Here is a 57671-nt window from a genome sequence, read left to right on the forward strand (position 1 = left end):
GTTGAAATTCAAAACACTTTACAGTAAAGTGTTTTGAATTTCAATAAGAGTATTGAACTTTTATATATTCTTAGTTCAGCCTATTTTCACAGAAATAGACTGGAAAACTTCGCAATTATAGGGTATTCTATCCGCCAACGATTCAGAGGGTTGTTTGAGTAATGCCAAGCCCAAAATAAAAAATTGGGCTGTTCTAAATCCATGCCTAGGTTGAACCTCATCAAGCATAATAAGTTTGCCAGTATACAACTCAAAATAAGCTTCAGGATCGGTAAGTTTGGCTTAATCGCTTGGACTTTCGAGATCAAGATAAATAACCGCTAGACTGATACTCTCGGCAATTGCTTCGGCCAAAGTTATTTTCCCAACCTAACGAGCCCTCAAAATACTCTCTGCGATTTTCGTTTAATCTACAAAACAATATTAGATTTACAAGAATGTAATTAGGTTAAATCTAGGATATTGATTTGTATCTTTTTGAATGATGAGTCCACAAATTATGATCTAGAAATTAAAATTGTTACTATCGTCACTAATTTAGTATTCACTCACAACTTTGCTTATTTCAACTATCCAATCAACTATGAAAAAAAGTATTAACGTGGCTTTTTTATTGTGCTTATTTATCAATGCCTCTATTGTGATTGCACAAAAAACCTCGAAAAACACCGCACAAAGTCGTACTATTATTACTTCCGACGGAGAAATAGATGATGTTGATTCATTTATTCGAATGTTGCTCTATGCCAACGAGTTCAAAATAGAAGGGCTCGTATATAGTAGTTCGCAATGGCACTACAAAGGCGATGGCAAAGGCACCTTATTTACTTCCGAAATGGAATATACAGCCAAAAGGTATGGGCAACGCACCGATTTAAGATGGCCAGGCACTTCTTGGATGCAAGAATTATTGGATGAATATGAAAAAATACAGCCCAATTTGCTGCTGCACGACTCCAAATACCCTTCTGCCGATGCCCTACGAAAACTGATAAAAGTAGGAAATATTGATTTTGAAGGCGAAATGGAAAAGGATACAGAAGGAGCAGCATTCATAAAACAAAAATTACTAGACAACGACCTAACTCCGCTTTATTTGCAAGTTTGGGGAGGTACCAATACCATTGCCAAAGCCTTGAAATCTATTGAAGATGACTATAAAAATACCAAACAATGGCAAAAGATTTATGATAAAGTAGGTAGAAAAGCTATTATTTATGCTGTTTTAGACCAAGATGCCACCTACAAAAAATATGTAGCTCCTCATTGGCCCAATATCAAGGTATTTTATAACTCCGACCAATTTTGGTGTTTGGCTTATCCTTGGCCTAATGTTGTACCTAAAGAGTTACAACCATACTTGAGAGGCGAATTTATGGCCAACAATATCATCAAAAATCATGGGCCATTATTAGCAAAATACTATGCTTGGGGCGATGGCCAAAAGCAAGCTGGCGACGAAGAACATACACATGGTACTAAAGAAGACATGGAAAAATACAAAATGACTTCTTATGATTTTATTTCGGAAGGTGACTCGCCTGCTTATTTTCAGCTAATAGATGTTGGCCTGATGAGTAAAAATAACCCCGAATATGGTGGTTGGGGCGGTAGAATGGTACAGTCAAAAAATAACCCAAACCGTTGGGAAGACGGTAAAAGTATTACAGATTATAACCCTTTTACTCGCCAACAAGATGCCTCATTTCCTCAAACTCGTTGGATTGATGCCCTTCAGCTAGACTTTGCCGCCAGAGCCGACTGGTGTATTAAGCCTTATGCTCAAGCCAATCATGCTCCGTCTATTTCAATCAAAAATGGCAATGTCAGAATGGTAAAGGCGGGTGAAAAAATAACAATAGAAACCCAAACCTCTGACCCTGACCACAATACGGTATCACTAAAATTCTGGCAATATCAAGAAGCTGGCACTTGTTTAGGTTCTGTAAAAATAGAAAATAGTACTCCTGAAAAGGCTCAAATTACAATACCCGACAGTGTCTCTAAAGGACAAACCATTCATATTATTGTAGAAGGAAAAGATAATGGTGAGCCAGCTTTGATTCGTTATCAACGTGTTATTTTAAAAATTTCATAAACATAATGACTTATATCATTGATAATCAGACTCATAAAGCATAATATCGTCTATTGTTTTGATTATAAATAGTGTACTACACAGAATTATACCATATTTTTCAAGAAGATATACAAAGTATTTTTTCTATTTCACTTCAAAAAAATACTGGATAATTCTGTGTGCTTTTTCCTTTTTTTACAAATATATCTTTACACCAATAATTCGCTTGATTAATGAGACAAAACTGAATTCAAGAATGCGTTTGAACCAGTACATCTATTTTTTCACTATATTTGCCTACAAATATTATAGACTATATATTCTTTAGTGTAATAATGGTCAAACCAATAACACATTATAACAAAACTACTATGTTAGGCTCAGTCAACTTCATCAAACCCAATCTTAATAATTTTCAAGAATTCAGAAGCAAAGCTCTTTGTGCAGGATTAATTGCCCCCAACTTTTCTGTTCCGCAGCAAAATGGCTTATGGCAAAACCTTCCTGCCGATTTATTACTACATCAGCCTATTTCTTTAGCTTACTTATCGCAGGATAATCCTATTTTGTTAAGTTTTTATTCTCCTTTGTGGGACGACTACGGCGATATCCAAATAGTACTCATCCAAAAATCTTATAAAAAATTAATTGACCTTGGTATCGACATTTTAGTAGTTACGACGGTTCATCCCGACCAGTTACCAGATTTAGCCCGAAAATTTAAGCTAACCCTCAATATTTGTTTTGATGAAGGCAACCATATTGCCCAACAATTTGGTGTTATCCGTGACGACTACCCAACTTGGCAGCATTTCTCGGGTATTTCTGAAAATATTCCGCTACCTGCTTCGTATTTAATTTTACCCAATGGGCGAATTATCCATGATTTTTTTGATGAAAATCTCAACACATTTTTGTCTTTTAAAGAGATTGAGGCGTTTGTGAATAATTATCGGCTTCATAAAAAATAAATAAAATCAGAATAAAGTCTACAAAGTATATGGATTTTATATTCTTTTGTTATACCTTTGCATTACAAACTGACGTTTAACCTGTGGTAATCATAAAATTGACATTTGTTTTAGAAGTATCGACAGCTTGAACTAATGGTAGTCTATTTAATCAATCTAGTTTGGTAAGGGTGAAAGCGTTGCTTTCACTCTTATTTATTTTAAGGCAAAAATAAAACTCTATAAAAATGATAGGATATATAGTTTTATACTTTATATTTGTGCAATATTTTTAATAACACTTAATCAAAATCTTATCAAAGTGCAAGTAGTAGATACACAAAATAAGACCATCAGTATTGCTGAAAAGCCCATACCTAGCAACTGGATATGGTATGTTATTCCGACAGTCTTACTCTTAGGCTGTTTGATTACACTCTATTTTAATGGTAAAATACCCATTTCATTAGATACTATCCAAAATGGTTTCTCTGGCGATTTTTGGTTATATGTAATGGTTGGGCTAGGGGCACAACTGGTAGATGGTACTTTGGGTATGGCTTATGGTGTTACTTCAACCTCCTTTTTATTAGGCTTAGGTGTACCACCTGCTGTAAGTAGTACGAGTGTTCACGTTGCCGAAATGTTTACAACAGGAGCATCTGCAATCTCGCATTTCAAATTTAAGAATATCAATAAAAAGCTCTTCAAAAACCTACTTATTCCTGGGGTAATAGGCTCAGTTGTAGGGGCATATTTGCTATCAGATTTTATTAATGGCGATTTGATAAAGCCTTATATTTCTGTTTACATGGTATTTTTGGGAGTTATTATTATACGCAAAGGACTACAAAAAAATATTGTAAAACAAAGAACAAAACGCCTAGGTTTATTAGCTGTTTTTGGTGGATTTATGGATGCCATTGGCGGTGGTGGATGGGGCCCAATCGTGACTTCATCGTTGCTAGGCCGTGGCCGCGACCCCCGTTATACAATCGGCTCGGTAAATGCAGCCGAATTTGCTATCTCTTTTGCTAGTGGTATTACCTTTTTGATATTTCAGGGGGTAAACTCTTGGCAAGTTGTACTTGGCCTTGTCGTGGGTGGAGTAATTGCCTCTCCTTTGGGTGCAATTTTAGTAAATAAAGTAAAACGTAAGCCATTGATGGTTTTGGTAGGAACTCTCGTAATACTAATCAGTATCAGAACTATCCTGAAGAGTTTACATATATTGTAAAAAATAACAAGTGCAAAAGCTCAATTCTTGATTTCTTTTGTATTGAGAACAGACATTACAAATCGTTATTATTATTCCCTTGGAAGAGTTTCTTTCAAGGGATTTTTTCTTTAGTCCAAATTTTTATACGCAAATAAGTGTACCACCAAGATTAGATTACGAACAACTGAAATGTATTATACGTTTTAAAATAAAAATATGCAATAGATATTGTCTCAAAATGATATTTCCTTAATAAAAGAGCTATTACATTTTGTAAAAAGTATAATATATCTACAAATAATACTATTATTGATTTCTAAAAGCTTCTAACAAATCATATAATTAACCCAACAAACCGTTCAGGTTTTGGCTAAAATACCTACAAATAATGCCATTTATTTTTACTACTATCTCATAAACAGACTGTTATATTTTACCCTCAAAAAAGCCTCGTTGTCATGCTTTATCGGGAGTCCCCCAAAAAGAATTTCATGAAAATACTTGCTATTAATAAAATACAAATTTAATTTTGTCGACTTAATCTACAATTTATATAGATTATATAGATTGTATTTCAATTCTATTGAGTACATCAAATTCTATTAATTACACTTGTTAAAACGATTTACAATGAGTACTTAACTTATTGATAAACGATAAAAAAAGCCACCCTTGCTGGCACAAGGATGGCTGGTCAAAAAAGGTTCATCGCGAAATGATTTTAGGAGATTGCATAGCAATCGTCCCAAGGCCTTATTTTTTTTAATTTAACCATTACAAAGTAAATGAAAAAAAGAATTTTACTACTAATCTGGATGAGTATTTTGTTGATTCCCGCAGGAATTTTTGCTCAAAATACTGGTGCAACAATCAATTCCAATCTTTCAGGAAGGATTTTAGATGATAAAACCAAAGAACCGCTTATTGGAGCAAGCGTTCGGATTAAAGGCACAACCCATGGCGTAATTACTGATACCGAAGGTAAGTTTTATTTTGCTACAGGTCAGAAATTACCTTATACGCTCATTATCAACTACATTGGATATGAAAGCAAAGAAATCACTGCTTCAAAAAGCACTATAGAAATTACCCTTCGTGGCGATTCTAAAGAGCTTAATGAAATTGTAGTAGTGGGTTATGGCACACAAGAACGCAAAAACTTGATAGGCTCAATTACCAAAGTAAACCCTTCAGAAGTTAGCTCGATTCCCGTAGGAAGTATTGATGCCCAATTGCAAGGAAAAGTGTCGGGTGTTCAGATTTCATCGGCTACTGGTGTTCCTGGCGAAGCAGTTAATGTAAGAGTACGTGGTGCTACTTCTATCAATGCCGACAACGACCCTCTGTATGTTGTAGATGGTGTTTTTATCAATAGCAATAGCCTTCAAACTATTGGTACTGGGGGTAAAGCTACGTCACCAATTGCAGACTTAAACCCTACTGATATTCAGAGCATTGAGGTATTGAAAGATGCCGAAGCAACTGCATTGTATGGGTCAAGAGGTGCTAATGGCGTAATTTTAATTACGACAAAAAGAGGAAATTTTGAGCAAGCCCCAAAAATAAATGTTAATGCAAGCTTTGGTCAGGCAAAAGCAACTAAGCTTTGGGAACTGACAACTGGCCCAGAACATGCTCAGCTAGTAAACGAATGGTGGATTAATACAGGAAAAGATACGCCTTCACTCAACAGAACGGTAGCCAACAGACCATTCAGGCCAGTGTCGGAAGGTGGACGTGGTTTACCAGAAGAACAACAAACATACGACCGCCTTAGCGAGGCTTTCCGCACTGCTACCCTTCAGAGCTACGATGTGTCGTTGGCTGGTGGTACAAAAACTACTAAATATTATATCGGAGGTGGTTTTAACTCGCAAGAGGCTATTTTAAAACCTATCACATTTAACCGTGCTAGTTTTAAAGTAAACCTAGACCAAAAGGTAAGCGACAAAGTTCAGGTGGGCGTAAGCAACTCTTTCTCAAGAACATACAGAAACCAAGCTCGTGCTGGCGATGGCCCTCAAGGTGGTTTGTTACAAGCAGCTTTGCATACGCCAACCTACTTGTCACCTTATAATGAACAAGGTGTTTTGGTGGGGCGTGCTGGTTTTGATAACCTAACTTTATTGTTAGAAAACTACGATGTACATTCTACTAGCTTGAGGTATATCGGAAACCTTTATGTGGATGCGTATTTATTGCCAAACCTAAAACTACGTTCTAGCTGGGGTGTTGATTATAATAATTACAACGAATCAGAATACTGGAATACTTTCTTGTTATTGGGAGCTCAAGGTGGTTTGGCTACTTCTTCTATTTCTCAGTTTACTTCGTTATTGAATGAACAAACGCTTACTTATCGCCAAAAATTGGGAGACAAACACTCATTTGGTATTGTGGTAGGTAATACGCTTCAAAGTGATGTCTTGAACAGAACTTATGCTGAAGGACGAGGCTTTGCCAACAATTCATTCAAGATTATCTCTTCTGCTGCTACAACAATCAGTTCTCAAAACTGGAGTAAAAGTAATTTGGCTTCGTTTTTTGCCAAAGCAGATTATAATTTTGACGGAAAATATTTATTTAATGTAAGTCTGAGAGCCGATGGTTCTTCTCGATTTGGTACAGACCGTAAATGGGGGTATTTCCCAGCTGTAGGTGCAGCTTGGCGACTAAAACAAGAAGATTTCTTGAAAAATAATACGGTTATTTCAGACCTAAAATTAAAAACTAGCTACGGTATTGTAGGTAACCAAAATGGTATCGGAAATTTTGCTTCGCAAGGTTTATGGACAGGCGGTGCTTCTTACCAAGGAAGTGCAGGAACAGCTCCACAACAACTGGCAAACCCAGATTTGAGATGGGAAAAAACAAACCAATTTAATATAGGTATTGATGCAGCGTTATTGAACGGAAAAATCGCTTTTGAATTTAATTATTACACAAAATATACAAGAGACGGTTTGTTGCAATTAGCTTTACCAAGTACAACAGGCTTTGCTAATTATTGGAGCAACGCAGCCGAAATCAGCAACAAAGGTTTTGAGTTTAGTATTAATACAACCAATATTCAGCAAGGAGGTTTTACTTGGACTTCTAATTTGAATATTGCTCAAAACATCAATAATATCGAGAAATTAGAAAATCCGCTTCGTTATGGTAGCCGCGACTTGATTCTTCAACAGCAAGGCACTCCACTTTATTCTTTCTGGGTATATAAACAATTGTACGTAGACCCACAAACAGGTAATGTAGTGTATGAAGATGTAAATAAAGATGGACAAATAACCGTAGCCGACCGTCAAATTGTAGGAAGTATCTGGCCAAAATTCTTTGGAGGATTCACCAACAATTTCAGCTACAAAGGCTTTGAAGTATCTGCTTTCTTGGCATTCCAGTACGGAAACAAAATCTATAACCACAACAAGTTCTTTGGTGAAGGTGGTGGAGCTAGAGATGCCGCTCGTATTATTTTTGCTAGTAACTTGGCTCGTTGGCAAAAACCTGGCGATATTACCGATGTTCCTCGTCCAGACGGGGTAAACGTTAATAACTACCGTGATGGTGGTAGCCGCTGGCTAGAAGACGGTTCTTTCCTTCGCTTACGTTCATTGAATGTAGGATATAATTTGCCAAAATCTGTTGCCAAAAAACTCGGAGCAGAGGGTATTAAAGTATTTGTGAATGGAACAAACCTTTTCTTGATTACCAAATACACAGGACTTGACCCAGAATCTAGTGCTAGTAGTGACCAAAATGCACAAGGGATTGATTTGGGTACTCCACCACAGCCACGCAGTTTTCAAGCTGGTTTTAATTTGACATTCTAGTTACTGATTTGAATACTATCAAATTTCCCAATTCAGTACCCAAATTTTAAATTTTGAAATATGAGAGCTTTAAAACATATATATTCTATAGGACTAATAGCTTTACTTACATCATGTGCCAATTATTTGGATGTAAAGCCATTGGAATCTATTTCAGATACCCAAACCATTTACGACAAAACATCCTCTGAAACAGCTATCAGAGGGGTCTATTCAGCCCTTGCCAGTGGTAATTATTATGGTACTACCTTCCAATCTATTGGCTATTTATCGGGCGATAATATTCAGTGGACTGGCTCGCAGTCGCAAGTACAGGAGTTTATTAACAAAAAAGTAAACGCCGAAAACTCGACTATTTCAGGTGCATGGACAGCCATTTATGTTACTATCAACCGTGCCAACAATGTGTTGGCAAAAGTACCAACAGTAACAGACCCACTTTTGACTGATGCCTTAAAAAACCAAATTATTGGTGAGGCATATTTTATCAGAGCTTTAGCATATTTTGACTTGGCTCGTACTTGGGGAGGCGTACCCATTGTGACCAAACCAACGGCTAGCCCAACCGAAAATAGAGGTATCGGCAGAAGTACTCAAGCCGAAACCTATGCACAAGTATTAAAAGACTTAGAAGCTGCCGAGCCACTATTACCCGCTACAACCGACCGCTACCGAGCTACTCGCAAAACGGTTTGGGCTTTGCGTGCTCGTTATCATTTGTACCAAAAAGAATGGGCAAAAGCAGAAGAATACGCAACTAAGTTGTTGACAGATACCAACTACCGTTTATTAAAGCCATTCAATGCGTTTTTTGCGAATGATGCCAGAGGTACACAAGAATCAGTTTTTGAGATTTTCTATAGTGCCAACGAACCCAACGCTCACCGCAACCAATGGCAGCCTCAAACCAACGGTGGTACTCGCCAGTGGGCTCCTAACGATGCTATTGTAGCATTACTCAACGACCCAACGGTAGGTGGTACACGCAGTACTTTGGTAGCAAAAGATAACCAAAACCGTTGGTATGGCAATTTGTACTACCGTACACCTGCCACCGACCCAAGTTATGTAATTCGTATTGCAGAATTGTATTTGATTCGCTCGGAAGCTCGTGCTAATCAAGACAAAATAGCCGATGCCCTTGCCGACTTAAATGCAGTGCGTGACCGTGCTGGTATTGCCGCAAGTACCGCTTCGACAAAAGACAATGTACTCTTGGCCATTGAAAATGAAAGAAGAGTAGAGTTTGCATTAGAACCACATCGTTGGTATGATATTGTAAGAACAGGCCGTGCCGCACAAGTATTTAATGTCACCGATGCCAACAGATTGGTATTACCGATTCCAGCAGGAGAATTATTGATTGACAAATCTTTGGTACAAAATAAAGGATATTAATTTTTAGTCTACAGGCTAGGCAACTAGCCTGTGGCTTAAACCCAATACTCAAATGGCTAAATCTTTAGAAATTAACTCGCAAAGCGAATGGAGTAGCACCGAAAAACTCATTTTTAAGTTTTTTGGTATCTATTTCTTTTTGCAGGTGCTACCCCTCGACCTTAGGTTTTTCAAGCACCTTTTTTCTATCAATTGGTTGAATGTAGGCTATCGTGATATTTTTTATTTGTCAAAATACGCTCCAAGCTTTACAGGAAACGATAATTTTATCAATTGGTTTATTATTGCAGTTGTTGCAGGAATCGGAACATTTCTATGGGATAACATTTACAAAAAAACTATCGATTACGATAAACTCTATTATTGGGTACGAGTACTAGTACGTTATCGTTTAGCCATTGGCGTTATTGCTTATGGGTTTCTTAAATTCTTTCCAATTCAATCACCAATTCCTTCTATCAGTAACCTCAATACCGAATATGGCGATTTTACTGCTTGGAAACTTTTCTCGCTCGGCTTAGGGGTTGTTCCTAGTTACCAGTCTTTTTTAGGATTGGTAGAAATTGTTGGAGGTTTATTACTCCTCAATAGAAAAACCACAACGATTGCTACTTTAATTATTCTACCATTTGCGGGCAATGTGGCCATTTCCAACATTGCTTACGAAGGTGGCGAATATGTTTATGCTTTTTATCTGATAGCTTTAGCACTTTACCTTTTTGCCTTCGATGCCATCCGATTATTCAATGTATTATCTTTAGAAAAACCTACTTTACCGAATCGTTTTCAGCCTGTATTTGACAAAAAATGGAATCAATTTAGAATAGCCATCAAACTAGCCTACGTGATTTTCTTTATTGTATTTTATGGCGTAAAGACGTATGCAGGATACCAAAAAGGTAGTTATCATTTCCCAGCTCAAAAAGGCTTAGATAATACCGCTGGACTCTATAATGTAAGTGAGTTTAGATGGAATAACCAAAGTATTCCATATTCAAAAACAGATACTTTACGCTGGCAAAATGTGGTATTTGAAAAATGGAATACCATCAGTATCAAGTCTAACAAACCAGTGTTTATAGAAAATTTACCAAGCGAAGAAATTTTTAAAGAAGACACCGCTCGTATTTATGAATTGTCGGGTTCGCAAGGTCGCCATTATTATCAGTATAGTGTAGATAGTTCAAAATCAACACTTTTGCTAAAAAACAAGAATATTAACCATCAAAACGACAAGTTTACGTTATCGTTCAAAAAGCTAAATGATTCAACGATTGTTTTGTCGGGAGTAAATACCCAACACGATTCTGTTTATGCAGTTTTGAACAAAATCAACAAAAAGTACTTGACTTTTGAAGCCAAAAAACTAGGAAGAAGAAGTATCCTAAAGTTATAATTCATACCATAAATTCTAATAAAGATGTCTATTTCAAATCTAAACATAACACAAGAGAATTTGGGTACTGAATTGCCTGAAAACTCAGCGGAAACACCTCAGACCACAGCACCAAGGGTGTGGGCATCATGGGAAAAAATACTTTTTAGAATCGCTTTCGTATTCTTTATTGCTATGTCTTTTCCCAATAGTTGGGATTGGTATAAAGAAATATTTTCTTTCGACTGGCTACACCTACATTATCGTGATTTGTACGATATAGCTCGCTTTGGTTCAGGTCTCAATTTCTTTGGTAATAAAATTTTTGGGTCTTCGCTCAACGGTTATGCTGTATGGGTTATTACCTTAATTTTTTCTGTGGTGGTTGGTCTTATCTGGTCAGCAATTGTATATTTCACAAAAAAAGACAAAACAGAATACAACCTTTTGTATTACTGGTTACGAGTATTGGTACGTTATCGTGCAGGAATCGGCATTATTGGTTTTGGCTTTACCAAACTCACACCAACACAATTGCCATATCCTTCGTGGGGCATTCTCAATACCAACTTTGGTGATTTGACTTTACAGAAAATTTATTGGCTTTCAATTGGTATTGTGCCGTGGTACGAAGTATTTACGGGCGTGGTAGAAGTAGCGGCCGGAGCATTATTGTTTTTCAGAGCCACTACTTTTTGGGGTTCAGTATTACTTTTCGGAGCATTGGCCGATATTGTGTATGTAAACTTTGCCTATGATGGTGGTGTTCATGTGTATAGCTCTTATTTCGTATTGTTTTCAGCCTTCTTATTGATCGACTACATTCCAGATTTGTACAAGCTTTTGATTCAAGAAAAGTTGACAGTACCTTTTCATTATTACCCAAATTTTGACAAAACCTGGCAACGTATCACTCGCATTAGCCTAAAAACCCTTGTCATTATTTTATTTTTGCCCGTATTTACTTATTTGGCCGTTATCAATTTCTTGTACGACCCATACAAGCAACCAGCCCAAAAAGGTATTGCTTCGTTGCGTGGCAATTATAATGTTACCGAATTTAAAATTAATGGACAGGTTTTACCTTATAACCCTTTAGACACAACCCGTTGGCAACAAGCTACTTTTGAAAAATGGACAACCCTTACTTTTAAAGTTAATAAGCCTGTCGAGCTAGATTTATCAAATGGAGGTGGAGCACCAATGAGAGACATCAACCGAACCTTTGAGCTAACAGGTGTAGCAGGCGGTCAACGGGTATTTTACTACCAAGCCGATACTGTTCATAAAGTGTTGTATTTACAAGATAAAAATCGTGGGTCAAGAAATGCTGAAAATCGTGAATTTTTAGGAAATAGAGGAGACTTCAATCTGAAAGGAAACGCGCCAGAAGTATTGGCAAAAAAGAAAGAAAAAGCAGACAAAGAGGCCGAAAATTGGATTCCAAAAGAAGCTCTCGCAGTGATAGGTAACGAAGACAGTAAGATAGAACCCATTGCACGCTCTGCTCGTAGAACGAAGGGAATCAAGTCTGAAAGTAAACCTGTAGAACGTAATAAAATGATTTTGACATATACTGTTTTAGATGGTGGCAATAAGGTATTACTTTCGGGTATCAACGAAAACAAAGATTCTATTCATGTTACCTTAGAGCGATATACCAAAAAATATGCACTTTCAAGAAGCACCTTGGAGGCAGGAAAATACAATTAGACAATACCCTAAAAATCAAATAATTACATTATCATAAACTTTAGGACAAAGGTATATCTATCAGGTACAATTTACTAGCATAGCTACCTTGCCAATAGGCATCCTTTGTCCTTTTTGTCTTTTACCTTGTATTTATATTGAAGACATTGAAACCTATTGCAGGCTAGTATCTTCAATAGCTATTTTCTTATTTAGTTGGCTAATAAATTCGCCAGTTAGCTTTTTTTAACTTTTTCAATTACTTGGCTATTTCTCTGTCAGAAACCACAACAAAGAAAAGCTTTTCAATCAAATCGTTTCATTAAACAATGACGTTTATGCAAATTAGAAAATTACACATCATCACATTGTTATTTTTGAGCATATCCACCTCGATATTGGCTCAAATAAAAACAGTTACAGGAACAGTCAAAGACAAAGATACTGGAGAACCCCTTCCAGGAGTTACTGTTATTGTAAAGGGAACAAGCACAGGAACTGTTGCTGACCAAAAAGGGAATTACAAAATAAATGCTTCTGAAAAATCTATTCTGTCCTTTTCTTTTATTGGTTATAGTACAATTGAAAAACTTGTGGGCAATCAGTCTACTATATCTATAGATTTAGTATCAGACAACAAACAATTGGCCGAAGTACGCGTGGTAGGTTATGGAACACAAACGAAAGCCGAATTTACGGGTTCAGCGGTAAGGGTTTCGGGCGATGTTATCAAAGAGCAACCCATTCAGAGTTTTGACCAAGCTCTTTCGGGGCGTGCAGCTGGGGTAAATATTGCTCAGCCCAATGGAGTACTCAACAACCCTCCTGTTATTCGTATTCGTGGGGTCAATTCTATTTCATTGAGTTCGTATCCATTGGTAGTAGTAGACGGTATACCTATCAACACTGGTAACGTTTCGACAAGTACGGCTGTACCCAACAACCCCCTTGGCGACATCAACCCTGCCGATATTGAGTCGATAGATGTACTCAAAGATGCTGCATCTACTTCTATTTATGGGTCAAGAGCCGCAGCGGGTGTATTGCTTATTACAACCAAACGCGGAAAAGCAGGAAAAGCCCGCATCAGCTACGAAGCATGGACTGGTGTATCGGAGGTAACACGCTTGCCTAAATTATTGAATGCCGAACAATTTATTGCTATTAAGAACGAGGCTGTTTTAAACGCCAAAATTTTGGGTGGCAATGCCAACAACAGTAACGTAGCATCGGCATTATTTTTTCCAAATTACGATGCCAACAATAACCCTATTGATACTCGTTGGTACGACTATATTTACCAAACTGGTACATCCCAAAACCACAATATCAGTGTATCGGGAGGAACAAATGCTACATCCTATTACCTTTCGGCCAACTATACCGACCAAAAAGGCTTTTTGGTAACGAACGAATTCAAGAGAAAATCAATCCGTTTTAATATCGACCAAGAAGTAACCAGCTGGCTAAAACTTAAAGGAGGGCTTTCGTACAATAATAGCTTCAACCAGTCGCCTTACTCTGGTTCGTTGGCCAACTCCAACTTTTTCTTGGTAGGAGCAGCTCGTTTGGCCATTGCGTTACCTCCAAACGTACCTGCTTATAATGCCGACGGCTCTTACAATATCAACCCTAATAGCCCCAATACCATTGGCGTAGGCAACAACCAATTTGTAAGTAACTGGGGAAACCCCGTAGCCCTACTCAACGAAAACCGTTATACCTCTGAAAACGACCGTGTTATTGGGAGTATTTCGGCTGTAGCTAAGCTGTTAAAAAACTTAGATTTTACAACTACTTATGCTATTGACCGCCTCAGAACCGACACCTACAGCTATGATAGCCCTATTCAAGGCAACGGGTTTTCGAGCAGAGGTAACGCTACCAACGTAGCCGCCATTAGAGATAATTGGAACTGGACCAATACCCTTAATTATAGTACTGTTATTGCCGACAAACACAGTATTTCGGCCTTATTGGGTTATGATTTACAAAAGTTTAACTACAATTCTTGGGGTGCCTCAAGAACACAAAGCTCAGACCCTTTCTTTGAAAACTATCAAGGTAACTGGGGAGCTATTTCGGCCACTGGCAACGATATTAGCGAAAGAGCATTCTTGTCGTTTTTCTCACGCTTGAGCTACGACTGGAAAAAGAAATACTTCCTTACTTTCAACTTCCGTCGTGATGGTAACTCGGCTTTAGGATCGGGCAAAAAGTACGGTAATTTTGGAGGTGTGTCTGGTGGATGGTCTTTATCTGAGGAAGAATTTTACAAAACAACGCAATTAGCCACTATTTTAAACAATGTAAAATTAAGAGCTAGCTGGGGACGTGTAGGAAATGGTAACTTGAGCGATGCCTTCAGCTCGTTAGAGTTATACAGCGGCTCGTTGTATGGTAGTGCCTCAACATGGGCTATTTCACAAGCTGGTAATGCTAATTTGGGTTGGGAAACCAGTAACCAAACCAATATCGGTGCTGATTTAGGGCTTTGGAACGACCGTGTACAAGTAGAGCTTACCTATTTCAACAACGACGTAAACGGTTTGATTCTTAGTGCCCCACAGGCGGTATCAAAGGGTATTCCGGGCAATGCCATTTTGGGTAACGTAGGCTCTATGTACAACCGTGGTATTGAACTAGGTATTACTGCCAATGTAATTCGCAAAGGTAATTTCTCGTGGAATACCTCATTGAATTTCACAAAATTAGAAAATAAAGTAACGGCACTAGCAGAAGGTAACACCGATATTATTGGAACAACACACGTATCGTACGAAACTACCAATATTACGCGTGTGGGGCATTCGGTGGGTAGCCTCTATGGAGCCAAAACGGCAGGTGTTAACCCCGCCAATGGTCAACGTATTTTTATCAATGCCAAAGGCGAACAAGTACAATATAGCCAAGTGGTATTGCCAGGCCAAAGCCAATGGACTTACCTAAATGGCGAAAAAGCCCCAGCTATTACAGGTGCCGACTATTACCTTATTGGTAACGCTTTACCGACATGGTATGGTGGTTTGAGCAATAACTTCAAATATCAAAACTTTGATTTGGGAGTCAACTTGTCGTTTTCGGGTGGCAACTATATCATGAACGGTACACGTGCTACTTTGCTCGACCAACGGGCTTACAACAACTCTGTCGAAATTTTGAATCGCTGGCAAAAACCGGGAGATATTACTGATATTCCACGATTGGTCTACAACGACCAGTTATCTAGTGGTTCATCATTCCCTGTGTCTACTAATGCCGAAAAAGCAGATTTCTTACGTTTACAAAATCTATCATTGGGCTACCGTATTCCTACTGCTTTGTTTGGCAAAAGCGGTATTACATCGGCTCGTGTATATGTACAAGGATCAAACCTTTTCTTGATAACAAAATATACAGGTACTGACCCTGAATCGTCGGTAAATGGTAACTCAAACACCACCCCGGGTGTTGAGAAAAACTCGGTAGGACAAGCCCGTACATTCACTTTTGGTATCAATGTAGGATTTTAACCAAGCGACTTTATAGGCATCAAGAAACTTTAATTTAATTCAGCATGAAAAAATTCATAAAACATACTTCTATTTCTCGTATCAGCACTGCCATGTGCTTAGGACTACTTTTAGTGGCTTCGGGGTGTGACGAAGATAAATACCTCAATCCAAAGCCAGCAACTTCTATTTCTGGAGCAAACGCCTTTGACACGCCCGAAAGAGTATTGGGCTTGGTGAATGGCATTTATAAAGCAGTAAAAAGCGGTAACTTCTATGGAGGCAACTATTATACCTATTCGGAGGCTCGTGGCGAGGAGTTTATCAACCGTACCAGTAATACCTTTACAGCCTACGAAGCTTGGAACCAAACACTAAATTCTGGCTCAAACTTTGTGGCAGGTTTTTGGGCTGCTGGCTATGGAGCTATCAATAACGCCAATATTGTAATAAAAGGCTTAACCGACAATCCAACTGTTGTTAATGCAACTCTTAGCAAGCAGTATATTGCTGAAGCCAAATTTTTGAGAGCTCTCAGCTATTTTAGTCTTGTTACCTTGTATGCTCGTCCTTACAACGAAAACAAAGGGACATCGCCAGGTTTACCTTTGCGTTTACAGGCCGAAACTACTACAGCTAATAATGGGTTGAAAAGAAGCTCGGTAGCCGAAGTATATGCCCAAATTATCAAAGACTTGGACGAAGCTGAGGCCGACTTACCCAATAGCTATTCAAGCAACCTGTTGAATACTACCCGTGCTCACAAAAATACGGCTATTGCCCTCAAAACCAGGGTATATCTCAACGCTGGCAATTATGCCAAAGTAATAGATGAAGCCAAGAAAATTGTGTCTAATGCTGCTCCTTTTGCCGCAACAACGGGTGTAAACCACAAGCTTCAGAATATCATTGAAATTTTTACGACTAATTATACTTCTACCGAATCTATTCTGTCTGTACCTATGACCGAGCTCGACAACGTCACAGGGCAGTCGTCGTTTCCTTATGTATTCAATGCCAACTCAGAGTATAACCTCAATCCAAATGGTATTTGGGGCGATACAGAATGGAAATCTACCGACTTGAGAAGAACATTTGCTCGTACAGCATCTGGGGTGCAATTCCTAACCAAGTACAACAAACCTTCTCCATTCCTAGACTATCTGCCTATTATTAGGTATTCGGAGGTATTGCTCAACTACGCAGAAGCGGCTGCTCGTACAGGAGATTTAACCAAATCGCTCGAACTATTAAAGGCTGTACGCAACCGCTCTGATGCTAGCTATGTATTCCCAACAAGTAATGTTGCTACTCAAACGGCGTTGATCAATACTATCTTGAAAGAAAGACGTATCGAGCTCTTGGGTGAAGGTTTCCGTTCAAACGACCTTGTTCGCAACTTGCTACCACTACCAGCCAAAGCTAGCAGCTCGTTGAGTGCCCCTGCCGTTGAACCCTCACAAGCCAACTATGTTTTTCCATTACCAAACGTAGAAATTGTAAGCAATAAATTATTACTCGAATAAGCATTTCACTTGCCCCAATAGCAGTTTCAGCTATTGGGGCTTTATAAAATACCCTATCAATGAAGTATTTACCCTTATTGTTATGCCTACTATCTTTCGGAATAACGGCTCAACGAGTTCGTCAGCCCGAAAACCAACACGCTCAGCATAATAATACACAGCACGAAGTACACGATGGTGAAAGCCATGATAGCCATAGTCACCTCGAACATATTTTAGATTATCGAAAAGAAACCGTTTATGTTCCTAACCTACCTCCTGCCCAAATTTTGCAGGGGATTGGTCAGGTAGATTTCAAAATCACAACCAAATCTCCCAAAACACAAACTTTCTTCAATCAAGGAATTGCCTTATTACATTGCTTTTGGGACTTTGAAGCCTATCGGGCTTTCAAAGAAGCCATTCGTTATGACTCTACCGCTATTATGCCTTATTATGGCCTATACAGTGCGATTGGTGCAATTGAGGGCGATGAGTTTAAATACGACCAAAAATTAGCGGTTCAAAAGCTTAAACAACTTAAAGCTAAAGCCTCAGAACGAGAAAAAATTTATGCCGAAGCTATTTTGGCTCGCGACTCGGAAGCCGACGGGGGGAAAGCAGCGTATCAGAAAAAATTAGAAATCATTATCGATAAATATCCCGACGACCTCGATACAAAGCTATTTTTGGCACTTAGCAAAATGGGAGGATATGATTCAAAAATGGTGCCTCGTGAAGGACAACTCTATGCCGAATATTTACTAAAAGATATTCTCAGAACAAATCCTGATAACGCTGCTGCACACCATTATTGGATTCATCTAAAAGAGAATTGTTGCCCAGAACAAGCCTTAGAAAGTTCAGAAAAACTGCCCAAATTGGCTAATAACTCTGGCCACATGGTACACATGCCTGGGCACGTGTATTATAAATTGGGCAACTACAAAAAGGCTTTTGATGCCTTTGTAGCAGCTGTAAAGGTAGATTCTATTTACATGAAGCAATTCAACATGCCCGAAGTGGATACATGGAATTATATTCACAATATCAATTACTTACTTTCTAATTGTGCTGAAGATGGTCGTTATTCAACAGCTTTATATTATGCCGAAAAGCTAAAAAATATGCCTGCTACCAAGGAAAGAAAACGCAAATATGAAGGGCGTTTTTTCTATCAGGGCATTATTGCTCCTGCCAAAATGGAACTCTGCTTTGGTTTCTACAAAAAAGCAGCCGACCGCCTTGGAGCTATTCAGCTCGATAAAGACAGCCTTTTTACCCAAAAAGCCATTGCCTACAAAGACGGCCTTTATTACTTTGCCTTGGGAATGGATGCCGTAAAAAACAACAGAATAGAAGAAGCCAAACATTTTGTAGATGCTCTCGACGCTTCTTTATGGCGGAATGGTAATCAAAATAATCCTAGTGAGGCTATCTCGACACGCCGTTTAGCCGATTTGAATGTGGCTTCTTTAGAATTACAAGGGGTTATCAAAAGTGCCGAAAATAAACATAAAGAGGCTATTGCTTTATTGGAAAAAGCCCAACAAAAAGAGGAAGATTTGGGCTATAGCGAACCTCCAACATACGCCCGTCCGGTATTGATTAGTTTGGCTGAAGCTCAACTAAAAGCTGGAAATTATACCAAAGCTATAACGGCTTATCAGGAGCTATTGAAGCGTCATCCCAATACGGCCAATGCCTATTGGGGTTTATACAAAGTTTACAAACAAAAAGGCGATACCGCTAAGGCTCAAGAAAACGCCCAAAAATTAGCAGAAGTAGCACAATTTGCCGATAAATTTTTGTTTCCATTATAAAACACAGTGTATCAGCTATATACCTCTTAGCACTTTTATTTTTCTAATTTGATATTTTTCACATTTACACAAAACCTTTATATCACATGAAAAAATACGCAACATACATCGGAATACTTTTGCTAGCAGGGGTGATTTCGTCGTTTGAACTCGACCCCCAATATGAATCTGAGATAAAATCTTGGCACCAAAAACGTGTTGATGAACTCAAAAAAGAAGAAGGCTGGCTCAATTTAGCAGGGCTATTTTGGCTTAATGAAGGCGATAATACAATTGGTGGAAACGAAAAAAATACAATTGTTTTTCCAGCCGAGCATAGCGATGCTTCACTAGGAAAAGTTATTCTAAAAAATGGAAAGGTTTCTTTTGAAGCCGCCAAAAATTCGGCTGTATACAACGGAGACGAATTAATAACCAAAGCCGAGCTATTTCCTTATACAGGCAAGCCTACTGTGCTAAAACATCAATCGCTCAGGTGGTTTATTATTCAACGTGGCGACAAATACGCCATTCGTTTACGTGATTTGGAAGGCCCCTTTGTCAAAGCTTTCAAAGGCATCGAAACCTTTCCTATTAGTCAAGACTGGCGAATTAAAGCCAAGTTTATTCCTACTGTCGGTAAAAAATTAACCATTCTCGACATTACAGGCCGCTCATATCAACAAGACTCGCCAGGAAAATTAGTTTTTAATATCGACGGCAAAGAATATAGCCTCGAAGCTGTTGGCACAAAAGAAAGACTACATTTTGTATTCGGCGATTTAACCAATAAACACGAAAGCTATGGCGGTGGCAGGTTTTTGGATGTACCAGGTCCAGATGCCGAAGGTATTACTTATATAGATTTCAACAAATCGTACAATCCGCCTTGTGCATTTACGCCTTATGCTACTTGCCCTTTGCCTACCAAGGAAAACAAATTGGCTGTAGCCATTACTGCAGGTGAAAAACGCTATGGCGACCATTGATTTTTAACCAAAGCTTAGCTCTAAATCATGTCTATACTGTAAAATAGACATGATTTAGGCATATATTAACCTTCGATTCGTATGGCTAATGCTCTTTTTGAAATAAAGTCTTCAGGACTTGACTATAAAACCCTACACAATGTAGTCATTACGTTTGACGCTCATGCAGATGTTCGGGATAATTTTAATACCCAAGAGAATAATCCCAATCTGGACACAGCCGACCAAGTGGATTTGCCCAAACTCGAAAAGGGAAATCTTGATATTATCAATCTTACGCTTTATGCCAGAACCTTACCGCCAACCAAAGACAACTTTGCAGAAGCCGAAAGGATTGTTGACCAAAAACTAAAAGCGATTAAAAAATGGGTAAAAGACAATCCAGAAAAGCTGGAATTTGTCTATAATTCTCCTGATTTTGAAAGAGCTGGCTTTAGCAAACGTCATGGTATTCTTTTGAGTTTTCAAAATGCTTACTGGTTCAACGACCTGAAAGTGATTGATAAATTATACCAAGAAGGCGTAAGGATTTTTGCCTTTAACCATGTCGGAAACAATGCTTTTGCAGGTTCTTCTCGTCCTGTTCCTGCACATGGCGACAACCCCAACGAAGAACTTGGACTTACGCCACTTGGTTATGAAGCCGTAAAAAAACTCAATGATTTAGGGGTGATTATTGATGTTTCGCAATCTTCCAAGAAAGCAACTTTGCAAATCATAGAAGCCAGCCGCCACCCTGTGATTGCCTCCAATTCTGCCGTAAAAGGCAAAGTAAACAATAGCCGAAACCTGAGCGATGAAGAACTAAAAGCCATTGCCAATAAGGGCGGAATTGTACACATTGTGGCTTTTGCTGCTTATTTGAATAATAATCCTCAACAAAAAGAAGATTCGTATCAGCAAGTATATAAACCTTTTGGACTAAAACCAGAAGACGGCAATCCAATTGATAAACTCAGCAAAGAGGATTACCAGAAATTTAATGAAGCGTACCAAAAATTCTCGAAAAGTGCATGGAAATACGCCAGCCTCGACGATTATCTGGACGCAGTGGATTATGCTGTAAAACTCATAGGCATCGACCACGTTGGGCTAAGTTCCGACTTTAATCATGGTGGTGGAGTAGCAGGATATTCAAATGTAGGAGAAGCTGAAAACATTACCAGAGCATTGCTGAAACGTGGTTATTCAGAAGCTGACATCCGAAAACTATGGGGCAGAAATTTCTATTTCTTGCTGGATAAAGTAGAAAGAGATTCAAAAAATAGTCCTTGGGGAGTATCAAAATAAAAATCCAATGTGTTATGAAAAGAAGTGATTTTCTCAAAACCCTTTCGCTTTTGCCATTTGCAGGCTATGCCGCAGAGGCAAGTGTATTGAAAAAATTGAATAATGCTCCATCATCCGACCGCACGCCTTTGCTATTTCTGGGTCATGGTAGCCCAATGAATGGCATCAACGACAATGTTTACAGCAATGCTTGGAAAGAATTAGGACAACAATTAGAAGCACCCAAAGCGATTATTTGTGTGTCGGCTCACTGGCTTACCAAAGGAACTTTTGTAACAGCATTGGAAGAACAAAGAACGATTCATTCTTTCAGTAATTTTCCAAAAGAGCTTTTCGATGTACAGTATAATCCTAAAGGCAATGTACCATTAGCCAAAGAAACCCGTGATTTAATAAAAACTACGCAGGTAGGGTTGAGCCACGATTGGGGTTTAGACCACGGAGCTTGGACGGTCATCAGACGTTTGTATCCAGAAGCCAATATTCCTGTAATTCAGTTGAGTGTCGATTATTCAAAATCCGCAGAACACCATTATAATTTAGGGAAACAGCTTTCGGCTCTTAGAAAAAAAGGCGTATTGATTTTGAGCAGTGGCAACATTATTCACAACCTATACACCACCACAGCCAATGGAAAACCGTATGATTGGGCCTTGGAAGCAAAGGAAAAATTCAACCAATTTATCGTTGATAAGAATCATAAACCCTTGTTGAAATATCAGTCTTTGGGCGAATATGCCAACAATGCCATTCCAACGCCCGACCATTTTTTCCCTTTACTCTATGTTTTAGGATTACAAGAAAAAGATGAAAATGTAAGAATTTTCAACGACGATATATTGTCGGGTAGCCTTTCTATGACTTCGCTTCATATTCAAAAGTAGCTGTAAGGCTAGCATTTTTGATGTAGGGGCAACTCTTGCGGTTGTCATTCCAAACATAACAAACCCATATCATTGCCATTCCGAACACAATAAACTCATACCATTGCTATTCTGAATATGGCAACTGCAAGAGTTGCCCCTACATCAATTTTATATTTAAGACAATTTTAAACCTGCATACACTACCAATTCCGAATTTTAGAATATTTTTGAATCCTATTTCATAACAAGGAGTTCGCACAATTAACATTTTTTGTAGGGGCAACCCTTGCGGTTGCTATTTTGAATACAACAAACCCATATCATTGCCATTCTGAATACGGCAACTGCAAGAGTTGCCACTACATCAATTTTATATTTAAAGGAATGATTATAAATATATAAATTCTAGTTTTGGAGGAAATTGCATTTCAATAACTTCCAAAAGAAACATTTAACCCATAACTCTGTCATCAAATAGCAAGCAGTAATTAACAGCCACAAACATATTTAATCTATAGATTTGATATATTTATAAATTTATCAATTATATTTGTCCCATCAAAACTTTACGAATAAACAGCGGCTGATAAGTAATGTTGATTCGTAGAACCTTATTAAACGACAAAAGCCAATTTGGCTGCAACCAAATTGGCAAAAGTCTAAATAAAAACGTTCATCGCTAAATGACTCCGGCAGGTAAAGTTTTACCTGTCCAGATTTCCTATTTTACATTAAACCATTACAAAGTAATGAAAAAAAACAACTACCTGTTTATTTGGATATGTATTTTGTTATTCCCGCTGGCTCTTTACGCCCAAAGTACACAACCAACCATCAATGCCAAACTGAATGGTAGAATACTCGACCAACGAACCAAAGATCCTCTTATAGGTGCATCGGTTCAGATAAAGGGAACTACCAATGGCTCAACAACTAATCAAGAAGGGGCTTTTTATATTCAAACGGGTCAGAGATTTCCTTTTATTCTGGTGGTAAGTTCTATTGGGTTTAAGCCCAAAGAAATAACCGTAGAGTCTAGTCCTATTGTAATTGACCTTGAAGAAGATACCAAACAATTATCAGAAATAGTGGTAACTGGCTATGGTAGCGAAAGCAAAAAAGCCTTTACGGGTTCGGCCGTAAAAGTTTCGGCCTCGCAATTAGAAAATCGTCCAGCACAGAGTTTGGACCAACTATTGGGCGGACAAGCCGCTGGTGTAAATATTGTTCAGCCAAGTGGGGCATTGAACAACACGCCTGTTTTCCGAATTCGAGGAATCAACTCTATCACTTCGTCGGTATATCCACTTATTATTGTAGACGGCATTACAGTATTTACGGGTTCGGCGGGGGGCTCGGTCGGAAACAACCCCCTTTCTGACATCAACCCTAGTGATATAGAATCAATAGATGTACTAAAAGATGCCTCAGCAGCAGCCATTTATGGTTCAAGAGCCGCCAATGGTGTTGTGGTAATTACAACGAAAAAAGGTAAAAAGGGCAAAACAAAAGTAAATTATGATACTTGGGTAAGCTGGAGCAAACCGTTCAATTTGCCTGAAATATTGAGTGCTCAAGATTATGTAGCTATCAAAAACGAAGCCCGTGCCAATGCTGGTTTATCACAAGGTTTTGTTTTAGGAAAAAATGCCGACGGTTCAAATATAGAAACCAATTGGTACGATGTGGCTTATCAAACTGGTGTTTCTCAAAACCACACTTTGAATATTTCGGGAGCAAATGATGCTACAAATTATTACGTCTCGGTCAACTATTCAAAACAAAATGGTATTCTAAAAACCAATACCTTCGACCGTAAAACCGCTCGTTTAAATATTGAACATAAGCTTCACCGTTCTATTTCAATCGGAACAAACTTCTCGTTTAGTAACTCTCTCAACGCAGGGCCTAACTCAGGAGCTATTGGGCCCAACTCGGTTGGTGCGTCGTCGGGGAATAGTGTCAATACCCAATACATTGGTTTACAACCTTTGGCTCGTATGACCTACATTTTACCTCCTAACGTACCTGTATACAATACCGATGGCACATACAATATCAACCTTGCCAATGGCAATATTGGCTATGGCCCCAACAGTTCGGCCTTAGGGGTTTTTAATGCGTATAACTTACAAACGGTATTAGACCTTGACAAAAATACCTCAGAAAATAATACTTTATTGAGTAGTGTTTTTGGAGAAATTGAACTTATAAAAGGATTAAAGTTCAAAACCGTATATGGTATCAACAACTTTATTGTTGAAAATAAGGAATTTAGAAATTTACAAAGTGGTGACGGCTTTGCAACTAAAGGAACAGCTACTAACTCTAATACTACATATTTCCGTTCAAGCTGGACAAATACGCTTACTTTTAATACAACTTTTTCGGATGTACATAACTTAAAAGTATTGTTAGGACACGAAGAAATCTATCGGAAAGTAGATGGCTGGGGAGCAAGCCGCACGGGGTTATCCGACCCATTCTTTACCAGTTATCAAGGAGGTTTTACCAATATTACACCTTCTTCTACTGTTCAGTCTGAAAACGGCTTACTTTCATTTTTCAGTAGCGTTAGCTATGATTTTAACCGCAAATATTTAGTAAGCTTTAATTTCCGTCGTGATGGACTTTCTGCTTTAGCCGCAGGAAACAAATGGGGTAATTTTGGCGGTGGCTCGGCAGGTTGGAATATTTCGGAAGAATCATTTTTCCAACAATCTTCTTTATATAAATACATCAACGCTCTCAAAATCAAGGCAAGTTATGGTGTTGTAGGTAATAGCAGCTTGAGCGACTACGCTGCACTATCACAATATAGCTCAAGTACTTATGCTGGTGTTCCTACGCTATATTTTGGTCAGGCAGGCAACGCTGCTTTGCGTTGGGAATCGAGCAAGAAAACAGATATCGGCCTCAGTGTTGGAATACTCAACAACCGCTTTACCCTTGAAGCCGATTATTATAAAAACACCATTGACGACTTGATTTTGTCGGCACCACAATCGCTTTCACAGGGTATTCCAGGCAATTCCATTGCAGCAAACGTTGGCTCGTTGTACAACGAAGGTATCGAATTGGGCTTAACTGCCAATATTATCAATACCCAAAAGTTTCAATGGAATGCTAATTTCAACATCGCAACCCTCAAAAACCGTGTAACATCACTGGGTACTGGAGGCGATATTTACCCTACTGTATTAAGTACTTTTGGTATTCAGAACATTACACGTGAAGGGTATTCTGTGGGTTCTATTTTTGCTGTGCCTACATTAGGCATCAATCCTGCCAACGGGAATAGAATTTATCTCAACGCCAACAACCAGCAAGTACAATATGATGCCCTGAAAAGAACCTTTACAACACTCGATGGAGCTACAGCACCAGCTATCGACAACTATCGTGATGGACGTATCCAGGGGCCGTCGTTACCTACTTACTATGGTGGTTTGAACAATAACTTTACTTATGGCAATTTTGACCTTGCTATTGGGTTTATCTTCTCGGGTGGCAACAAATTGTACAACGGTACAAAAGGTACACTTTCTGACCAACGCTATTTCAACAACGGTACATTTATCAAAGACCGCTGGACAACCCCAGGACAAATTACAGATGTACCAAAACTTGTTTGGGGCGATAGCTTTAGTGGTGGCTTTTCTTCAACCAATACCGCTTTTGTGGAAGATGGCTCTTTTATTAAGCTAAAAAACATTGCTTTGAGCTACAATATTCCCATTAAAAAAGGTGGATTATCACAATATATTTCGTCGGCCAAAATTTATGCACAAGCCTCTAATATCCTGACATTCACCAAGTATACAGGTGCCGACCCAGAGATTTCAATCAACGGTAACTCTGTCAATTCGGGGAAAGACCAAAACGTACCAGCCAATGCTTCGGTATTTACTTTGGGCTTAAATGTGGGGTTCTAAAAAAATAATCAGCTAAAAATGGAAAATATCTTTAATCATAAAAATAGCTTTCGCCGTTCATTGCTTGTTTCGGTAAGCCTTCTTGGTTTGCTTTCAAGCTGTCGAGATAATATTCTGGACACAGTGCCTATCACAAGTATTTCGACAGAAGCGGCCTATAGTACGCCTGCCAAAATACTGGCACAAGTCAACGGACTTTATTCTCAATTTGGTAGTCAAGCCTATTTTGGCGGTCGTCATATTATTTTTAATGAACAACGTGGCGACGAATTTAGCCAAAACGATGGTAATAACTCTACAGGTGCAAACGTCTGGAATCAGTCGATTACTTCATCGGGCGATTTTGTCAATGCCGTTTGGGGAGCAGCTTATACCACCATCAACTCGGCCAATATTCTCATTGACAATTTGAGTACATCTACAGTTTTATCCGATGAATTACGCAAAAATTATATTGCCGAAGCTAAGTTTTTAAGAGCCTTTGCTTATTTCAGTTTGGTACAAACGTATGCAAAACCTTATCAACAAAATAGTGCTGCACCAGCGTTGCCATTGAGGCTAAAACCTGAAACATCGGGCGGAAACAATGACTTTGCTTTCAGCACAGTAGCCGAGGTTTATACCCAGATTTTGAAAGATTTGAACGAAGCAGAAATAGATTTACCTGTCACTTACGCAAGTTCCTTATTGGTAGCTTCAAGAGCTCATAAGGCAACCGCTATTGCCCTCAAAACAAGAGTGAATTTGGTAAAAGGCGACTATGCTGCCGTTGTCACTGAAGCCAAAAAAATAGTTTCTGATACGGCTCCATTTCAGTATGTATCAGGTACATTGACACATAAATTAGAGGCCAATATTGCTACTGTTTTTGGTGGGTCTTATGTCGGAAATGAACTTTTGCTTACTATTCCTTATATCAATGCCACCGAAGCTCCGGGCCTGCAAAGTGCCTTGGCTGCTAATTATTTAACGCCTGTTGTTTACCTTAATCCATCAGGAATTGTTGCCGACCCAGCTTTGGATGCGGCTACTTCAAACGATGCACGCAAAGGCTTAATTACTACCAATACCACAGGGCAGAAATTACTGAGAAAGTTCCCTAAAAATTCTGCTCCATTTAGCGACTATGTACCTATTATTCGCTACGCAGAAGTGTTGTTGAACTATGCAGAAGCGGCTGCTCAAAACAATGACTTGACTACTGCTACAGCCTTATTAAAGGCCGTTCGCAATCGCTCAGATGCTAATTATGTATTCTCGCAAGGGCTTGCATCAAAAGCTGAATTGGTAGAAACCATTCTCAATGAACGTAGAATAGAATTATTGGGCGAAGGTTTAAGAACCCCAGATTTATTGAGAAGAGTACAAAAGCTTCCTTCCAAAATAGGTAATGCAGGTGTTGCACCAGAGGTTTTACCAACAGCCAGCAACTATGTTTGGGCAATACCAAGTAATGAATTGGCTTATAATAAACTTGCTCCAAAATAACATCGTATTCTATCTAATTTATCATGAAAAAAACACTTTTGATATTATCATTACTTTGTGCAGAAACAACTGTTTTTGCACAAAGTAATAAGCAAGCCGATAAGATTTTTATCAATGGAAAAATCATTACGGTCGATGCCAAAAATACCATTGCTCAGGCTGTAGCCGTACAAAATGGCAAAATTTTGGCGGTTGGCAATAACAAACAAATCGAAAAGCTCAAAGGCAAAAATACCCAAATAGTAGATTTGGGAGGAAAAACGGTAACACCTGGGTTTATAGATGGGCATAGCCATTTTATGAGCTTCGGAAGAGCCAATTTGGCCAACCTCAACCCACCTCCAGTCGGAAATATTCGTAAAATAGCTGATATAGTAGCAGAATTACAAAAATTTAAAGCTCAGAAAGGATTCAAAGATGGCGATTGGATTAGCGGTTTTGGCTACGATGTCGACCAGTTGGAGGAAAAACGCCACCCTCGCAAAGAGGATTTCGACGCAGCTTTTCCCAATAACCCTGTAGTAATTACCCACGTGTCTGGACACATGTCGGTAGCTAATTCTGCTGCTTTAAAAGTAGCAGGTGTAACCGCCAATACGCCAGACCCCGAAGGAGGTATTATTGAACGCAAGGACAATTCAAATGAGCCTACGGGTTTATTCCAAGAAAGAGCCCAAGGGTTGGTACGGGTTAATCTGAGCGGAGCAAGCAAAGGAACATTGGACGAACGTTTGGCACAACTGAAAGAGCAACAGGCGTATTATGCCAGCTTTGGCGTAACTACAGCTCAGGATGGTAGTAGTAGCTTTGAGTCGTTGGAGCTACTTCGAGAAGCCTCAAAACGTGGTGAATTATTCATCGATATTGAATCATTACCAGCATATCCTATTGTAGATAAAGTATTAAACAACCCTGATTATGAGTATGGTGTATTAAAAAACCATTTTAAAATCAATGGTTTTAAGTTCTTTTCTGATGGATCGCCACAAGGTAAAACTGCATTTTTTGGCAAAGCGTATCTAACTAAAGTGCCGGGCTGTAACGATGCCATCTGTCGAGGGTTTCCTGTGGTTACACAAACCGAATTCAATGAGGCTATTATTAAAGCTTTCAAAAACAATATCCAACCCTATGTACACTGTAATGGCGATGCTGCTATTGACATGTATATCACAGCCGTTGAAAATGCCAATAAACTACTGGAAGCCAGTAGTTTAAATCGTCGCCCTGTGGTAATTCACTCACAGTTTGTTCGCCCAGACCAACTGGATAAATACAAAGAATTAGGTTTTTTACCATCATTATTTAGTAATCACGCTTTCTTTTGGGGCGATGTTCACGAAACAAACTTGGGTTACGAGCGTGCCAAGTTTTTAAGTCCTTTAAAATCTTCAATCAAAAAAGGGATTATCGCTACCAACCATACCGACTTTGGGGTAACACCAATCAATCAATTGTTTTTATTGTGGACATCGGTAGAACGCAAATCTCGTTCGGGCAAAGTGATTGGCCCCGAAGAACGCCTAACACCTTTGGAAGGACTTAAAGCTATTACTATCAACGGTGCTTATGAGTACTTTGAAGAAAAAACAAAGGGTTCTATCGAAAATGGTAAACTGGCTGATTTGGTAATACTCTCCGACGATATTCTCACGATTGAACCTTCAAAAATCAAAGAAGTAGAAGTATTAGAGACTATCAAAGAAGGAAAAACAGTGTATAAAAAGCTCTAAATAGCATTAAAAATGTCGAACGAATCTGTTCATATACCAGAAAATAGGATACGTTTACAACGTATCCTACTAAGGGGGGGCTCTTTATTTGCATTGATTACCACAGTCCCTTTTTTACCCGATTTTTACCTGAGAGATTATAGCGAAAGTTTCCAAACTAAATCGCATCCGTTCAGGATTATAGATGTAGTTAGCCAAAATAGTCCTTGGTTTTTCAATAATGCTGGCGGTAAAAACTACCTTGGTTGGTTAATTACGCTATTGGTAAGTTTGGTTATTGGCTTCATTTGGAACGTATTAGACAAAAAGAACCGAAATGACAGTACGCTATCTTATTGGTTTTATGTGATAGTACGTTATGGGTTGGCTTTGCGGATGTCGTGGTTTGCTATTGCCAAAGTATTTCCTGTACAAATGCCTTTCCCAACCATTAGCCAACTCAATACCAATTTGGGAGAGTTTACACCTGGAAAGCTCTATTGGCTTACCACGGGCGTATCGCCCTTATTTGAGGTGTTTGCAGGAGTGTTTGAGCTAATCGCAACGGTATTGATTCTTTTTAGAAGAACTACCACGCTTGGGGCATTGATGATGGTGGCAATTTTAGTACCAATCTGGTTTGTCAATATTGGTTACGATGCTGGCGTAGAACTCACCAGTTTGCATATTCTTACTTTTGCCCTCATCTTGTTGGCAAAAGATGTAACCCATTTTTGGGATTTGCTGATTTTGCATAAGCCTTCGGTGATTCCTACTTTTTCGGCACCCACCTTTTCGGCAAAGTGGTTGACATCAACTCGTATCGTTCTAAAGTCGGCTTTTATTTTGGTTTTCTTGGTTTATCGTGGCGTTGAATATGGCAAAGTGTATGCAGCAGAAAAAACCTTCAAACTACCGTTAACCGATGGTATTGAAGAGTTTAAGGGCTTGTATGATGTAGCAGAATTTAAGGTAAATAATCAGCTTATTCCTTACAGTCCTATCGACACTACTCGTTGGCAAAATGTGGTTTTTGAAAAATTCAATACATTCAGTATCAAAGTAGCCAGCGAAACCAACCTGAATACCGACAATAAAGTAAGAACAACCGAATATTACGGAAACGTTGGACGCTTGTATTATGGCTATGAAGCCGATACCGTAAAACATACCCTTTTGCTCAAAAACCGAGCTGATACTACCCGAAAAATTCGGCTGAATTATGAACATCCAAATGCCCAAACTTTTGTATTAAAAGGTGTACTCGAAAATAAGGATTCTGTGTATGTGGTTCTCAAAAAAATCGAAAAGAAGTATCCATTAGTAGAGAAAAAAGTAAGTTTTTTCGGTAAAATAGATAGGTAATCAAGCAAATTTAATTTTGATTAAACTTAATCATAAGTTACTGAAAATCAAAATACTAATTCGCAATTGACAATTAGAACTGTACGAAGGATTAGTTTTATCTTTCAAATAAAATTGCAGTAGTGGCAACCCTTGCGGTTGCCATGTTGAGTGTGGCAACTGCAAGAGTTGCCGCTACACCAAAAAATGCGAATAATAAGAACGCTTTTGAACAAAAGAAAATCCTTCGTACAGTAATAATTTACAACTTTGTATTGACACTTAATAATAAATGACTATTAAACGCATCAAAACAGCCGACATCCGAACCACCCAGCGTGTCGCTGAAATATCATGGTTCAATGATATTATTGGTGGTGATACCGAATATTTAGGTATTTTAGATAATACTCGTAGAAGTAATTTTGAGCATTGTCGTGACATTACCCTCGAAGCCGAAAAGCTCGGCTTTAGCAACATTTTATACCCAACGGCCTATACCGTTGGGCAAGATGTTTGGACAATCACTTCGGCACTTGCCCCTTTAACAGAGAAAATAACGTTTTTGGCGGCAGTCAGAACAGGCGAGGTGCATCCACCAATGTTGGCAAGAGCGATTGCTTCGCTCGACCACGCTTTAAAAGGTCGATTGATTCTTAATATTATCAATTCCGACTTGCCGGGTACTCGTGAAAACCCAGATTTTCGTTATCAGCGATGTACCGAAGTGATTGAAATTTTGAAACAAGGCTGGACACAAGACCGAATCCAACATAGAGGCGAAATTTATCAATTCGATATGCCTTCCGACCCCGTAAAACCCTACCAAAACGGTGGCCCGCTTTTATATTTTGGCGGAACGTCCGACGGTTCACGAGAGGTTTGTGCCAAACATTGCGATGTGTTTTTGATGTGGCCAGAATCGGAAGAAGCCATGTACGCAACCATGCAAGACATGACCGCCAGAGCAGCAAAATATGGAAGAAAAATTGATTTTGGACTAAGAATACACGTAGTAGCCAGAGAAACGCAAGCAGAAGCAAGGGCTTATGCCAAAAAACTTATTTCAAAATTTGATGAAAAACGAGCAGCCGAAATCAGAGCAAGAGGCGAAGATTCACGCTCTTTGGGTGTGATTCGTCAAGATGAATTTAGAAAAACCTCGGATGATGAAGGCTATGCAGAAGAAATTCTCTGGACTACCATCGGCAAAGTATTTTCTGGTTGTGGAAGTGGATTGGTTGGTAGTGCCGACCAAATCGTAGCCAAGCTTAATCGCTATATGGATATGGGTTTTCGAGCTTTTGTCTTTTCGGGTTTTCCCTTGATTGAAGAAGCGAACTATTTTGCCAAATTGGTATTACCGCATTTACCCAATGTTTCGATGCCAAGATTGAATAATCGAATTCCTGAAGAAACACCTGTAACACCCCTAACAACAGCCGAATTGGTGTAATAATGACCATTTCAATTCATTGAAATACAATATATTACCTTACAAAGGTATATCCAAAACCAATTACGAGACAGCTCAAAAAGGGATATATTTTAGGACAAAAACACATTAAGAATGTCTGAACACGAACAACCGACAGAGTTTAAAAGAGAATTAGGGTTAATTGATGCCGCTTTGCTTGCTGCAAGCGGCATGATTGGCTCAGGAATATTTATTGTTAGTGCCGATGTTGCCCGCAATGTTGGTTCGGCAGGCTGGCTCATTGTGGTGTGGGTAATTGGTGGTTTTATGACCCTAACTGCTGCCGTAAGTTACGGCGAACTCAGCGGAATGTATCCTAAAGCTGGCGGACAATACGTTTACCTCAAAGAAGCTTATGGAAGTTTGGTAGCTTTTGTCTATGGTTGGAGCCTTTTTACAGTTATCCAAACAGGCACTATTGCAGCCGTTTGCGTGTCATTTTTTAAGTTTTTGGCTTACTTTTTCCCAATTTTCAGCGAAGATTTAGTGGCATTTAGCATCGGCGACTCCTTCAAGGTATCCCCAGCACAATTATCGTCGATAGTACTACTTTTTATTTTGACATATCTTAATACACAAGGCGTTAAATTAGGAAAAATCGTTCAGAATATCTTCACAAGTACCAAACTCCTTAGTTTATTAGGACTAATACTTTTTGGATTTATTTACCTCAAACCCGAAATCTGGCAAGCCAACTGGACTAATCCTTTTCATTTACAAAAATTGACTAAAACAGGCGAATTTATACAATATGCCGATACACCAGCACTTGGGGGAGCTATTGCTTCGGCTTTGGTAGGCACAGTTATTAGCTACGACGCATGGAATAATGTCACTTTTGTAGCTGGCGAAATCAAAAATCCCAAACGAAATATTGGCCTTAGTTTACTACTCGGCACAGCCGTTGTAACATTTATTTATGTTGCCCTCAATATCATGTTTACGGCCGTTTTGCCTATCGAAGCACTCGGCACTCCCGAAAAAGACCGTGTAGGTATTGTAGCAGCACAGGCAATTTTTGGAGCAAACGGCACAGCCGTCATAGCCATATTGATTCTAATCGCTTCTTTTGGTTGTGCCAATGGAATGATTTTGGCGGGTGCAAGGGTTTATTATAGTATGGCCAAAGATGGTCTATTTTTCAAAAAAACAGGCAACTTAAACAAAAATTCTGTACCCGAATATGCCCTTTGGTTTCAGTTTGTAGTGGCAGTTATATTAAGTTTGAGCGGTCGTTATGGCGATTTGTTAGATATGATTTCATTTGTTGTCGTTATATTTTATGTATTAACTATTGCGGCTATCTATATTCTAAGAATCAAACAGCCCAATCAGGAACGCCCTTATAAAGCATTTGGCTATCCTTTTCTTCCTGCCATCTACATTATCATGGGTTTGGCATTTTGTGTATTGTTGATTATTTACAAACCTACTTACACTTGGCCAGGGCTAATCATCGCAGGCTTAGGTATTCCAGTGTATTTCTTAACCAAGAATATCAATAAAGTATAGTAATCAAAAGCATTGTACTTTTCATAAAAACGGCAATAAATTACCTATTTCCGTTTTTATGAAATATTTAGCATATAAAATTTATAGATTATATAGATTTAAAATCTATTTTTGCAATTCCAAATCATTCTCAAACTTATGCTTGAATAAGTCCTTGAGATAAAACAACGATTATACAGTTAAGCAAAAAGAAGTATTTAAAGGCAGCAAGTCATGAAACCTTATCATTTCAATGATTCCTTTTTAAGCCTAAATCACTAAATATTAGACCATTAAAACTAATAATTCATTGCTATTGTGTAAAATATTTGTTCAACAGAACAATACAGACTATTCATCCACATATTAAAACACTATGAAAAAGAAACATCTCTTCCTTACTTTTTTTACCTTATTAAGTATTCACTTAGCCTTGGGCCAAATACCAATTAAAGTCAATGAAAAGTCACCAACCCGTCATGGGCCCGAAAAAGGCACATTGATTATTATAGGTGGCGGAACGGTTACACCCGAAATATGGAACAAGTTTGTAGAATTAGCTGGCGGAAAAGAAAAGGCTAAATTGGTAGTAGTAACAGCCGCAGCTGGCGATTCGGCAGCATTAAGTCTATCGGCAGTAGAGTCATTAAAGAAAAATACTGGAGTAACCAAGGTAACTTTATTACATACCAAAAACCTAAAAGAAGCCAATAGCGAAGCATTTATAGCTCCACTTCGTGAAGCTACTGGCGTATATTTTATCGGAGGTCGCCAATGGCGAATTGCTGATTCGTACTTGAACACCCTTACTCATCAAGCTTTTCAGGAGGTGCTAGAACGAGGGGGAGTTATTGCAGGGTCGTCGGCAGGAGCAAGTATTCAAGGGTCATTTCTTTGGCGTGGCGATACAAAAGGCCCTCATATTCTGGTAGGAGACCATACTCAGGGCTTGGGCTTCTTAAAAAATTCGGCAATCGACCAGCATCTGCTTCGCCGAAATCGTCAATTTGATTTGGTAGATTTTATCAAACACTCTCCAGAATTAATTGGTATTGGCTTAGATGAATCGACCGCAGTAATTGTTCAGAAAGATATTCTGGAAGTTCTGGGTAAATCATACGTAGCCATTTATGACTATAATACCATTATTGGCAATGGAGAAAAACATACCGTAAACCAACAGGAAGTAAATACCGCCTCAAATGGTTCGTTCTTTTTTTTGAGCAATGGCCAAAAGTACGATTTACAAAACCGAAAAGTAATAAAAACCAATGAGTGAGCTGTGAAGTAGTGAATGAAATTTTGGTTCCTCAAATATTTACTTGAACTAATAGCCCAATACAAAAGTTTTTGGTAGCAATCTATAAACAAGAACACTCCATTAACCCACAACTCACTAAATCACTCAATTATTAGACAAAAATGTACAAAAAGCAATACATATTAGGTTTAGGCAGCTTATTTATTGCTATAACCACCTTACAAGCTTGTTATCAGGCAGTTAGTAAAGAACAAGGTATTTCAGTTGGCCCTAATATTCGTATCTCGAAAAAACAAAGTCTTTTATCAGATACCCTTCCACCCTCATTTGGGTTTGGTAGACAAGCTACCCAAGCCGAAATCGCCCGATTAGATATAGATGTCCGTCCTGATGGAAAAGGATTACCAGCAGGAAATGGTATTGCTTCAAAAGGAAAAGTCATTTTTGAAACCAAATGCGTGGCGTGTCATGGTGTTGGAGGCATTGGAGGAATCAACGGTTCTTTGGTAACCAACAAAAAAGCTACAGATAAAAGAAAAGAAAAAACCATTGGCAATTATTGGCCTTATGCTACTACGGTTTTTGATTATATCCGTCGAGCCATGCCCTTCAATCAGCCTGGTTCATTGAGCAACGAAGAAGTGTATAACTTAACCGCTTATTTATTGCACGCCAACGAAATTATTGATGACAAAACCGTAATCAATGCCCAAACACTACCCAAAGTAGAAATGCCAGCAAAAAATTTATTTGTACCTGATGACCGCAAAGGAGGGCCAGAAATCAAATGAAAATTCATAAAATCATAGAAATAACACAGCAGTTTCCTCAAAAATTATCTCGCCGCAAACTGCTAGGCGGAGCAGCCACTGCCGCCGTTGCAATTGTTCAAACTACCAATGGACAAGCCGTTCAGAAGGGTATTTCTCAAAATGCAATTGACGACGACCCAACCAAGAAATTTGGTACACCTGCGGGCGAAATCGGAACTCGGTCTCCTTTTGTGAAGTCTGTAAAAAAACCTTCTGATATTTCTTCGAGGTCGCCTTTACAAGATTTTTACGGCATAATCACTCCCTCAGACCTCCATTTTGAACGCCATCATGCAGGTGTTCCCGAAATAAACCCTACCAAACACGAATTACTGATTCATGGCTTAGTAGAAAAACCGATGGTTTTTACCTTGGCCGATTTAAAGCGTTTTCCCTCGGTTTCTCGTATTACATTTCTAGAATGTTCAGGAAATTTTAGAGGTGGAAAAGAAAACCTTACACCTCAAGAAATCTGTGGACTAACTAGCCAAAGTGAATGGACGGGGGTAAAACTTTCAACCTTGTTTAGAGAAGTGGGCGTAAAACCCAATGCCTCATGGTTTTTGGCAGAAGGTGGCGATGCCGCCGTCATGACCCGCAGTATTCCTGTACAAAAAGGCTGGGACGATGCCATTATCGCTTATGCCCAAAATGGCGAACCTCTTCGGCCAGAACAAGGCTTTCCGATTAGGCTATTTAATCCTGGTTGGGAAGGCAATACCAGTGTAAAGTGGCTTCGTAGGTTAGAATTATCAGATGCTCCTTATTATACCCGAGAAGAAACCTCTAAATACACTGAGCCTATCAAAGATGGAAAATTTAGAATTTTCAGTTTTGATATTGATGCTCGTTCTATCATTACTTTTCCTTCTTTTCCACAGCAAGTAGAAAAAGGTTGGATAGAAATTCGTGGTTTGGCGTGGTCTGGACGAGGTAAGGTTGTAAAAGTAGAAGTTAGTACCGATGCAGGAAAAAGCTGGCAAATTGCCCAACTCAACGAACCGATTTTGGATAAAGCTCATGTACAATTTAGGTATTTGTGGCAATGGCGAGGCGATGAAACCGAAATCATGAGTCGAGTAACTGACGAAACAGGCTATACGCAACCAACACTCAAACAGCTATTTGATGCTCGTGGCAGCGAAGGAGGCTACCACATGAACCCTATTACGGCTTGGCAAATCAAAAAAGATGGACGAGTATTATTCAAACCCGAAACTCCTCGATAGGTCGCCAAACAAATGTATCAACGATTATTCCCTTGTAATTAGGTTACTTAACCACAAAATTATGGGGTATTGCTAAGACTCCATAAGCAGATAAATCTATCCTTAAATATTACTTGACAAAACTCTTTTATAGCTTAATCGCTTAAAATAGTTGGCAAATTTGAAATAATATGGCAAAACATGAATACGATGCAATTGTTGTGGGTTCTGGCCCCAACGGATTGGCGGCAGCCATTTTTTTACAACAAAAAGGGCTTTCTGTACTCATTGTTGAAGGGAAAAAAACAATTGGAGGGGGCCTCCGAACAGCCGAATTAACGTTATCAGGTTTCAAACATGATATTTGTTCGGCTATTCACCCATTAGCAGCGGCATCGCCCTTTTTCCAGTCTTTGCCTCTCGAAAAATATGGCCTAAATTTCATCAAACCCAATATTGCAGCCGCCCACCCGCTCGACGATGGTACGTCGGTTATTTTGTCGGAGTCGATTGAGCAAACTGCTAGCTACTTGGGTATAGACCAACAGCATTATCTCAAGCTCATAGCTCCTATTGTACAGCAATGGGATAGCCTTTTGCCCGAACTACTAGCTCCTTTGCATTTTCCTAAAAACCCATTTCAATTAGCCAATTTTGGCATAAATGCCTTATTGCCAGCCAATTTACTAGCCAACAAATTTGATACCCAAGAAGCAAAAGCCCTGTGGGCAGGTATGGCAGCTCATTCGATTCAGCCCCTGAGCAACCTTACTACCTCTGCAATAGGACTTGTACTCATGACAGCAGGACATAAAAATGGATGGCCTATTCCTCAAGGTGGTTCGCAGTCGTTGGCTGATGCTCTGGCTGCTTATTTTATTGCTATTGGAGGGCGTATCGAAACCGATTTTTGGGTAAATTCTCTTCAGCAATTGCCTTCGGCCAAAGCTATTTTATTTGATATTACGCCAAAGCAAATTTTACAAATTGCAGGACATACTTTTTCTAATTTGTATAAATGGCAACTTGAAAAATATCGTTATGGTATGGGTGTATTTAAGCTCGATTGGGCATTAGACAGCCCTATTCCGTTTACTTCCTATAAAGCTCGTGAAGCTGGAACGGTACATATAGGCAATACACTTGCCGAAATAGCCGCCTCAGAGCTATCGACCTCGCAGGGGATTCATCCCGAAAAACCCTTTGTTTTATTGGCCCAACAAAGTGTTTTTGACAACACCCGTGCCCCCAAAGGCAAGCATGTAGCTTGGGGGTACTGTCATGTACCTAATGGCTCGACCAAAGACATGACCAATGCTATTGAAAAACAAGTAGAGCGGTTTGCCCCTGGCTTTCGTGATACCATTCTAGCAAGACATACCTTTAATACAATAGAGCTAGAGGAATATAACCCCAATTATATTGGGGGCGATATCAACGGAGGAATTATTGATTTAGGCCAGTTGTTTACCCGACCAGCCCTCAGGTATTCTCCTTATCGAACCTCTACCAAAGGCTTATATATATGCTCGTCGTCGACTCCTCCTGGTGGCGGGGTACATGGTATGTGTGGTTATCATGCAGCACAACGAGCTTGGAAAGATATATTTGAAAAATAGAAACGTGCTTATTTAAGTATCAATGTAAAATTGTGAATTGTTAATTAGAATACTAATTTTCAGCAACTTACAATACACTTTGATTGAGTTTAATTACTTATGAAATATCATTTACAAAAATATATTCCACTTATTCTTGGCCCTCTTTGCTTTGTTGGTTTGGTCTATTTGCCTATCATTCATTTAGACGAAAAGATCGTTAAAGTTATTGGTATTACTTCGTGGATGCTTATTTGGTGGATTTCGGAAGTTGTGGCTTTGCCCGTAACGGCTTTTTTACCTGTAGTACTTTTTCCTGCATTAGGTATTTTAGATTTGCCCACTACTTCTGCCAATTACACCAATCCTACGGTATTACTTTTTTTATCTGGATTTGTCTTTGCTTTGAGCATAGAAAAACACCGTTTGCACGAACGAATCGCCTTGCATATTATTCATTGGGTAGGTACGTCTATCCAGAAAATTGTATTGGGCTTTATGCTTGCCACGGCTTTTATCAGTATGTGGGTCAATAATACCGCCACTACGCTACTGATGTTTCCGATTGCCAACTCGGTATTGAGTTTGCTGCAAGAAAGTTTTGTAGCACAAAAACAGCAGGAGGCATTCAACAAATTATCGAAAAGCCTTTTGCTTGGATTAGCCTTTGGTGCTTGTATTGGAGGCATAGCTACACCTATTGGAACGCCCACCAATGCTGTGTTGATTGCCTATTTTAAAGATAATTTTCAAACAGACATTGCTTTTTTAGCATGGTTTGCCATTGGTTTTCCTTTAGCTATTGTAATGCTTTCGTTTGCCTATTTTGTACTTGTCAAATGGCTTTTTGTTATAGAAATTGACGATTTACCTTCAGCAAAGCAAATTGTAGAAGGTAAAATAGCTCATTTAGGAGCAATTACATATCAGGAATATGCTGTTAGTGGTGTCTTTTTGCTTACTACATTTACATGGATTTTTAGGGTATTTCTTATCAAAATACCTGCTCTTGCTTTCCTAAACGACACCATTATTGGCATGGCAGGAGCTTTGCTTTTGTTTATTATTCCTAATCCTACTGAAAAAGACTCCTTTATTTTTGAATGGAAAAATATGGAAAAACTTCCTTGGGGAATTTTATTTATGATTGGCGGTGGGCTAGCCTTAGCCAAAACACTCGAAACCTCTGGCTTGGTACAGTTGATTGGAAGCAGTATCAAAAATCTGGGTATTAGCCACTTTGCTTTGCTTTTAGCCATTGTTGTTTTAGTAACGCTATTATTAAAAATTATGATTGCCAATACCGCTTTGGCCACAATACTTGTGCCAATGGTAGCTGGTATTGCAGTAGCTTCGGGTATTGAACCTATTTTGTTGGCTGCACCTACCACTTTTGCGGCAAGTTTTGCCTTTATCTTACCGATGTCCACACCGCCCAATGCCATTGTTTTAAGTACTGGATTTGTACATGTAAAAGACATGATAAAGGCTGGTTCATGGATTGCTATTTTCGGCTTTTTGCTTCTGATAAGTGTATACAAATGCTATATTTTTATGATATAGCCTTGATCGAAACAACTACATTGCTGTATTTACGAAAAGTAAATAATTGTATAAAATGATTGCAAAAATCTACTTTGGGTAATAGCAAAGAGTACTGAAAAAATAAAAAGCTCTCTTACTAAGCTGAAATAATATTAAAGAGTAAGGAAAATTCAACACAACAATCAAAATTTTCGGATTTGTTTAACAAAAACCGCTTTATGCTTTCTTGATTGCTCAACTGTTTAAAATTTTCATTACTTTATTGATAGCATATTTGTTATTTGATAAATAAACGATGGGCTTGGGATGTCATTTGTGCAAGTGTTTTATTGATAAAGGCACAAAGTAATAATAAAATAGGACTGAAAGCCTAAATCTGATAATCAGCAACTTAACTTCAGTATCGGCACTATTCCTTATCACTTTGTGCCTGCCATAAAAAACGCTATCAATTTCCAATGGCTTAAAATAGGCTTTATTTGATATTTTCGACAATCCAATCTTTATAACATATTTCGCCAATAAATACAGCGTTATCGCCAGTTACCAGAGTGTCGTCTGTAATAGCATAGCCAGAATACAAGGCATTAGAATCGCCAACAATATCAAGTTTTTGATTGGTACTTTTTGCATATTGAGCAATCCAATCATTCATTCTAAATTTCTCAGGCCCTCCGATTTCGATGGCAGCATTAGCAGGCTCTGCTAAAACCGTTTTTGCTAAAAAGCCTGCCACTTCTTTACTGGCAATAGGTTGTATATATGCTGTTGGTAAATATACTTTCTCATTGAGTGTACTCATATAGGCAATGCCACCTGCAAATTCAAAAAATTGAGTTGCCTGTACAATTGTAAAACCAATTCCTGAATTACGTATTAGGTCTTCTTGAACTTGTTTTGCTTTGAAGTAGCCACTTCCATGCAATTTTTGTGTACCCACTATCGATAAGGCAATCAGATGCTGGACACCTGCTTTTTGAGCCGCCGCAACAATATGTTCTGTCGAGGTTTTGAAGAAATTCAAAACATAATCACTCTCAAAAGAAGGCGAATTCGTAACATCTACGACCACCTGTGCATCTTGAAAAACCTCATCTAATCCTTTTCCTGTAATGGTATCAACTCCTGTTGAGGGAGAAGCTGCTATTACTTGATGTTGGGTTGGGTCTAAAAAACTTATAAGCTGACTGCCAATTAGGCCAGTACCTCCAATAACTACAATTTTCATGGTTGTTTTTGTTTAATGTTAAATGATATGTCAAAGTTCCGACTTTCATTTCTCAAAAAACTTCAACCAGTTTAAGAAAGCATTTAACCCTCCTTAAATGGTACAGTTTATACTATTATATATATATGGTATTTTGGGGCAAAATATTTGTACCAATTTATTATACCTTTTTCAAAATACCTTTTATTAAAAATAATTGAGTAAATGGTAATATTATTGTATCTGTTTATGCAATAGCTTATCTAAACTGTTGGGGTAACTGTCCTTGACTAGCCTGCTGTACTATTTCGGTAATTCTTCCTTGTCGGGTTTCTGGCTTTTTGGCTAAGACAAGCCATTGCAAAATACTTTTTCTAAGGGATGTACTTAAATTTATAAAATACTCTCTTGAATAGGGATAACTGTCAAAAGCATTTGATAAGTCTTCGGGGATGACCAGTGCTTCTGCTTGATCCAGCATTGTCCAAGATCCATTTTGTTTGGCAATGGCTATGCTTCTGTGGCCTGCTTCAGACATGAGTCCTTTTTCGATAAGTTGTTCTACCTTTTCTTTATTTATCTTCGACCACATACTTTTAGCTTTTCGTTTGCTAAAAAATTGGATAAACCTTTCATGGTCGATGGTTTTTCGAGTACTATCAATCCAACCAAAACACAGTGCCTCTTCTACAGCCACTTCCCAGCTAATGGTTGGTTTATTAGATTGTTTTTTATACAGAACAAGCCAAATGGATGATTCTGATATATGATTTTCTTGCAACCATTGCCGCCAAGCTGTTCTACTTATGGGATAAAAGGTTGTTATCTCTTTTTGCTGCATAACCAATTTATTTCATCGTTACAAGAATAATACTCACTATCAGAATACCTACTAAATGGTATCCGCCACTAATAATACCATAATAAATAGGATGTGGAATATTGGGATTAATGGCAATATTAAGGGTATTGGCAACCAACAACCCTACACCAATTAGCCATGTAAATTCTACGATTTCGCCCAAAGTAGAAATATGCAAGGTATTAATCAATATGGCACATGTTAGTGTAATCACAAGCGAACAAACTGCTGGGCCTATTATAAAAATAGGCTTTGAGGCTAGCGTTTCATTTTCTCGACCCAATGAAACCCGGTAAGGCTTACTAAAGAATACCGTAAACCACAATGCTCCGAGTACAAAGTATCCTACAAAGGCCAGTAATACACTCATCCAATTCAGATGGACTATTTGATTTATCATATAAATTTGTGTTTAAAATTTGATACAACAAATCTAAATACCATCAATGACAGCCTTATGTCAGTAGCAAAACATCAGCTTATAATTCTTGTCTAAACGTTTCTATTTCCTTATAAAAATCTATGGCTTCCATAACAGACTTGCCCCCAGAACCAGCAATGAGGCGTTGATACCATTTTTTGTCCAGATTTTCGAGGGTTTGATTTTTATAAAGCCAATAAGCCAAATAGGTAAATGCTCCTGTCAAAACCACTTGAAATATTATATAGGCTAGCCCTACATCTTGCGGAAACCAGCGATTACTCAAATAAAAGGTTGTCCAAAAAGGAAACTGCAATACCATAACTTTGGTATGTTTGATTATCGACAACTGAAGACGAGATAGTTGTTGTTGAGTTGCGATGATATTACCATCATAATTAATGCTATTAGCCCAAACAAGATGTCGGATATAATCAGAAAAGCCTTTGAGATTGATAAGTGTAATAGCCAACATCGACCCAATAAAGTAATTCGCCGCTGAAGTATAGTTTGAAATGGCGTAATACAACAGGTTACCCAAAATAATTAGATAGACAACAAAGGCAATAATACCTATTATTTTTATTCGCTTCAACGACCCCAATGACGTTTGGGCTTTTTGATTGATGGCTTCAATCAATAGTCTTTTATTGATTGAAAGCGATTGCTCAATTTTCTCATTTTGAGCTTTCCACAAATTAATAATTTCTATATCTTCCATATTATTGGCTTTTAAAATTTTCCATTTTTTCTTTTAAAATCTTTTTGATTCGTCCAATTTTAGTAGCAACATTACTTTCCGAAATACCCATAATTTGAGCGATTTCTTTATGACTTTTTTCTTCTAAATACAACAATATTAGTGCTTTATCTAAGTCTGCTAGTTGTAAAATCATTCTTTGTAATATGCCCAAGTTCGTTTCCTTATCGTCGTATCCATCATCTGTAAACTCAATAATACTTTCGGTGAGTGGACTGGCGATTTGTTTTCTAGTATTTTCTTTTCGGTAAAAAGAAATAGCTACATTCAAGGCAATCTGATACATCCATGTTGAATATTTGACTTCCTTATTATACTTATCAAATGATTTCCACAGCTGAATGATAATCTCTTGAACAAGGTCTTCACGGTCTTCAATGCTTTTGCAATAAGAATTTACCACCTTATAAATGATACCTTTATTGGCCTGAACAACAGAGAGGAATATGTCGGTTTTATCGTTCATACTTGGAATTATTCAGCATGTCAGTTAAATAATATTGTTCATTTTGTTGGTTACAGCCTAGGTTGGGCTGATTACGTCGGTAGCTGTAGTCATTATACCGATGATTAATGAACGCTTTTGCATATTCTATTGCCAGTAATAACATTGGGACAAACAAAATAGCCCAGATTGAATTGTTTCTCATTTTATGAAATAATTAAGTATTGATTTTTTGTTTTCCTAATTATTCGCACGAAGGGAGAAAATATCACAGCCTAACAGATTTTTTTTACAAAATAATGGCACACTATCTAATAGAACAGGAAATTATATAGTGTAAAAGATTGAAAATTAGATACATAGACAACAAGGACAGGGCAATTGAAGATTGTTTATAGCTAAATATAATTAGCTATAAACAATAATATATTTTGGGATAACTATAGCTTTTGTATTTGAACGCTGCCTTGATACTGCTTGTCGACAATAAGCAATACAAATGGCCGAATAATATACGTTTGTTTTTGGGCTTCTGCCAAATGATAAGCTAGCGTTATGGTATTACCTATTTTTTTCAAGCTTTTTATCTCAATATTAGCATCTCTGTCGTTTTTTTGTTCGATAAGTGCAATTACATATTGTTTAGAAAAGTCGATTGGAGTAGGTTTTCCATTTTCGCCCATGGTTGTAGCCATTCCAAAAATCATATCAAAATCAGCTTGGGTTGTAATTTTTGGATTCGATAGCCCCCCATCTTCATAGGTATTGTTTACAAAATAATTTTTGGCTTCCAAAAATGGCACATCACTCTCGGTTGATTTCATGGTTTGGGATAAAGATTCTTGTTTTTTTTCGTCTGTAGTTTTACTTGAACTATAGGCATTGAAAAATAGTAATACAGTAATTGTGAGTGGTAGGATTGTTTTTGTCATCGTTTAAATGTTCTTAGGTAATATTGTATTGCCGTACAATGTAGCAAAGTGTTGTGGATATTAGAACAAAAAGTAGTTTTTTATGACAAAAAAATCAAAAATAAAGTTATCATTATAGATAGTTAGGTAAGCACCAATAGGCCATTTATCAACGGCTTATGGATATAATTTGATGGGAGAAAAGACTAAATCTAATTGTTTAGTCTCTTAAACCCTTTTATTTCATGTATTAGCTTTTATAGAACACTTATTTATATCCTTCCCAAAACGAGCTAAAAGTATCGTTAAATTCAAAGCGAAGTTTTAGTAGTTCGGCTTTGAGAGCTTCCTTTTTAGCTTTAAAAGCGGGTTTATCAGCCAAATTATTGATTTCCCAAGGGTCTTCTTTTAGGTTAAATAGTTGCGTATGTCGCTCGCCATTTACGTGATACTCCAACAACTTGAAACCGTCTTTTTTTACACCTCTTTGAAAATGTTTAAAAGCAAAATACAAGGCTGGCCTCAAAGGTGCTTTAGGGTTTTGGAAAGCTTTTACCAAACTAATGCCTTGTACCGAAGCAGGATTTCTTACACCAGATTTTTCTGTTAAAGTAGCATAAATATCTGAAAGATAACAATAGCCTTCAACCTTTTGGTTTTTAGGAATACCCGGCCCAGCAAATACCAATGGTACTCGGTTGCTGTGTTCATAAATACTTTGCTTGCCAAACAAACCATGCTGACCAATGGCCAAACCGTTGTCGCCTGCAAAAACAATCAGAGTGTTTTCTGCCAAGCCATTGTCTTGAACGGCCTTCACAATACGTCCAACTTGTGCGTCTAAATGGGAAATTGTTGCATAATATTCTTTTAGCTGACGAATGGTATCTTCTTCTGTTCTTGGGAATGGAGCTAGTAATTCATCTCTAACATTCAATTCACCATTATCGAAAGGATGTTTGGGTAAAAAATTGGGAGGCAAACTTATTTTTTTGTCAGAATACCAAGCTTTGTATTCGTCTGGAGCTATTCTTGGGTCGTGTGGTGTTGTAAAGGCTGTGTAAATCAAAAAGGGTTCTTTTTGGTACTTCTCAATAAAGAGAATTGTTTCGTCTGCAAAGATTTCAGAACTATGTTTGCCTTTTGTGATGGCTTTGTCGGGCGAATAACTATTGTCTTTTGCTCCCCCGTAGTTGTTGTCGCTTCTGTAATCTTGCACAGGAATATTATACTGATCGCCCATGCCGCCAAAAAACACTTTCGCTCCGTCCGAAAATGCACGATTGTAAATCGTAGTGCCATTGTGCTGTTTGCCAATGCCTACCGTGACATAATTGTTTTTTCTTAACAACTCAGGAAAAGTGACGAAATTATTAAAAATGTCAAAGCTAAATTCTTGGTTGTCTCTGGCTTGTCGGTCGATATTAAACAAAGTTCTGCCAGTAAGCAACATAGCTCTGCTGGGCTGACAAATCGCTCCTGACAATCCACCAAAAACGTGAGCTTGTGTGAAAGCCGTTCCATTTTTGACCAATGCGTCTAAATTGGGCGTAATAATATCTTTGTTACCCAAAGCCGCAATGGTATCATGGCGTTGGTCGTCTGATAATAAAACGATGATATTGAGTTTTTTCTCTTCGGCAAATGCTTTTAAGAAAGGATGCAATGCCAGAGATGCTCCGAACAAGGAGCTATTTTGGATGAAATTTCTACGGTTCATGAGTAAGATTTATGAATTTTGAATAAAAAACATTGTAAATCAATTGTAGGGGCATCCGACATGGTTGCCGTTTTGGATGTAACAATCCTTTTAGATATGGCAACAACCCTCGCGCTTGCCATTTTAGATTAGGTACATCAACCCACCCATTATCGTTTTAGATGTAGGGGCAACCGCAAGGGTTGCCCCTACAATAAATCAACATAGATTATTTCAATAATCATTTTGTCTTTAACATATCCTACTTAATTTTATTCCAATCTTGAACACCTACTTTTTTCGACCAGACTTCGTGTTCTGTGATGAGTTTTTGTAATATTTCGGGATGATTGTTTGCCAAATTTTTGGTTTCTGTTCTGTCATCTGCCAGATTGTATAATTCCCAGACTTGGTTATTTTCGGCAACGGCTTTCCAATTTCCTTTTCTAATGGCTCGACTGCCTTCGTGTTCCCAAAAGAGTGCTTGGTGGGGTTTACTTTGTTTGCCTTCTAATTCATTTTTCAAACTGATTCCCTCTAATGGCGTAAGTTTTTTGTCATTAAAAGTATGAGGATATTGAACACCTGCATAATCTAACAGCGTTGGAAAAATATCAATCAAATGGCTCGGGCGATTACTTTTGCTTCCTGCCTTAATATGGTTTGGAAAATAAGCGATAAAAGGGGAAGCAATACCACCTTCATGAGTATTCTTTTTAAATAACCTAAAAGGTGTGTTACTGGCATTTCCCCAAGGACTTTCATAACTGTCTATCGACTCAACCGAACCTGCTTTGCCATTTTTCTGGGTTACATAATTCCAGTTTTTTACATCATCGGCACTTCCTCCGTTGTCCGAAAGGAAAAAGATAAGGGTATTGCTTTCTTCACCAAGTGCTTTGATTTTCTCTAAAACTTCACCAATTCCAGCATCCATGCGGTCAATCATTGCGGCATAAATTGCCATGCGAGTATCCCATTTTTCTTTTTCTTCTGTACTGAGTTTGTTCCAGTCGGGTACATTTTCAAAGCGATTAGATAGCTCCCAATTTTTATCAATAATACCTGAGGCTCGTAGTTTTTTCAAGCGATTGGCTCTTAAATCATCCCAACCTTTCAAGTATTTTCCTTTGTATTTGGCAATATCTTCGGGCAAAGCTTGAATAGGCCAATGAGGAGCATTATAAGCCAAATACAGAAAAAAGGGCTTTTGGTTTTTATGTTGTTTGTCTAAAGCATTGATTGCAAAATCGGTAATGGCTTGCGTAAGGTATTTAGAAGTATCGCTCCGAATGATTTCTTTATTTCCTTCCAAAAAAGTAACCGTTCTGCCATCGTTGTACAAAGGCTGTGAATTAAAATAACTACTTCCGTTGTTTTGTAAAGTAAAAGATTCGTCAAAACCACGATTCACCGCCCAAGCAGAAGGCACTAAACCAACGTGCCATTTGCCCGAAACAATGGTAGAATAACCAGCTTGTTTGAGAGCTTGTCCGATGGTAATACAGTTTTCGTTGAGATAACCTTGATAAGCAGGAAAACCTTTGTCTTGTACCATATCGCCAATACCAGCTTGGTGCGAATACAAACCCGTAAGCAAAGAAGCACGTGAAGGACAGCAACGACCTGCATTATAAAACTGTTTGATAATGAGTCCGTTCTGAGCTAATTTATCCAAATTGGGCGTTTTGATTTCAGAGCCAAAAGCTCCAATATCCGAAAATCCCAAATCATCAGCCAAGATAACAACAATATTGGGTTGCTTTCTTTGTGCCAAAACTGGCTGAAAAGTAAAGGCTAACACAAGCCCTACGCTTAGTATTTTCTTGAGCATTTTATTGGTCTGCTGGTAATCCTTTTGTGAGAAGACTGTCTAAACCTCCGATATTATAGCCCAACTGATAGCCAAATGTTTGTAAAGTATCAGCCGCTTTGCCGCTTCTATTGCCTGAGCGACAGTACAAATAGATTTTTTTAGAAGGGTCTAATTTCTTAATTTCTTCTGCAAATTTTTCAGAACGAATATTGATGTTTTGGGCATATTTCAAATGCTTTGTGCCGTACTCTTCGGGCGTGCGGACATCTACTAAATAAGCTTTTCCTTTCTGAATTTCTTTCAGAATTTTCTTGCTCAATTTTGTATCAATAGCAATTTTGTTGGCTGTTTTTTGCGTATAAGCTTGATGACTTGCCGCTTGTGCATTGGCAAAAATAGCAGAAAACATAAGGACAAAAGTGAAGAGGTATTTTTTCATGTTGATTATTGGTTTACTTTATTTTAACAATTTTACTAGCACTATAGCCAATCCTATGGGCAACTACGTACAAAGAATCGCCTTGTTGGATAGAGAACGGCTTGGTATATACTTGCCATTCTTTCTCTTTTTCGTGTTTTTTATAAGCAATGGAAGCTCCTTTGGTAGCTGAAATAATGTGTGCTTTTCCATCTTTTAGCGTAATTTCTGGTGAAGCCGTTTCTGGAGCTTTATCTTTTCCTTGCCACCACGAAGTCACTAATTCTTTTTCAGGGATTGCCCCCAAATCACCAAATTGCTTCATCCATTCCAAATGCTTTTGGCGTAATTCTATAAGTTTTGCTTTGTAAGCAGGATTATCAGCCAAATTTTTAAACTCATAAGGGTCGCTTTGGGTATCAAAAAGCTCTTCTTCTGGTTTTGAATTTCTGAACCAATACGCTTGTTGCTCGTTGAGTTGCCCTGCTTCTTTCAAGCGAAGGATTTCTTGCATACTCTTTTGGCTCAATCGGTATTTAATATCCTGATAATAAGGCTTTTCAGGTTGATAATTTTTCAAATACTTAAATCTACCATCACTTACAGCACGCACTCGGTCGTATTCGCTATCCATTCTGTCACGAGCGGCATAAATGTATTTTCGAGTAGTTTTACTTTTTTGTTTTCCCAGAAAAGCCTGTCCTTGAATATATTTCGGAATAGGTATATTCGCCAAAGACAAAACCGTTAGAGCAAAATCAACAAAGCTAAGCAATTGATTATCAACTACTCCTGCATTCTGAGCATTCGGAAAACGAATAAGCATCGGTACTTTTAAACCTCTGTCGTACAATTCTCTTTTCACAAAAGGCAATCCGTCGCCGTGGTCGCTATAAAAGAAAATTATGGTATTGTCGTACAACTCATCGTCTTTGAGTTTTTGTAAAATCTCGCCTACTTGCCTATCCATAATTTCAACATTGGTGAGAAAGCGAGCAATATCTTTTCTAATAATCGCATTGTCAGGATAATACGGTGGAACAATGACCGAATCTGGATTTACCGTAATGGGTTCTTTATCGCGAGCAAATACTTGTGATTCGTGAGTAATCATTAAATTAATTACAGAGAAAAAAGGTTGATTTTTGTCTTGCCTTCCTTGCCAATTTGCTGTTTTGCTATTCTCATTCCAAACTGTCAGAGGAGCTTCAAACTGATAATCTTGTTTTTCGTTGTTGGTACAGTAATAACCTGCTTTTCTTAAATACTCAGGAAAGCATTTTACTTGTTCTGGCAGTAATGCTGAATAAGATGGTAATGGAGAAGACTTCTGTGTAACGGGCATTTGTAAAGTACGCATATTATGAGTACCAATAGAAGTTTGGTACATCCCCGTAATCAAAGAAGAACGACTTGGTGCACAAACGCCCGCCGTAGAAAATACATTAGTATAACGTACTGCCTCTTTGGCGAGTTTATCTAAATTAGGCGTTTTAGCTACTTTTTCACCAAAACTTCCTAAATGTGGTGACATATCCTCGCAAGTAATCCAAAGAATATTGGGCTGTTTTTGTGGCGTTTTTTGCTGGAAAGCAAAAGTATTTTGTAGGTTGATGGCTAATGACAAGCCCAGAAGTAAGATTTTTCGGATAGCCATTTTGTTGGTTTAGCATAAAAAAACAGATGAGTTTTTTAGCATTTCGGCTTCAAATCTCATCTGTTTTTGATAGGGTTAAATTGAAATTAGAATGAATATCTCAATGTTACGCCATAAGTGCGTGGGTCGCCCACAATACCAGCGTATTGACCAGCACTACCAGGAGCCGCTAATAATTGTTCGTAATAATTAGTGTTGGCAAGGTTTCTTCCCCAAATATAGATAGATACACCATTAGATGCTCTGAAACCTAAACGACCATTCAATAATGAATAACCTTCGATATTCAAGTACTGAGAAGGTGATGGACTAGAAGAGAACTTCGAGCGGAAATAAATATCTGCAGCTACGAAATAGTTACCTTTCAAACCGAAGAATCCCCCTTTGTGAGTAGCCTCAGCACCAAATGAACCTGACCATTTTGAAATACCCGGCAAATCGCCCCCCGATACATCTTTGAATGCTTGTGTACCACCAACTTCTTCTAAAGGTACTGGAGCGTTTGTGAATGATACATATTTACCATCTGTATAAGCAACCGAACCATTAAAAGTAAAGTTTGTTAATCTTACATTACCTTCTACTTCTACGCCTCTTACACGTACTTTTTCGGCGTTGGCCAAATAACCTCTGTTTACACCTGGTTCTGGAGTTTGTACCTGAGTTTGATAATCCTTAATATCGTCGTTGAATAAAACAACGTTCAAGAATGAATTTGAAGTTGGTCTTGTTTTAACACCCAATTCATAGTGCGTTACACCCTCTGGTTTTACTTTAGCTAGGTCGATAAGTACTTGTCCATTGGCTGTTGGAAGTCCACCAATATTTACCCCAATTGGTTTGTAACTGATAGCATAAGTACCATAAGCATTTATATTTTTTGAAGCTTTATATTGTAAAGTTAATTGACCCGACAAATTACTTTCACTTACTTCAGTATCAAATGCTTGGTTGGTATATACTGCGTTTTTCAATGCTATAAGAGCAGGGTCGGTAGTTTGTAAGCCACCATAAGTGACTCTACTATAGTTGGCAGTTTTCTTGTCGTAGTTATAACGAAGACCTGGCAAAACGTGGATTTTTTCATTAACAGCCCAGTCAACTTGAGCAAATGCCGCTAAACTTGTGCTTTGGATTCTGTTAGTTGTACGAATACCAAAGTTATCAAACAAGCCTGGGGTTTTCCATAAAGCACTTGTTGAGCTTTGAGCAAAACGCCATTGTGCCGAACCAGCTTCCTCTGTTTGAACGGGGTCTGATTTCAAATCTTGCCACAAACCAAACAAGCCAATTACACCACTCAAATTAGAAGATACTTTACCTGAATAGCGAAGTTCTTGTGACCATTGGTCGTGTACTGAGTTTCCTGACGAAATCGTAAAGATAGGTAAGCCAGTATAGTCACGGTCATTGAGAGGAGTCCATTTCCAAAAACGCCAAGCTGAAGTTGAAGTCAAAGTTCCGTTACCAATTTTGATGTCGGCATTGGCAGAAACACCACCCAATGAGTTATCAGCTTTTGAAGGTGTATCTAAGTCCAAAACTCTGTCAAATGCACTGTTATAAGGAATTTTATAACCTAAATCTGCAATAATTGCATTGAACTGACGATAAGCAGCCCGTTTTGTAGGCACAACACCAGCTACTGGCCAGCCATATCCATTGGGTTTTTGGTCAGAAAAATCACCAATGATGGTTACCTTGACATTGTCTGATGGCGTGTAGAGTAATTGACCTCTCAATCCTAAGTTATTAATATCGTTGATACGTTGTTGAGTTGTTACGTTATAAAACAATCCATCTCTTTGAGTACCTGAAAATGAAACTCTTGCAGCCAAGTGCTTATTGATTGGCCCCGAAAGAGACCCCTTTGCCTGAATATAGCCGTAGTTACCATAGCTTAATTCAAAGCTTGCTGTAGGCGTAAAGCTAGCTTCACGAGTTGTAATGTTGAATGCACCAGCCGTTGTGTTTTTACCAAACAATGTTCCTTGTGGGCCACGCAATACTTCTACACGTTCAATATCTACAAAGTCAAGTGCTGTAGCAGCAGGACGAGCATAGTATACACCGTCTACATAAAAACCTACTCCTGGGTCGATACCATCGTTTGTCAAACCAAATGTTGAACCTAAACCTCTGATATTCAAAGTAGTATTACGAGCATTTGAAGCATAAAGCTGTACTGTTGGTACTAATTCTTTCAGACGGTTTACATTAAATGCTCCTGCATCTTCGGCAGCAGTACCACGAATTACAGCAATTGGAATAGGAATATCTTGTACAGCTTCCTGACGACGACGAGAAGACACTACCACGTCGGCTAATTGACTTACGTCTTCATCTAGCGAGATAACCGCCTTGTCTGTTCTGATTACCACTTCTTTTTTGATATAACCTACAAACGAGATGATTACACTAAATGGAAGTTTTTGACCTGTAATTAATGAAAACTCCCCATTTACATCTGTAGTAGAGCCGTTGGTAGTTCCCTTGATTTGAATAGCAGCACCAATAAGCGGTTCGTTTGTCTTTGAGTCTATTATTTTACCTGAAACAGTTGCATTGATAATGGGTTTATCTTGGGCTAATGTTACTATAGGTAAGGCTATTGCCCATATTAAAAAGGTTAATTTGAAAAAATGTTTCATCCGATTATAGATATTTAAGTTTTAAAACAATGGCTCAAAAAAAGAATTAATTCTATATACTTAATAGACTATTTGTTTCTAAAAAAATCCTAGAATAATTTTTCTAAGACCCTACTGCTAGTGTTTTCTGAGATTTTGTGCAAGTTAAGTATTTTATTCTATATAGTATATAATTTTAGTATACTAATTATTCATTTTCTTTATTTATTAAAACAAAATACACAAATAGTACCAACAATTTCTATTATTAGAAAAATACTATTATGGTTTTGCATAAAAATATATGCTTCTTACACTATTTGCATGAGATAAGACCGCCAACGCCAATACCAAAAGCATAATGATTGCTAATATTAGTATTCATAGTTGTATGTAAATTTATTAGGTTAAACATAAACTGTCATTAGTATTTGCCATCTGGTATCGTTGCCCCAAAAAACTGATAGACCGCTAGCAAGGGTATGTCATAGATTTGAACTATAACCATTTTCACGGAAAAATCTTATAACTTTTTGAGTACACTTGATAGGTTAGCTATAATCAAGATAAATAAAATGAGGAGTATTGCCTTTTAAAATATTTATTACTAATAAAACTCATTTAACAAAACAACACTCCCACTTAAATCGCATTAGCCATTCACAATTACTTTCTTTATCGGTGGTTTTTTCCAGTTGCCTGTTTTGAGGTATTCGTCGCTTGCCCAGTAAATTCTTACAGATAAATTAAACGCTTCTTTGGGGGCAGGAAGCCAGTTGTTTTCTTGGGCTTTGCTTGGAGCTTCGTGCTGGATATAGATATCTAATGAGCCATCAGCATTGTAATGGAGGTTGCTTCTATCACCAATGGCGTAGCGACGAATGGCATTTTCTGCCAAATATCCAGCTTTATCGTACAAGGTAATCGACCAAAAAGCTCGTGCAGGTGGTGTTTTATTCGGCTCGAAATGAATGACATACTTGTTGTCTCCGTGCAATGGTTGCCCTTGTTCATCTTGTCGATAGCCTAAATAAACGGCATCTTCTGGCCCCAAAGCTCCCAAACCAAAATACGCAACGGCGGCTCTTTTCTGGTAATTTGTACCATAATGCCCAATCGTAACGTCTGGCTTGCGGTCGTTGTCGTTGGTAAGAATGGTTCTTGCTTTGTCTAAGGCTGCAATAATTTCGGTAGGTAGTTTTTGTAAAGCGGTTTGGGTAGGTGTATCGAAGGCATTCAAACTGAATTTTTCGCCTGCTTTGATACCAATATTGGCAAATTTTTCTAAGGCTGCTTTATCAGCTTCAAAAGCAGGATTTTTTACTAAAAGCTCATTCAAATAGGTAAAATATTCCTCAAGACTTAATTTTTTGAGGGCTTCTACTACGTTTCTTTTGCTTTTTAATACTTGTGCCGCTTCAGTAGATTCAACCGTGTAGGTGACAGAAACAGTATTGGACGCAACAGGTTCTTTTTTCCCTAATTGACTCAGAGGTGTCAATTTCAAACCGTCTTGCAGTTTGCTGACAAAGTTTTTGCCGTCTTCGGGGCTATTCACTTGGATACGTCCGATAATCCAAACCAAATCGGTTGGGGCTTTTACTTCTTCAATGCCTTTGGGTAATTTTCCTTGCCATTTTGGCCCCGTAATTACGTAGCGTTGGGCTTTTGTACCCGTGGTTCTTTTGCCGAAAGAAGCAAAAATATTTGTCCAAGCATCTTCCAAAGGAAAAACAGCGTAGCGGTCTTGGGTATCTGGAATATCCAAAATGATAGGTTCTGCTCCTAAATCCAAGAATGCCGATGAGTAAAAAGTATCGTTATTGGGACGAACCACCGCCTTGAATGTATGGTCTGGAAAAGCCTTGCTATGGTTAAATTGGTTGGATGTTCTTGTGCCGAACGTACCTACAAGTCGGGTTAAATCGGTAAGAACCAAGGGCAAACCAAAAATATAAGCCTCTTTTGCTGTGGCAATTACCGAGTCGTCGTTGCTGTGCAAACCTTGGGCTTTCAACAAAGAAACCGCCGAAAGGACAAGAGAGCTGGAGATGAATGTTCTTCTATTGATGGCTAAATTCATATTTTTATACTTGTTTACAAAATCTTATTTATGGATTGCTGTATTGGGTTGAGCTTGAGGATTCAGGAGACGAGCTTTAAAAGCTCTTTGAATCACAAATTCGGCATCTATTAATGGATAGATGTGATATTTGTCGGCCTCTGCATCGAACAAAGCCTTTAATTCTTTCAGCTTTTCAGGATACTTGTCGGCAAGGTTTACTCTTTCGTTGAAATCCTCGTTGATATTGTACAACTCCCAAGTTTCGTTGGCAGGGTCGTTTACATATTTTTTTAGTGGTTCGCCATCATAGCCAAAAAGGTCAAACAAATTGGGGTGATGTGCAGCTCCAGCTTTCCAGCCATCTTTATAAATCGCTCTGTTGCCAAGAATAGTATAATACTGTTGAGTGTGTCGTGAAGGAGCGTTTTTGTCTTTGATAGAAAAAACAAGACTGTTTCCCTGCAAAGGATTTTGTTTTACACCACGAATTGTCTCTAATTCCTTCGCACCAATTAATTCTAAAACCGAAGGAAATAAATCAATCAAGTGCGTGTATTGCCCTCTGATTCCTCCTTGTTCTTTCAATAATTTTGGATAACTAAAAATCAGCGGATTGTGCGTTGCCCCTTCGGCATTGGCATCTTGTTTCCAAAGTTTGAATGGTGTATTGGCAGCCTGAGCCCAACCAAGCGGATAATTGGCTTCGGTTGTTACTTCTTTTCCACCAATTTTGTCGATTTGTGCCAATAACGATTGCTTATAATCTTCCCTTTTGATTTTGGCAATACCCAAGCCCGCTCTATTAATTACACCATATTCGCTACCTTCTTTACTAGCACCATTGTCGCCAATAATGGCAAAAATGGCTGTGTTTTCATATTGTCCCTTTTTTTTCAAATGTTGAATTAAACGACCAATTTCATAATCTGTATATTCCAAAAAGCCCGCATATACTTCAAAGAAACGAGCAGAAAGTTTTTTCTCATCGGCTGGTAAATCTTTCCAAGCCTTAATCAATTCATTTCTTTCAGGCAATTGAGCATCGGCTGGTATAAGCCCCAATTTCTTCTGATTGGCTAATACTTTTTCTCGGTACACGTCCCAGCCTTCGTCAAATTTGCCTCTGTATTTATCGCTCCATTCTTTATCTACTTGATGCGGTGCATGGGTTGCCCCAGGAGCATAATACAAAAAGAAAGGCTTATCGGGCGAAATACTTCTGTGTTTGGTCAAATAACTAATGGCTTTATCAGTTATCAGTTTGTTTAAATGACTTCCATCGGGTTTGATGTGAACATTGTCTTCCACCAAATCAGGTTTGTATTGGTCGGTTGCTCCACCCAAGAAGCCAAAATTATGGTCAAAACCTTTCCCTGAAGGCCATCTATCAAAAGGCCCGAGGTCGGTTATTTCTTCATCAGGGGTCAAATGCCATTTACCCAACTGGTAAGTACTATATCCATTTTCTCTTAATGTTTCCGCAATTGTTCCATTTTCAGGCTGAATAAAACCATGATACCCTGGATATTCAGCACGAGCCGCAACATGAGGGAATAAACCCATGCCTGCAGTATGTTGGTTTCTGCCTGTCAACAAAGCCGTACGCGTAGGCGAGCAAATGCCCGTAGTATGAAAATTGGTATATCGTAAACCTCTATTAGCTAATGAATCTAAATTGGGAGTATGAATTAATCCTCCAAAAGCACTTGCTGCTCCAAAACCAATATCGTCTATCAGAATCCAAATAATATTGGGAGCATCCTTTGGGGCTTTTTTTAAATAATTGATGTTTTGCAAAGGAGCATTTTTCCAAGACTGATCCACTTTGGTTTGAGAAAATGTACTTGTAGCTATTCCCATTGATAGGGATAACAAGGAAAGTTTTTTCAGAGAATAAATAAGTTCATTTGTTTTCATGTTCGATATATTTTGATGTTTTTAAAATCTTAGAGCAAATATTGCTTGGCCGAGGGCTGATAAATGGAAGCCCATCGCTATTTATAAATCAACCAAATATTTTTCGTCGCCAAAGTTGAATTCATAGTGCATTATGCTTGGCCACAAGGGTTTTAGTAATTCTTTTTCCCACTGCTCTAAGGCTTTACTTAATTCTTTTAATTTAGCAGGGTTTTCGCCTGATAAGTCATTCGTTTCGGCTTTGTCTTTTTTGAGATTATAGAGCCAGTGTTTCTGGTTTTTACCGCTAATCACCAATTTCCAATCGCCTTTTCTGATAGCTTTGGCATCGCCCGAACGCCAATACAAACTGGCGTGTGCTTCTTCGTTTTTGTTTACTTTATTGACCAAATCAACGCCATCGTAAGTACGGTCGCTGGGTAGTTTTGCACCAATGACTGAAGCAATCGTACTAAATATATCCAACGTACTCACAGGCTGACTGTAAACTGTATGAGCTTTAACT

At 38.4% G+C, this 57671-nt stretch carries 39 protein-coding genes (1 of these 39 running past the window's edge); 24 read left to right on the plus strand and 15 right to left on the minus strand.

Going from position 1 to position 57671, the window contains the following annotated elements:
* Positions 1 to 583: 583 nt before the first annotated feature.
* The 24 genes from FLEMA_RS0101185 (at position 584) to FLEMA_RS0101310 (ending at position 40376) form a co-directional block, all read left to right on the plus strand.
* On the plus strand, positions 584 to 2098 hold the full coding sequence (locus FLEMA_RS0101185; protein ID WP_026993875.1) for a DUF1593 domain-containing protein: 1515 nt from the start codon (positions 584 to 586) through the stop codon (positions 2096 to 2098).
* A 353-nt stretch (positions 2099 to 2451) separates the two neighbouring features.
* Positions 2452 to 3051, plus strand: coding sequence for a redoxin domain-containing protein (locus FLEMA_RS0101190; RefSeq protein ID WP_026993876.1), 600 nt, complete (start codon positions 2452 to 2454; stop codon positions 3049 to 3051).
* Positions 3052 to 3352: 301 nt separating this feature from the next.
* On the plus strand, positions 3353 to 4267 hold the full coding sequence (locus FLEMA_RS0101195) for a sulfite exporter TauE/SafE family protein (protein WP_229359317.1): 915 nt from the start codon (positions 3353 to 3355) through the stop codon (positions 4265 to 4267).
* Positions 4268 to 5034: 767 nt separating this feature from the next.
* Positions 5035 to 8079, plus strand: a complete 3045-nt coding sequence (locus FLEMA_RS0101200) for a SusC/RagA family TonB-linked outer membrane protein (protein WP_026993878.1) — start codon at positions 5035 to 5037, stop codon at positions 8077 to 8079.
* Positions 8080 to 8139: 60 nt separating this feature from the next.
* Positions 8140 to 9477 carry a RagB/SusD family nutrient uptake outer membrane protein gene (locus tag FLEMA_RS0101205; protein WP_026993879.1) on the plus strand — a complete coding sequence of 446 codons (1338 nt, stop codon included), beginning with the start codon at positions 8140 to 8142 and terminating at the stop codon, positions 9475 to 9477.
* A gap of 52 nt (positions 9478 to 9529) precedes the next feature.
* Positions 9530 to 10873: a hypothetical protein gene (locus FLEMA_RS0101210; protein WP_026993880.1), complete on the plus strand. Its 1344-nt coding sequence runs from the start codon at positions 9530 to 9532 to the stop codon at positions 10871 to 10873.
* Positions 10874 to 10897: 24 nt separating this feature from the next.
* Complete coding sequence (locus FLEMA_RS0101215; RefSeq protein ID WP_026993881.1) at positions 10898 to 12565, plus strand: hypothetical protein; 1668 nt, start codon at positions 10898 to 10900, stop codon at positions 12563 to 12565.
* 317 nt (positions 12566 to 12882) lie between these two features.
* Complete coding sequence (locus FLEMA_RS0101220; protein WP_044170438.1) at positions 12883 to 16056, plus strand: SusC/RagA family TonB-linked outer membrane protein; 3174 nt, start codon at positions 12883 to 12885, stop codon at positions 16054 to 16056.
* Positions 16057 to 16100: 44 nt separating this feature from the next.
* Positions 16101 to 17561: a RagB/SusD family nutrient uptake outer membrane protein gene (locus FLEMA_RS0101225; protein WP_026993883.1), complete on the plus strand. Its 1461-nt coding sequence runs from the start codon at positions 16101 to 16103 to the stop codon at positions 17559 to 17561.
* A 59-nt stretch (positions 17562 to 17620) separates the two neighbouring features.
* Positions 17621 to 19363 carry a tetratricopeptide repeat protein gene (locus tag FLEMA_RS0101230; RefSeq protein ID WP_026993884.1) on the plus strand — a complete coding sequence of 581 codons (1743 nt, stop codon included), beginning with the start codon at positions 17621 to 17623 and terminating at the stop codon, positions 19361 to 19363.
* Positions 19364 to 19449: 86 nt separating this feature from the next.
* A complete protein-coding gene (locus FLEMA_RS0101235) occupies positions 19450 to 20331 on the plus strand; it encodes a DUF1684 domain-containing protein (protein ID WP_026993885.1) in 882 nt (293 codons plus the stop codon).
* An 81-nt stretch (positions 20332 to 20412) separates the two neighbouring features.
* Positions 20413 to 21621 (plus strand): dipeptidase, encoded by a 1209-nt coding sequence (locus FLEMA_RS67130; protein ID WP_052353903.1) that lies wholly within the window; start codon positions 20413 to 20415, stop codon positions 21619 to 21621.
* 14 nt (positions 21622 to 21635) lie between these two features.
* Entirely contained in the window at positions 21636 to 22505 is an 870-nt protein-coding gene (gene ygiD / locus FLEMA_RS0101245; protein ID WP_026993886.1) for a 4,5-DOPA-extradiol-dioxygenase, read from the plus strand.
* A gap of 731 nt (positions 22506 to 23236) precedes the next feature.
* A complete protein-coding gene (locus FLEMA_RS0101255) occupies positions 23237 to 26422 on the plus strand; it encodes a SusC/RagA family TonB-linked outer membrane protein (RefSeq protein WP_026993887.1) in 3186 nt (1061 codons plus the stop codon).
* 18 nt (positions 26423 to 26440) lie between these two features.
* Positions 26441 to 27910 (plus strand): RagB/SusD family nutrient uptake outer membrane protein, encoded by a 1470-nt coding sequence (locus FLEMA_RS0101260; RefSeq protein WP_026993888.1) that lies wholly within the window; start codon positions 26441 to 26443, stop codon positions 27908 to 27910.
* A 23-nt stretch (positions 27911 to 27933) separates the two neighbouring features.
* On the plus strand, positions 27934 to 29643 hold the full coding sequence (locus FLEMA_RS0101265; RefSeq protein WP_081681227.1) for an amidohydrolase: 1710 nt from the start codon (positions 27934 to 27936) through the stop codon (positions 29641 to 29643).
* Between the two features lie 12 nt (positions 29644 to 29655).
* On the plus strand, positions 29656 to 30987 hold the full coding sequence (locus FLEMA_RS0101270; protein WP_026993890.1) for a hypothetical protein: 1332 nt from the start codon (positions 29656 to 29658) through the stop codon (positions 30985 to 30987).
* Between the two features lie 271 nt (positions 30988 to 31258).
* Positions 31259 to 32422, plus strand: a complete 1164-nt coding sequence (locus tag FLEMA_RS0101280; protein WP_026993891.1) for an LLM class flavin-dependent oxidoreductase — start codon at positions 31259 to 31261, stop codon at positions 32420 to 32422.
* 114 nt (positions 32423 to 32536) lie between these two features.
* Complete coding sequence (locus FLEMA_RS0101285; RefSeq protein ID WP_026993892.1) at positions 32537 to 33955, plus strand: APC family permease; 1419 nt, start codon at positions 32537 to 32539, stop codon at positions 33953 to 33955.
* A 355-nt stretch (positions 33956 to 34310) separates the two neighbouring features.
* Entirely contained in the window at positions 34311 to 35213 is a 903-nt protein-coding gene (locus tag FLEMA_RS0101290) for a cyanophycinase (RefSeq protein WP_026993893.1), read from the plus strand.
* Positions 35214 to 35356: 143 nt separating this feature from the next.
* The gene (locus tag FLEMA_RS0101295; RefSeq protein ID WP_026993894.1) at positions 35357 to 35986 is read left to right on the plus strand and encodes a c-type cytochrome; all 630 of its coding nucleotides are present in this window, start codon (positions 35357 to 35359) and stop codon (positions 35984 to 35986) included.
* Positions 35983 to 37236 (plus strand): sulfite dehydrogenase, encoded by a 1254-nt coding sequence (gene soxC, locus FLEMA_RS0101300; RefSeq protein ID WP_044170441.1) that lies wholly within the window; start codon positions 35983 to 35985, stop codon positions 37234 to 37236. Before FLEMA_RS0101295 ends, soxC begins: the two co-directional genes overlap by 4 nt.
* A gap of 170 nt (positions 37237 to 37406) precedes the next feature.
* Positions 37407 to 38834: a phytoene desaturase family protein gene (locus FLEMA_RS0101305; RefSeq protein WP_026993896.1), complete on the plus strand. Its 1428-nt coding sequence runs from the start codon at positions 37407 to 37409 to the stop codon at positions 38832 to 38834.
* Between the two features lie 99 nt (positions 38835 to 38933).
* Positions 38934 to 40376, plus strand: coding sequence for an SLC13 family permease (locus tag FLEMA_RS0101310; RefSeq protein WP_044170443.1), 1443 nt, complete (start codon positions 38934 to 38936; stop codon positions 40374 to 40376).
* A 457-nt stretch (positions 40377 to 40833) separates the two neighbouring features.
* On the opposite strand, the gene FLEMA_RS0101315 is transcribed toward FLEMA_RS0101310, so the two are convergent.
* From FLEMA_RS0101315 to FLEMA_RS0101385, 15 genes are all read right to left on the minus strand, one after another.
* Positions 40834 to 41586 (minus strand): SDR family oxidoreductase, encoded by a 753-nt coding sequence (locus FLEMA_RS0101315; protein WP_026993898.1) that lies wholly within the window; start codon positions 41584 to 41586, stop codon positions 40834 to 40836.
* Between the two features lie 238 nt (positions 41587 to 41824).
* Complete coding sequence (locus FLEMA_RS0101325; RefSeq protein WP_026993899.1) at positions 41825 to 42406, minus strand: YdeI/OmpD-associated family protein; 582 nt, start codon at positions 42404 to 42406, stop codon at positions 41825 to 41827.
* 7 nt (positions 42407 to 42413) lie between these two features.
* On the minus strand, positions 42414 to 42827 hold the full coding sequence (locus FLEMA_RS0101330; RefSeq protein WP_026993900.1) for a DUF1761 domain-containing protein: 414 nt from the start codon (positions 42825 to 42827) through the stop codon (positions 42414 to 42416).
* 79 nt (positions 42828 to 42906) lie between these two features.
* Entirely contained in the window at positions 42907 to 43569 is a 663-nt protein-coding gene (locus tag FLEMA_RS0101335) for a hypothetical protein (protein WP_026993901.1), read from the minus strand.
* A 1-nt stretch (position 43570) separates the two neighbouring features.
* Positions 43571 to 44074 carry an RNA polymerase sigma factor gene (locus FLEMA_RS0101340; protein WP_026993902.1) on the minus strand — a complete coding sequence of 168 codons (504 nt, stop codon included), beginning with the start codon at positions 44072 to 44074 and terminating at the stop codon, positions 43571 to 43573.
* Positions 44064 to 44258, minus strand: a complete 195-nt coding sequence (locus FLEMA_RS76715; RefSeq protein ID WP_144080024.1) for a hypothetical protein — start codon at positions 44256 to 44258, stop codon at positions 44064 to 44066. The genes FLEMA_RS0101340 and FLEMA_RS76715 overlap by 11 nt, the downstream gene beginning before the upstream one ends.
* A gap of 235 nt (positions 44259 to 44493) precedes the next feature.
* The gene (locus FLEMA_RS0101345; RefSeq protein WP_026993903.1) at positions 44494 to 44985 is read right to left on the minus strand and encodes a hypothetical protein; all 492 of its coding nucleotides are present in this window, start codon (positions 44983 to 44985) and stop codon (positions 44494 to 44496) included.
* Between the two features lie 247 nt (positions 44986 to 45232).
* Entirely contained in the window at positions 45233 to 46684 is a 1452-nt protein-coding gene (locus FLEMA_RS0101350) for a sulfatase family protein (protein WP_081681228.1), read from the minus strand.
* A 241-nt stretch (positions 46685 to 46925) separates the two neighbouring features.
* Positions 46926 to 48497: an arylsulfatase gene (locus FLEMA_RS0101355; RefSeq protein WP_026993905.1), complete on the minus strand. Its 1572-nt coding sequence runs from the start codon at positions 48495 to 48497 to the stop codon at positions 46926 to 46928.
* A 1-nt stretch (position 48498) separates the two neighbouring features.
* Positions 48499 to 48918: a rhodanese-like domain-containing protein gene (locus tag FLEMA_RS67135; RefSeq protein WP_026993906.1), complete on the minus strand. Its 420-nt coding sequence runs from the start codon at positions 48916 to 48918 to the stop codon at positions 48499 to 48501.
* 13 nt (positions 48919 to 48931) lie between these two features.
* Positions 48932 to 50554 (minus strand): sulfatase family protein, encoded by a 1623-nt coding sequence (locus FLEMA_RS0101365; protein ID WP_044170446.1) that lies wholly within the window; start codon positions 50552 to 50554, stop codon positions 48932 to 48934.
* Between the two features lie 86 nt (positions 50555 to 50640).
* Positions 50641 to 53205, minus strand: coding sequence for a TonB-dependent receptor (locus FLEMA_RS0101370; RefSeq protein ID WP_026993908.1), 2565 nt, complete (start codon positions 53203 to 53205; stop codon positions 50641 to 50643).
* Between the two features lie 631 nt (positions 53206 to 53836).
* Positions 53837 to 55267: a DUF1254 domain-containing protein gene (locus FLEMA_RS0101375; protein ID WP_026993909.1), complete on the minus strand. Its 1431-nt coding sequence runs from the start codon at positions 55265 to 55267 to the stop codon at positions 53837 to 53839.
* A 24-nt stretch (positions 55268 to 55291) separates the two neighbouring features.
* Positions 55292 to 57166 carry an arylsulfatase gene (locus tag FLEMA_RS67140; protein WP_081681229.1) on the minus strand — a complete coding sequence of 625 codons (1875 nt, stop codon included), beginning with the start codon at positions 57164 to 57166 and terminating at the stop codon, positions 55292 to 55294.
* Positions 57167 to 57247: 81 nt separating this feature from the next.
* Positions 57248 to 57671, minus strand: the 3' end of a protein-coding gene (locus FLEMA_RS0101385) for a sulfatase-like hydrolase/transferase (RefSeq protein ID WP_026993910.1). Its footprint extends 1193 nt past the window's final position; only the last 424 of its 1617 coding nucleotides appear in the window; its start codon lies off the right edge, out of view; it ends in the stop codon at positions 57248 to 57250.

Origin of the sequence: Flectobacillus major DSM 103, from assembly GCF_000427405.1 — a bacterium.
Lineage (GTDB): Bacteria > Bacteroidota > Bacteroidia > Cytophagales > Spirosomataceae > Flectobacillus > Flectobacillus major.

Coding starts and splice junctions, on each gene's coding strand:
- FLEMA_RS0101340 (WP_026993902.1), bottom strand. CDS start 44,074: ATGAACGATAAAACCGACATATTCCTCTCTGTTGTTCAGGCCAATAAA.
- FLEMA_RS0101315 (WP_026993898.1), bottom strand. CDS start 41,586: ATGAAAATTGTAGTTATTGGAGGTACTGGCCTAATTGGCAGTCAGCTT.
- FLEMA_RS67140 (WP_081681229.1), bottom strand. CDS start 57,166: ATGAAAACAAATGAACTTATTTATTCTCTGAAAAAACTTTCCTTGTTA.
- FLEMA_RS0101220 (WP_044170438.1), top strand. CDS start 12,883: ATGCAAATTAGAAAATTACACATCATCACATTGTTATTTTTGAGCATA.
- FLEMA_RS67130 (WP_052353903.1), top strand. CDS start 20,413: ATGGCTAATGCTCTTTTTGAAATAAAGTCTTCAGGACTTGACTATAAA.
- FLEMA_RS0101365 (WP_044170446.1), bottom strand. CDS start 50,554: ATGGCTATCCGAAAAATCTTACTTCTGGGCTTGTCATTAGCCATCAAC.
- FLEMA_RS0101190 (WP_026993876.1), top strand. CDS start 2,452: ATGTTAGGCTCAGTCAACTTCATCAAACCCAATCTTAATAATTTTCAA.
- FLEMA_RS0101305 (WP_026993896.1), top strand. CDS start 37,407: ATGGCAAAACATGAATACGATGCAATTGTTGTGGGTTCTGGCCCCAAC.
- soxC (WP_044170441.1), top strand. CDS start 35,983: ATGAAAATTCATAAAATCATAGAAATAACACAGCAGTTTCCTCAAAAA.
- FLEMA_RS0101270 (WP_026993890.1), top strand. CDS start 29,656: ATGTCGAACGAATCTGTTCATATACCAGAAAATAGGATACGTTTACAA.
- FLEMA_RS0101265 (WP_081681227.1), top strand. CDS start 27,934: ATGAAAAAAACACTTTTGATATTATCATTACTTTGTGCAGAAACAACT.
- FLEMA_RS0101370 (WP_026993908.1), bottom strand. CDS start 53,205: ATGAAACATTTTTTCAAATTAACCTTTTTAATATGGGCAATAGCCTTA.
- FLEMA_RS0101295 (WP_026993894.1), top strand. CDS start 35,357: ATGTACAAAAAGCAATACATATTAGGTTTAGGCAGCTTATTTATTGCT.
- FLEMA_RS0101335 (WP_026993901.1), bottom strand. CDS start 43,569: ATGGAAGATATAGAAATTATTAATTTGTGGAAAGCTCAAAATGAGAAA.
- FLEMA_RS0101215 (WP_026993881.1), top strand. CDS start 10,898: ATGTCTATTTCAAATCTAAACATAACACAAGAGAATTTGGGTACTGAA.
- FLEMA_RS0101200 (WP_026993878.1), top strand. CDS start 5,035: ATGAAAAAAAGAATTTTACTACTAATCTGGATGAGTATTTTGTTGATT.
- FLEMA_RS0101345 (WP_026993903.1), bottom strand. CDS start 44,985: ATGACAAAAACAATCCTACCACTCACAATTACTGTATTACTATTTTTC.
- FLEMA_RS0101310 (WP_044170443.1), top strand. CDS start 38,934: ATGAAATATCATTTACAAAAATATATTCCACTTATTCTTGGCCCTCTT.
- FLEMA_RS0101330 (WP_026993900.1), bottom strand. CDS start 42,827: ATGATAAATCAAATAGTCCATCTGAATTGGATGAGTGTATTACTGGCC.
- FLEMA_RS76715 (WP_144080024.1), bottom strand. CDS start 44,258: ATGAGAAACAATTCAATCTGGGCTATTTTGTTTGTCCCAATGTTATTA.
- FLEMA_RS0101375 (WP_026993909.1), bottom strand. CDS start 55,267: ATGAATTTAGCCATCAATAGAAGAACATTCATCTCCAGCTCTCTTGTC.
- FLEMA_RS0101285 (WP_026993892.1), top strand. CDS start 32,537: ATGTCTGAACACGAACAACCGACAGAGTTTAAAAGAGAATTAGGGTTA.
- FLEMA_RS0101355 (WP_026993905.1), bottom strand. CDS start 48,497: ATGCTCAAGAAAATACTAAGCGTAGGGCTTGTGTTAGCCTTTACTTTT.
- FLEMA_RS67135 (WP_026993906.1), bottom strand. CDS start 48,918: ATGAAAAAATACCTCTTCACTTTTGTCCTTATGTTTTCTGCTATTTTT.
- FLEMA_RS0101350 (WP_081681228.1), bottom strand. CDS start 46,684: ATGAACCGTAGAAATTTCATCCAAAATAGCTCCTTGTTCGGAGCATCT.
- ygiD (WP_026993886.1), top strand. CDS start 21,636: ATGAAAAGAAGTGATTTTCTCAAAACCCTTTCGCTTTTGCCATTTGCA.
- FLEMA_RS0101255 (WP_026993887.1), top strand. CDS start 23,237: ATGAAAAAAAACAACTACCTGTTTATTTGGATATGTATTTTGTTATTC.
- FLEMA_RS0101280 (WP_026993891.1), top strand. CDS start 31,259: ATGACTATTAAACGCATCAAAACAGCCGACATCCGAACCACCCAGCGT.
- FLEMA_RS0101235 (WP_026993885.1), top strand. CDS start 19,450: ATGAAAAAATACGCAACATACATCGGAATACTTTTGCTAGCAGGGGTG.
- FLEMA_RS0101230 (WP_026993884.1), top strand. CDS start 17,621: ATGAAGTATTTACCCTTATTGTTATGCCTACTATCTTTCGGAATAACG.
- FLEMA_RS0101185 (WP_026993875.1), top strand. CDS start 584: ATGAAAAAAAGTATTAACGTGGCTTTTTTATTGTGCTTATTTATCAAT.
- FLEMA_RS0101260 (WP_026993888.1), top strand. CDS start 26,441: ATGGAAAATATCTTTAATCATAAAAATAGCTTTCGCCGTTCATTGCTT.
- FLEMA_RS0101225 (WP_026993883.1), top strand. CDS start 16,101: ATGAAAAAATTCATAAAACATACTTCTATTTCTCGTATCAGCACTGCC.
- FLEMA_RS0101205 (WP_026993879.1), top strand. CDS start 8,140: ATGAGAGCTTTAAAACATATATATTCTATAGGACTAATAGCTTTACTT.
- FLEMA_RS0101325 (WP_026993899.1), bottom strand. CDS start 42,406: ATGCAGCAAAAAGAGATAACAACCTTTTATCCCATAAGTAGAACAGCT.
- FLEMA_RS0101210 (WP_026993880.1), top strand. CDS start 9,530: ATGGCTAAATCTTTAGAAATTAACTCGCAAAGCGAATGGAGTAGCACC.
- FLEMA_RS0101290 (WP_026993893.1), top strand. CDS start 34,311: ATGAAAAAGAAACATCTCTTCCTTACTTTTTTTACCTTATTAAGTATT.